Origin of the sequence: Aquimarina latercula DSM 2041, assembly GCF_000430645.1 — a bacterium.
GTDB classification, from domain to species: domain Bacteria; phylum Bacteroidota; class Bacteroidia; order Flavobacteriales; family Flavobacteriaceae; genus Aquimarina; species Aquimarina latercula.
This window is the reverse complement of the sequence record NZ_AUMK01000018.1, coordinates 1-57,671: the sequence shown is the minus strand read 5'-3', so window position 1 is coordinate 57,671 and position 57,671 is coordinate 1. Positions and strand designations below refer to the sequence as shown.

At 32.0% G+C, this 57,671-nt stretch carries 51 protein-coding genes (1 of these 51 running past the window's edge); 23 read left to right on the top strand and 28 right to left on the bottom strand.

Features of this window, described 5'->3' with window-relative positions:
• Nucleotides 1-41, bottom strand: partial view of a DNA polymerase III subunit beta gene (gene dnaN, locus H526_RS0116380; protein WP_027394012.1) — the 5' portion only. It extends 1,078 nt beyond the left edge of the window; the window shows 41 of its 1,119 coding nt (coding positions 1-41); its start codon is at nucleotides 39-41; its stop codon lies off the left edge, out of view.
• A gap of 264 nt (nucleotides 42-305) precedes the next feature.
• On the opposite strand from dnaN, the gene H526_RS29360 reads away from it, so the two are divergent.
• Nucleotides 306-1,280: a VPGUxxT family thioredoxin-like (seleno)protein, type 2 gene (locus tag H526_RS29360; protein WP_051336193.1), complete on the top strand. Its 975-nt coding sequence runs from the start codon at nucleotides 306-308 to the stop codon at nucleotides 1,278-1,280.
• A gap of 80 nt (nucleotides 1,281-1,360) precedes the next feature.
• On the opposite strand, the gene H526_RS0116370 is transcribed toward H526_RS29360, so the two are convergent.
• A complete protein-coding gene (locus H526_RS0116370; protein WP_027394011.1) occupies nucleotides 1,361-1,930 on the bottom strand; it encodes a DUF1572 family protein in 570 nt (189 codons plus the stop codon).
• 232 nt (nucleotides 1,931-2,162) lie between these two features.
• Between H526_RS0116370 and H526_RS0116365 the strand changes: the two genes are divergently transcribed.
• A complete protein-coding gene (locus H526_RS0116365) occupies nucleotides 2,163-2,375 on the top strand; it encodes a hypothetical protein (protein WP_027394010.1) in 213 nt (70 codons plus the stop codon).
• 70 nt (nucleotides 2,376-2,445) lie between these two features.
• Here H526_RS0116365 and gldG read toward each other — a convergent pair whose 3' ends face one another.
• From gldG to H526_RS0116350, 3 genes are all read right to left on the bottom strand, one after another.
• Nucleotides 2,446-4,845, bottom strand: a complete 2,400-nt coding sequence (gene gldG / locus H526_RS0116360) for a gliding motility-associated ABC transporter substrate-binding protein GldG (RefSeq protein WP_027394009.1) — start codon at nucleotides 4,843-4,845, stop codon at nucleotides 2,446-2,448.
• Between the two features lie 88 nt (nucleotides 4,846-4,933).
• On the bottom strand, nucleotides 4,934-5,218 hold the full coding sequence (locus H526_RS0116355; RefSeq protein WP_027394008.1) for a putative quinol monooxygenase: 285 nt from the start codon (nucleotides 5,216-5,218) through the stop codon (nucleotides 4,934-4,936).
• A 38-nt stretch (nucleotides 5,219-5,256) separates the two neighbouring features.
• A complete protein-coding gene (locus tag H526_RS0116350; RefSeq protein WP_027394007.1) occupies nucleotides 5,257-6,087 on the bottom strand; it encodes an SAM hydrolase/SAM-dependent halogenase family protein in 831 nt (276 codons plus the stop codon).
• 282 nt (nucleotides 6,088-6,369) lie between these two features.
• On the opposite strand from H526_RS0116350, the gene H526_RS0116345 reads away from it, so the two are divergent.
• Together H526_RS0116345 and H526_RS0116340 are read left to right on the top strand one after the other, a co-directional pair.
• Complete coding sequence (locus H526_RS0116345) at nucleotides 6,370-7,326, top strand: PhoH family protein (RefSeq protein ID WP_027394006.1); 957 nt, start codon at nucleotides 6,370-6,372, stop codon at nucleotides 7,324-7,326.
• Between the two features lie 46 nt (nucleotides 7,327-7,372).
• Nucleotides 7,373-8,323: a phosphoribosylaminoimidazolesuccinocarboxamide synthase gene (locus H526_RS0116340; RefSeq protein ID WP_027394005.1), complete on the top strand. Its 951-nt coding sequence runs from the start codon at nucleotides 7,373-7,375 to the stop codon at nucleotides 8,321-8,323.
• A gap of 89 nt (nucleotides 8,324-8,412) precedes the next feature.
• On the opposite strand, the gene H526_RS0116335 is transcribed toward H526_RS0116340, so the two are convergent.
• The 5 genes from H526_RS0116335 to H526_RS29355 form a co-directional block, all read right to left on the bottom strand.
• On the bottom strand, nucleotides 8,413-8,832 hold the full coding sequence (locus H526_RS0116335) for a DUF4174 domain-containing protein (RefSeq protein ID WP_027394004.1): 420 nt from the start codon (nucleotides 8,830-8,832) through the stop codon (nucleotides 8,413-8,415).
• 127 nt (nucleotides 8,833-8,959) lie between these two features.
• A complete protein-coding gene (gene leuB, locus H526_RS0116330; RefSeq protein WP_027394003.1) occupies nucleotides 8,960-10,075 on the bottom strand; it encodes a 3-isopropylmalate dehydrogenase in 1,116 nt (371 codons plus the stop codon).
• Between the two features lie 64 nt (nucleotides 10,076-10,139).
• Nucleotides 10,140-10,727 carry a 3-isopropylmalate dehydratase small subunit gene (leuD, locus tag H526_RS0116325; RefSeq protein ID WP_027394002.1) on the bottom strand — a complete coding sequence of 196 codons (588 nt, stop codon included), beginning with the start codon at nucleotides 10,725-10,727 and terminating at the stop codon, nucleotides 10,140-10,142.
• A 4-nt stretch (nucleotides 10,728-10,731) separates the two neighbouring features.
• On the bottom strand, nucleotides 10,732-12,114 hold the full coding sequence (gene leuC / locus H526_RS0116320) for a 3-isopropylmalate dehydratase large subunit (protein WP_027394001.1): 1,383 nt from the start codon (nucleotides 12,112-12,114) through the stop codon (nucleotides 10,732-10,734).
• Nucleotides 12,115-12,149: 35 nt separating this feature from the next.
• A complete protein-coding gene (locus tag H526_RS29355) occupies nucleotides 12,150-13,322 on the bottom strand; it encodes a 2-isopropylmalate synthase (protein ID WP_081415642.1) in 1,173 nt (390 codons plus the stop codon).
• Between the two features lie 193 nt (nucleotides 13,323-13,515).
• Between H526_RS29355 and H526_RS0116310 the strand changes: the two genes are divergently transcribed.
• Together H526_RS0116310 and H526_RS0116305 are read left to right on the top strand one after the other, a co-directional pair.
• Entirely contained in the window at nucleotides 13,516-15,060 is a 1,545-nt protein-coding gene (locus tag H526_RS0116310; protein ID WP_027394000.1) for a hypothetical protein, read from the top strand.
• Nucleotides 15,061-15,071: 11 nt separating this feature from the next.
• Nucleotides 15,072-15,932, top strand: a complete 861-nt coding sequence (locus H526_RS0116305) for a DMT family transporter (RefSeq protein WP_027393999.1) — start codon at nucleotides 15,072-15,074, stop codon at nucleotides 15,930-15,932.
• A 33-nt stretch (nucleotides 15,933-15,965) separates the two neighbouring features.
• On the opposite strand, the gene H526_RS0116300 is transcribed toward H526_RS0116305, so the two are convergent.
• From H526_RS0116300 to panB, 3 genes are all read right to left on the bottom strand, one after another.
• Nucleotides 15,966-16,841 carry a hypothetical protein gene (locus tag H526_RS0116300; protein ID WP_027393998.1) on the bottom strand — a complete coding sequence of 292 codons (876 nt, stop codon included), beginning with the start codon at nucleotides 16,839-16,841 and terminating at the stop codon, nucleotides 15,966-15,968.
• Nucleotides 16,842-16,945: 104 nt separating this feature from the next.
• A complete protein-coding gene (locus H526_RS0116295) occupies nucleotides 16,946-17,644 on the bottom strand; it encodes an RluA family pseudouridine synthase (RefSeq protein WP_027393997.1) in 699 nt (232 codons plus the stop codon).
• A 35-nt stretch (nucleotides 17,645-17,679) separates the two neighbouring features.
• Nucleotides 17,680-18,498 carry a 3-methyl-2-oxobutanoate hydroxymethyltransferase gene (gene panB, locus H526_RS0116290; RefSeq protein WP_027393996.1) on the bottom strand — a complete coding sequence of 273 codons (819 nt, stop codon included), beginning with the start codon at nucleotides 18,496-18,498 and terminating at the stop codon, nucleotides 17,680-17,682.
• Nucleotides 18,499-18,655: 157 nt separating this feature from the next.
• Here panB and H526_RS0116285 point away from each other — a divergent pair, with 157 nt between their 5' ends.
• Nucleotides 18,656-19,123 (top strand): nuclear transport factor 2 family protein, encoded by a 468-nt coding sequence (locus H526_RS0116285; protein WP_027393995.1) that lies wholly within the window; start codon nucleotides 18,656-18,658, stop codon nucleotides 19,121-19,123.
• A gap of 1 nt (nucleotide 19,124) precedes the next feature.
• On the opposite strand, the gene H526_RS0116280 is transcribed toward H526_RS0116285, so the two are convergent.
• Nucleotides 19,125-19,799 carry a CPBP family glutamic-type intramembrane protease gene (locus H526_RS0116280; protein ID WP_027393994.1) on the bottom strand — a complete coding sequence of 225 codons (675 nt, stop codon included), beginning with the start codon at nucleotides 19,797-19,799 and terminating at the stop codon, nucleotides 19,125-19,127.
• Nucleotides 19,800-19,808: 9 nt separating this feature from the next.
• The gene (locus H526_RS0116275) at nucleotides 19,809-21,236 is read right to left on the bottom strand and encodes an L-serine ammonia-lyase (protein WP_027393993.1); all 1,428 of its coding nucleotides are present in this window, start codon (nucleotides 21,234-21,236) and stop codon (nucleotides 19,809-19,811) included.
• 235 nt (nucleotides 21,237-21,471) lie between these two features.
• On the opposite strand from H526_RS0116275, the gene dnaK reads away from it, so the two are divergent.
• Nucleotides 21,472-23,379, top strand: a complete 1,908-nt coding sequence (gene dnaK / locus H526_RS0116270; RefSeq protein ID WP_027393992.1) for a molecular chaperone DnaK — start codon at nucleotides 21,472-21,474, stop codon at nucleotides 23,377-23,379.
• A 199-nt stretch (nucleotides 23,380-23,578) separates the two neighbouring features.
• The gene (locus H526_RS0116265; protein ID WP_027393991.1) at nucleotides 23,579-24,886 is read left to right on the top strand and encodes a phenylacetate--CoA ligase family protein; all 1,308 of its coding nucleotides are present in this window, start codon (nucleotides 23,579-23,581) and stop codon (nucleotides 24,884-24,886) included.
• A 130-nt stretch (nucleotides 24,887-25,016) separates the two neighbouring features.
• Here the strand turns inward: H526_RS0116265 and H526_RS0116260 are convergent, their stop codons facing one another.
• The 4 genes from H526_RS0116260 to H526_RS0116245 all read right to left on the bottom strand — a co-directional run bounded on the left by H526_RS0116260 (nucleotide 25,017) and on the right by H526_RS0116245 (nucleotide 29,052).
• Nucleotides 25,017-26,072: a T9SS type A sorting domain-containing protein gene (locus H526_RS0116260; protein ID WP_027393990.1), complete on the bottom strand. Its 1,056-nt coding sequence runs from the start codon at nucleotides 26,070-26,072 to the stop codon at nucleotides 25,017-25,019.
• 283 nt (nucleotides 26,073-26,355) lie between these two features.
• Entirely contained in the window at nucleotides 26,356-28,065 is a 1,710-nt protein-coding gene (ggt, locus tag H526_RS0116255) for a gamma-glutamyltransferase (protein WP_027393989.1), read from the bottom strand.
• 16 nt (nucleotides 28,066-28,081) lie between these two features.
• Nucleotides 28,082-28,471 (bottom strand): toxin-antitoxin system YwqK family antitoxin, encoded by a 390-nt coding sequence (locus H526_RS30970; RefSeq protein ID WP_051336192.1) that lies wholly within the window; start codon nucleotides 28,469-28,471, stop codon nucleotides 28,082-28,084.
• Nucleotides 28,468-29,052: an acyl carrier protein phosphodiesterase gene (locus H526_RS0116245; protein WP_027393988.1), complete on the bottom strand. Its 585-nt coding sequence runs from the start codon at nucleotides 29,050-29,052 to the stop codon at nucleotides 28,468-28,470. Before H526_RS0116245 ends, H526_RS30970 begins: the two co-directional genes overlap by 4 nt.
• Before the next feature lie 121 nt (nucleotides 29,053-29,173).
• Between H526_RS0116245 and glmM the strand changes: the two genes are divergently transcribed.
• A complete protein-coding gene (glmM, locus tag H526_RS0116240; RefSeq protein WP_027393987.1) occupies nucleotides 29,174-30,562 on the top strand; it encodes a phosphoglucosamine mutase in 1,389 nt (462 codons plus the stop codon).
• A gap of 48 nt (nucleotides 30,563-30,610) precedes the next feature.
• Here glmM and H526_RS0116235 read toward each other — a convergent pair whose 3' ends face one another.
• Both H526_RS0116235 and H526_RS0116230 read right to left on the bottom strand, forming a co-directional pair.
• Nucleotides 30,611-31,510: a lysophospholipid acyltransferase family protein gene (locus H526_RS0116235; RefSeq protein ID WP_027393986.1), complete on the bottom strand. Its 900-nt coding sequence runs from the start codon at nucleotides 31,508-31,510 to the stop codon at nucleotides 30,611-30,613.
• A 77-nt stretch (nucleotides 31,511-31,587) separates the two neighbouring features.
• Nucleotides 31,588-32,493 carry a lysophospholipid acyltransferase family protein gene (locus H526_RS0116230; protein ID WP_027393985.1) on the bottom strand — a complete coding sequence of 302 codons (906 nt, stop codon included), beginning with the start codon at nucleotides 32,491-32,493 and terminating at the stop codon, nucleotides 31,588-31,590.
• 137 nt (nucleotides 32,494-32,630) lie between these two features.
• Here H526_RS0116230 and H526_RS0116225 point away from each other — a divergent pair, with 137 nt between their 5' ends.
• Nucleotides 32,631-33,281 (top strand): rhomboid family intramembrane serine protease, encoded by a 651-nt coding sequence (locus H526_RS0116225; protein ID WP_027393984.1) that lies wholly within the window; start codon nucleotides 32,631-32,633, stop codon nucleotides 33,279-33,281.
• 57 nt (nucleotides 33,282-33,338) lie between these two features.
• Here the strand turns inward: H526_RS0116225 and H526_RS0116220 are convergent, their stop codons facing one another.
• Nucleotides 33,339-34,460 (bottom strand): TlpA disulfide reductase family protein, encoded by a 1,122-nt coding sequence (locus tag H526_RS0116220; RefSeq protein WP_027393983.1) that lies wholly within the window; start codon nucleotides 34,458-34,460, stop codon nucleotides 33,339-33,341.
• Between the two features lie 368 nt (nucleotides 34,461-34,828).
• Between H526_RS0116220 and H526_RS0116215 the strand changes: the two genes are divergently transcribed.
• On the top strand, nucleotides 34,829-37,195 hold the full coding sequence (locus H526_RS0116215; RefSeq protein ID WP_027393982.1) for a GAF domain-containing protein: 2,367 nt from the start codon (nucleotides 34,829-34,831) through the stop codon (nucleotides 37,193-37,195).
• 6 nt (nucleotides 37,196-37,201) lie between these two features.
• On the opposite strand, the gene H526_RS0116210 is transcribed toward H526_RS0116215, so the two are convergent.
• On the bottom strand, nucleotides 37,202-38,377 hold the full coding sequence (locus tag H526_RS0116210; protein ID WP_027393981.1) for a Pycsar system effector family protein: 1,176 nt from the start codon (nucleotides 38,375-38,377) through the stop codon (nucleotides 37,202-37,204).
• A 52-nt stretch (nucleotides 38,378-38,429) separates the two neighbouring features.
• Here H526_RS0116210 and H526_RS0116205 point away from each other — a divergent pair, with 52 nt between their 5' ends.
• Nucleotides 38,430-42,134 carry a metallophosphoesterase gene (locus H526_RS0116205; protein ID WP_027393980.1) on the top strand — a complete coding sequence of 1,235 codons (3,705 nt, stop codon included), beginning with the start codon at nucleotides 38,430-38,432 and terminating at the stop codon, nucleotides 42,132-42,134.
• Nucleotides 42,135-42,408: 274 nt separating this feature from the next.
• Here H526_RS0116205 and H526_RS0116200 read toward each other — a convergent pair whose 3' ends face one another.
• Nucleotides 42,409-42,696: a hypothetical protein gene (locus tag H526_RS0116200; protein ID WP_027393979.1), complete on the bottom strand. Its 288-nt coding sequence runs from the start codon at nucleotides 42,694-42,696 to the stop codon at nucleotides 42,409-42,411.
• Between the two features lie 311 nt (nucleotides 42,697-43,007).
• Between H526_RS0116200 and H526_RS0116195 the strand changes: the two genes are divergently transcribed.
• Complete coding sequence (locus H526_RS0116195; RefSeq protein WP_027393978.1) at nucleotides 43,008-43,550, top strand: GNAT family N-acetyltransferase; 543 nt, start codon at nucleotides 43,008-43,010, stop codon at nucleotides 43,548-43,550.
• A 6-nt stretch (nucleotides 43,551-43,556) separates the two neighbouring features.
• Here H526_RS0116195 and H526_RS0116190 read toward each other — a convergent pair whose 3' ends face one another.
• From H526_RS0116190 to H526_RS0116180, 3 genes are all read right to left on the bottom strand, one after another.
• The gene (locus H526_RS0116190; protein WP_081415641.1) at nucleotides 43,557-44,420 is read right to left on the bottom strand and encodes an SdiA-regulated domain-containing protein; all 864 of its coding nucleotides are present in this window, start codon (nucleotides 44,418-44,420) and stop codon (nucleotides 43,557-43,559) included.
• Between the two features lie 10 nt (nucleotides 44,421-44,430).
• Complete coding sequence (locus H526_RS0116185) at nucleotides 44,431-44,883, bottom strand: Dps family protein (RefSeq protein ID WP_027393976.1); 453 nt, start codon at nucleotides 44,881-44,883, stop codon at nucleotides 44,431-44,433.
• 94 nt (nucleotides 44,884-44,977) lie between these two features.
• On the bottom strand, nucleotides 44,978-45,532 hold the full coding sequence (locus tag H526_RS0116180; RefSeq protein WP_027393975.1) for an NUDIX hydrolase: 555 nt from the start codon (nucleotides 45,530-45,532) through the stop codon (nucleotides 44,978-44,980).
• 158 nt (nucleotides 45,533-45,690) lie between these two features.
• On the opposite strand from H526_RS0116180, the gene H526_RS0116175 reads away from it, so the two are divergent.
• From H526_RS0116175 to acs, 8 genes are all read left to right on the top strand, one after another.
• Nucleotides 45,691-46,110: a transposase-like zinc-binding domain-containing protein gene (locus H526_RS0116175; RefSeq protein WP_027393974.1), complete on the top strand. Its 420-nt coding sequence runs from the start codon at nucleotides 45,691-45,693 to the stop codon at nucleotides 46,108-46,110.
• 110 nt (nucleotides 46,111-46,220) lie between these two features.
• Nucleotides 46,221-47,453, top strand: coding sequence for a hypothetical protein (locus H526_RS0116170; RefSeq protein WP_027393973.1), 1,233 nt, complete (start codon nucleotides 46,221-46,223; stop codon nucleotides 47,451-47,453).
• 11 nt (nucleotides 47,454-47,464) lie between these two features.
• On the top strand, nucleotides 47,465-47,728 hold the full coding sequence (locus tag H526_RS0116165; protein WP_027393972.1) for a DUF4212 domain-containing protein: 264 nt from the start codon (nucleotides 47,465-47,467) through the stop codon (nucleotides 47,726-47,728).
• A 126-nt stretch (nucleotides 47,729-47,854) separates the two neighbouring features.
• Nucleotides 47,855-49,645 (top strand): sodium:solute symporter family protein, encoded by a 1,791-nt coding sequence (locus H526_RS0116160; protein ID WP_027393971.1) that lies wholly within the window; start codon nucleotides 47,855-47,857, stop codon nucleotides 49,643-49,645.
• A 66-nt stretch (nucleotides 49,646-49,711) separates the two neighbouring features.
• Nucleotides 49,712-49,906 carry a hypothetical protein gene (locus H526_RS0116155; RefSeq protein WP_027393970.1) on the top strand — a complete coding sequence of 65 codons (195 nt, stop codon included), beginning with the start codon at nucleotides 49,712-49,714 and terminating at the stop codon, nucleotides 49,904-49,906.
• Nucleotides 49,899-52,598: an ATP-binding protein gene (locus H526_RS0116150; RefSeq protein WP_027393969.1), complete on the top strand. Its 2,700-nt coding sequence runs from the start codon at nucleotides 49,899-49,901 to the stop codon at nucleotides 52,596-52,598. The genes H526_RS0116155 and H526_RS0116150 overlap by 8 nt, the downstream gene beginning before the upstream one ends.
• Nucleotides 52,599-52,658: 60 nt before the next feature.
• On the top strand, nucleotides 52,659-53,024 hold the full coding sequence (locus H526_RS0116145; RefSeq protein ID WP_027393968.1) for a response regulator transcription factor: 366 nt from the start codon (nucleotides 52,659-52,661) through the stop codon (nucleotides 53,022-53,024).
• 139 nt (nucleotides 53,025-53,163) lie between these two features.
• On the top strand, nucleotides 53,164-55,071 hold the full coding sequence (gene acs, locus H526_RS0116140; protein ID WP_027393967.1) for an acetate--CoA ligase: 1,908 nt from the start codon (nucleotides 53,164-53,166) through the stop codon (nucleotides 55,069-55,071).
• A 51-nt stretch (nucleotides 55,072-55,122) separates the two neighbouring features.
• Here the strand turns inward: acs and H526_RS29345 are convergent, their stop codons facing one another.
• A complete protein-coding gene (locus tag H526_RS29345) occupies nucleotides 55,123-56,247 on the bottom strand; it encodes a M42 family metallopeptidase (RefSeq protein WP_051336190.1) in 1,125 nt (374 codons plus the stop codon).
• Nucleotides 56,248-56,354: 107 nt separating this feature from the next.
• On the opposite strand from H526_RS29345, the gene H526_RS0116130 reads away from it, so the two are divergent.
• Entirely contained in the window at nucleotides 56,355-57,059 is a 705-nt protein-coding gene (locus H526_RS0116130) for a DUF4294 domain-containing protein (protein ID WP_027393966.1), read from the top strand.
• Nucleotides 57,060-57,671 lie beyond the last annotated feature (612 nt).

Below are 57,671 nucleotides of genomic sequence, written 5' to 3'. Positions count from 1 at the left end.
AGTTGTTTTAATAAATACGAACTGGAAACTATGAATTTCACCCGTTTAATTTTTTTAGATTAGTACTGTTTTTACAGTAGCCATATATTAATGGCTAACGCAAATATAATTGTAATCTACAAGGATTTCATTATGCCAAAAACGTTAGTTATTAACAAACAGCTAGGAGTTATTGACTATGCTCGATGAGATGTAGATATTACCTTGAATATCTTATAAGATGATTCTTCAAAATAAACCATCGTTTAGTGTTAGTTTTTACTGTAAATATCGACGTATTAAGCAAAAATTTACCTTTAATACTTATGAAATCCAAGATCCAATTTATACTATGTCTGTTACTTACAAGTAACCTTCTTTTGGCTCAGAAAACAACTGATCCTTATAATCAAAATGAAGAATTAGGAAAAGTACGATGGTTGCGGGATTATGATACTGCAATAGCGCTCGCTAAAAAGGAAAATAAAGATGTGTTGATTTTATTTCAGGAAGTCCCAGGTTGTAGTACTTGCAGAAATTATGGGCATAATGTTTTAAGTCATCCTCTTATGGTGGAGGCCATAGAAAATTCATTTATACCTTTAGCTATATTTAATAACAAAGGAGGAAAAGATGCACAAATACTTCGTAGGTATAATGAACCTAGCTGGAACAATCCCGTAGTTCGTATTGTTGATAGTAATGGAGATGATGTAATAAAACGCATAGGAAATGACTATTCTGCATTGCGTTTGTGTGAAAGTATGCAACAAGCTATTGAAGAAAAAGGGCAAAAAATTCCTAAATATATCAATTTATTAGCACAAGAATTATCTGTAAAGAAAGCACATAAAGCTTACTATAAAATGTCGTGTTTTTGGTCTGGTGAGAAAGAGTTAGGTAAATTAACAGATGTATTAAATACGGAATCAGGTTTTATAAATTATAGCGAAGTGGTAGAAGTTACCTATGATCCTAAAGAATTGACCAAGAAAGAATTAGATACATATGCAACATCTAATGGGATGATCTTAATTGATAATCAACAATCGTATCAATCTTCATCAAAGGATATACATTACTATCTACAACAAACAAAGTTCAAATATATACCGTTGACCACGATTCAGCAAACGAAAATTAATAGTGCTTTGGGTGATGGTAAGCCTACATTACATTTCTTAAGTCCTACTCAGTTAAAATGGTTTAAAGCGATTAAAAATAATACAGATGAGGTATTGTTTCATATAAGTTTTGCTAAAGCCTGGACCGAAAAAAGCAAAGGAAAAGGAGCTATCTAATACTTGTTATAGTCTGGTAGTTTTATGAAAGGGAGATTTATAATATCACTTTTATCTTGAGGATACGATATTGTTTAAATTTATTCACCTTTCATCAACTTATCTGTATAATGTATTTTATGTTTTGGTTGGGCAAAACGTTTTGTATTATAAGATTTAGAAGCTCCTTTAGCAATAGATAATGATTTCCAAGGCTGCGTGCTAATCATTTTTCCTATAAATACGATTTGACCAATATGATAAGAATAATGAGCAAGTTGTCTATTGATTGCCTCTGTAATGGTATGCTCAATATTTCGTATATATATTGTTTGATCGAAATTGGTTTCATTAATAGTGTCTAAGGCATTAAAAAGACATTGCCATCCCTCGTTCCATTTGATTAATAATTCTTCTTTAGATCTTATGTCATTTTCAAACTCTTTATCACGCTCTCTCCATTTTTTTTCTCCATCAGAGGTTAGAAAATCTGTCCAGCGAGATTTCATATTACCCCAAAGATGTTTCACAATAATTGCAATACTATTGCTGTCTTCATTATGCTGCCAAAACAAATTTTCATCAGAAACTTGATCAATTGTTTTTTCCCCTAGAGATTTGTAGTACAGGAACTGTTTTTTGATTCCTGATATATATATAATAGTATCCATTGTTCTTATTTAATGATTAGAATATAATAAATTTTGAGCATATAGGTTTATAATGCTATATCATATTTTTGATAAATAACGGTATAAAAAAAGGCAGGATGGTTAGTGGTGATTTTAGTTAAATAACAGATTTATAACACTTTATTTATTTTTTAGATTGTAGTTTTAAAGGGAAAAATTATGTTAATTTTAAAATTAATGTAGTGCAGTTTAAAATCTTAAAACCTTTATTATGAAAAAAATGATGAATTCAATTTCTGGAATTAAAACATTACCTAAATCTTCTCAAAAAGAAATCAAAGGAGGAATGCCTATTTTGTCTGATTGCCAAAGAGGATGTTACAGATTTTATCTTGTAGATATTGATGGAATCAATTGTGCAGTTCCAAGTCCTAGTGGAGCAGTTTGTTTTGGTACTGTACAAAATGGACAGTGCTGTATTTAATTGATTAAATTAGTTGTTTTGATCAGAAAGCTCTTAACAAAGGGTTTTCTGATCGATTTAAAATGTAGCACTATTTTTGATACTTTCTTTTTCTAAGAAAAGAAAACCCAACTCCAAATAGCCCTAAAATTATTAGTGGAACCACGATGTTGATTATCTGCCAAAAACTTCTAGTTGCTACTACTTTTTCTATATTTAAGAAGGCAATGTTTATTTCTTTACCTCTTACTTGGGTTAGTCCAGAATCATCTAGTAAATAGTTAACGGTGTTTAATAAAAACTCCTTATTTCCGTATTGCAGATTTAAATAGGGGTCATATCCTAAGGTGATTGGCCTTCCTTTTCTAATGCCATTTTTAATCACATCACCATCCGCAATTACCACCATTTTCGTTTCGATACTTGTATCTTTTCCATCAATAATTTTAAATGGCTTTACACGATCTTTATATGCAGATTTAAAACTTCCCTCTAACAAGACAGCCAAGTTATGATTTCCTTCGGTATAACCAGTAATATCTGGTTTTTGCCCGATAATATTGTCAAGTCTTATTTCTGTTGGTATTCCTTCTAATTTTGATCTTTCAGAACTGGTTAATAATATGGTCTTAGTTAGATCATTTTTTAAAGTATCTATTTGGTTCGAAAATTCAAACTTCACAGATTCTATGTTTTTAACAATAGGATGATTTCCGCTGTTTTTTGTTAACGAAGCATAAAACCATGGATGTGGAGTAAATTGAGTATCATTTCCTTGGCCAGAGGCAAGCATTAATGGAGCAGAGTAGAGGTCATTTACTATAACCGGATTAATTCTTACTCCATAAGAAAATAATGCATCTCCAAGTTTTAAATCTTGCATAAATGCTACAGCCGATCCTTGAGATTGAGGTGTAAATAAGCTGTCAATCTCCATGCCAACTGATTCTACTAGCCACAGCGATTTTCCACCGTTCATAATAAACTGATCTAATACATATTTTTCTTTTTCAGAAAATGGTTTTGTTGGTTTTGCATTAATTACGAGATCAAACTTTTGTAAATCTTGTAATGTTTTTTCGGGATTGGAAGCAACCGAATCTAAAGTAAAGGCCCCAACAAAATAATACTCCTGAAGCGTTTTTACAAAATCTGCTATTTTTACATCAGGTAATTGTCCATTCCCCTTTATTACGGCAATTTTATGTTTTTTGGGATGGATTAGCTTTTTTAGAGCATCAGCAAAAACATATTCTAATTGTTGAATAGAGTTGTTGACTCTTTCTTCGGTAGTGGCTCCAATTGTATTTTTTACCAAAGCTACTTTAACACTTCGATTTTGATAATTCATAATGGCCCAAGGAACAACAGTTTCAATTTCGGTTTTCCCGCTTTCTTGGACACTAACTTCCATAGGAGTCAATCCTAATCTTTGTAATTCCTCTAAGGTCTCTTTTCTAAATTCTTCTTCCTCTATTGGGTTTGTAAAAACATACTGGATATTAGAGTTTATAGCATTAAACTCTTCTAGAATTTGTTTAGTTTCTCCTTGTAGCTTTCTAAATTCTGATGGAAAATCACCTTCTAATAAAACGTCTATAGAAATTGGGACTTCTGCTTCTTTTAGCAAGTTTTCGGTTGCTTCAGACAGCGTAAAACGATTATCTACTGTTAGATCAAAACGATTATACAAAGAATTTCCTCCTATGTTAAGTATAATAACTGCAATGGCAGCAAAAGAGGCAAATTTTAGAATAGTTTTTAAAGGATATTGTCGTAGTATAATGGTTGTGAGAAATACGAAAAATCCAATAATACTGATAAAATACACAATATCTCTTGTATCTATAATCCCTTGACTAATACGCTCGTAATGTAATTGAATTCCGATTTGTTCGATAGTGTAATCCGTAGCTCCAAGCAATTGGTAGTCTGCTAATCCATTAAATCCAAAATAAAACAGAAAGCATAAAAATACACCTACTAAGAATGCTACAATCTGATTGTTTGTTATGGAAGATGAAAACGTCCCTATAGCCGTATAAGCGCCGCAGAGTAATAAAAGAGCAATATAAGATCCTATCGTACTACCAATATCTATATTCCCTATTGGATTTCCCAACTGATGTACTGTGATTACATATAGTAAACTGGGGATTAGAGCAATAATAATGAGTAAAAGACTTCCAAAATATTTTCCCAAAACTATCTGCCAGCCTGGGAGCGGTTTTGTTATTAGAAGTTCTAAGGTCCCTTGTTTTCTTTCTTCTGCAATACTTCTCATGGTTATTGCAGGAATCAAAAACAACAAAATCCAAGGAGCAATCAGAAAAAATGGCGAAAGGTCTGCAAAACCACTATCCAAAATATTAAACTGCCCTTTAAATACCCATAAAAAAAGTCCATTAAGAACTAAAAATATACCTATTACTAAATACCCTACAGAGGAGGCAAAAAATGTATTGATTTCTTTTCTTATAACTGCAAGCATATTTTTGTATTGTCGTTTTTTATGAATTAGTTTACGGTGAAAATAAGAATTTAGTAGACTCTTTTTACCAAAGGTAGAAAGATACTATCTATATTTCTTGAACACTCCAAGCTTCTGGTTTTTGGTTAAACTTATTTTTGGTATTTGCCCAAACACCTTTAAATAACGAAGAGTTTCTGTAGTTATTGAGATGTTCTTCAGATTCCCAATGACTGTAGGTGAAAAATTGATTGGTTTTATGGATATCTCTTATTAGTTTTAAGTGTGTGCATCCTTCAAAACTTCGAATTTTATCCTTGTTTTGATGGAAATTCTCCAAAAAAGCATCGATTTGTTCTGGAATGAAACCTAATTTCACGATTCTTATGATCATTGTTATTTTAGTATTTTAAAATTTAAAAGAATTATGGATCATTCAAAAGTAATACTTACTGTATCTCGAAAGTGCAATCCAAACAGACTTGAGGCACCTCCTACAGTTTTTGGGTTACTTTTATAAATTGCTAATTCTAAATATCCAGATGAATTAAATACAGCTAATTTTTTTCCATCTTCTTCGCGTTTGCTTTTTTCTATATTGAAATTTATGGCATCACTATAGCGTTCATATATTGTACTAAATACAGCACTTCTTGCTGTAATTTTAAACGCTCTTCCTTTACCTATATCATCGAACAATTTGCGGGTAATATTTGTAATTAAGTTCCCGTAATTATCAATATATATTATGCTTCCTACGATCTGCTTATCACCAAGATTTACAATAGGAGTGATTCCTTTAATTAGTTTAATATCAGAAATAGATTTCCCAATAACCTCTAGTGTTCCCCCACGTGCAATATGACAAGCCACAGCAACAAAAACATCTAATACAGGGAAATTGGTTCCAATAGCATCATGTATATTTATCTCTACTATTTTCTCGGGTCTAAATTCTGAAGCAATTAATGAAATCAAACCGTTATTAGCACAGATGAAATAATGATCATCTAGTTGTACTGCAATATGTTTGTTCTCTGGATTAAGTTCGCTATCGATACCAACGATATGAATACTTCCTTTCGGGAAGCTTTTATAAGCGTTTTGAATAATGTAAGCAGCTTCAGTAATATGAAATGGTGAGATTTCGTGAGAAATATCAACAATTGTAGCTTCAGGTAATTCCGTATAGATAGCACCTTTAACCGCAGACACAAAGTGATCTTTGATTCCGAAATCAGTAGTTAAAGTTATTATTGGCATCTATAAGAATTGTTAATATCTTTTAATTATAAGCGCTTAAAAATATGTAAATTTGCTATGAAGTTATTCAAAGTTTTTTTGAATCTAGAAATCAACCAATAAAAACATATGAGTTTATCATTTTAGACCACTAATATTCTTTATGATCTTTAACAAAATCCAACTTGTAATACGTTTTTCATTTTTGATTCCCCGACAAAAACTTCAAACAATCCCAATAGCTATTGGGAGCACAAACTTAGTCAATCCAAAAAACAAATCATACTAAAATTTCTATAGCTTTTGAACGAACTTATTATTGAACTGACAGAAATCAATCCACGGGAGTTTTTCGGACTTCAGAATAGTAATATCCAATTATTGAAAAAATACTTTCCTAAGTTAAAAATTGTAGCTAGAGGAAGTAAAATGAAAGTATATGGTGATGAGGAGATGCTCGAGGAATTCGATGCACGCCTTAATATGCTTTTGGAACATTTTGGAAAATACAACAAACTTGATGAGAATGTTATAGAACGTGTACTTACTAGTGATACTAAGGCCGATTATGAAACTTCTGCTGTTAGTGGAGAAACACTGGTTCACGGAGTAGGAGGTAAGGCGATTAAAGCGCAGACAGCAAATCAGCGTAAGTTGGTGGAGTTGACATATAAAAATGATATGGTTTTTGCTATTGGACCTGCAGGAACTGGTAAAACATATACAGGTGTTGCTTTAGCTGTGAAAGCATTGAAAGAAAAACAAGTAAAGAGAATCATACTTACACGCCCTGCTGTAGAAGCGGGAGAGAATTTAGGATTTCTGCCAGGAGATTTACAGGAAAAATTGGATCCGTATATGCAGCCACTATATGATGCATTACGTGATATGATCTCTCCAGAAAAACTAGAAAGTTTTATAGAAAAAGGAGTAATACAAATTGCTCCGATGGCATTTATGCGAGGACGTACTTTGGATAATGCGTTTGTAATTCTAGATGAAGCACAAAATACCACGCATGCTCAAATGAAAATGTTCTTGACCCGTATGGGTAAAAATGCAAAATTTATGATTACCGGTGATCCTGGACAGATTGATTTACCGCGTAGAGTAACATCTGGTCTAAAAGAAGCATTATTAGTGTTAAAAGGAGTTTCAGGAATTGGAGTAATACACTTAGATGATAAAGACGTGATCCGTCATAAATTGGTAAAAAAGGTGATTGCGGCATATAAAGAAATAGAAAACAGAAACGATTAAGTACTTCATACTAGAGAGATACTACTCTAAAAAATAAAATATTAAAGTGAATACGATTACAGATACAAATTATAGTTTTCCTGGACAGAAATCTGTTTATAAAGGAAAAGTAAGAGAAGTATACAATATAAATGATGATCTGTTGGTAATGATTGCTACAGATCGTTTATCTGCATTTGATGTAGTAATGCCAAAAGGAATTCCTTTTAAAGGACAAATACTGAATCAGATTGCTACTCAGATGATGAAGGCTACAGAAGATTTAGTACCTAACTGGTTAATCGCTACTCCAGACCCTAATGTAGCTGTAGGACATCTTTGTGATCCTTTTAAGGTAGAGATGGTGATTAGAGGATACCAATCTGGTCACGCTGCTAGGGAATATAAGGCTGGTAAAAGAATGTTATGCGGTGCTCCTATGCCTGATGGGATGAAGGAAAATGATAAGTTTCCTGAGTCTATTATTACGCCATCAACCAAAGCTGATAATGGAGAACATGATGAAGACATCTCTAGAGAAGAAATTTTAGCAAAAGGCATTGTTTCTGAAGAGGATTACATAGTACTTGAGGATTATACTAGAAAATTATTTCAAAGAGGAACAGAGATTGCTGCAGAAAGAGGATTGATTTTGGTAGACACTAAATATGAATTTGGAAAAACGAAAGATGGAAAAATAGTCTTGATAGATGAAATCCATACTCCGGATTCTTCGCGTTATTTTTATGCAGAAGGATATGAAGAAAGACAGCAAAAAGGAGAAGCTCAAAAACAATTATCCAAAGAGTTTGTAAGACAATGGTTAATCAGTAATGGTTTCCAGGGAAAAGAAGGACAACAAATTCCTGATATGAGCAATGAGTACATCAATTCTGTGTCAGATCGTTATATTGAGTTATTCGAGAATATAACAGGAACTTCTTTTGAAAAAGCGGATGTTTCTAATATTGATAGTAGGATAGAAGAGAATGTGTTAGCGTATTTGAAGACTGTTTAATTTGTGCAGCTAAGTTAAAAATTATCGCAGAACGTGAGCATATGTCATTCCAGACTTGATCTGGAATCTATGGTAATAGGAATGTATGCTTAATTCTTAGTTCTTAATTCTTGTCTACGCATTGGCATTTGATCGATTTGGTCAAAAATTTGTGTAGATAATAATACCTTGTTTGACTTTAATTTTATACCGCCATCTAATCCAAGTAGAATAATTTTAAAGTCTTCGTTAGATGGATTATACTCCTTGTAAACAGCATTGCTTTTGGTTGATGTGTTTTTATCTATTCCTGTTTGATAGGAGGTAGGTGTTATCTGATATACTATTAGTTTTCTATCCTGTAGATTTTTCGATTTGTTTTTAAATTCCTTTAGTTGTTTAACTAATTTGGGGTTTTTATAGGAATCTGCTAAAACTAAAATCAAGCGATCCTCCCATCGATGTTTATCAAGATCTTGAGAGAAAGATAGAATTGGTAATAGAAGTAAAAGAAATACTATGTTTTTCATGAATATAAGATATGAAAAATATAGACTTCATATAGTTAGAATACTATTAGAAAGGTATTGCCATAAAAAAACAAAAAGCAACCAGATGAAACCACCTGATTGCTTTTTAAAAAATATATAACTAATATTATATGATCGTAGATTGTCCTACGTGTATATTTTCAAAATTGATATTAGAATCTTCTGGATTTAGTATGTAATCATAAATAAAGTCTCCAACTTTTTCGGTTGTTAAAGGATTCAGACTATTAAGATCAGGAGTGGTAATGTTAAGCTCTAGTGCCTTTTCTACAGCTTCTTTTATTGCGTTAGCTTCGTCCATAAGATCAAAATGCTCCAATAACATAGCTGCAGAAAGAATTGCCGCGATTGGATTAGCAATTCCTTTTCCTGTTGCTTGTGGATACGATCCATGAATCGGTTCGAACATACAACAAGTGTCTCCAACAGATGCAGATGCTAATAAGCCAATAGAACCTCCAATTACACTGGCCTCATCAGAGATAATATCTCCAAACATATTTTCTGTCAAAATTACATCGAATTGGCTAGGATTTAGGATCATTTGCATAGCAGCATTATCTACGAATAAGAAATCTAAATCTACATCAGTATATTCTTTTGCAATTTCTGTAACTACTTTCCTCCATAGACGAGAAGATTCCAGTACATTAGCTTTATCTACTAAGGTTAATTTTTTTCTTCTCTTTTGGGCTGCTTTAAACGCCAGATGAGAGATGCGTTCAATTTCTTCCTTGGAGTACTCACATAAATCTGAAGCAACTGTTCCTTCTTCATTTAGCTGCTTTTTTCCAAAATAGATACCACCAGTAAGCTCTCGGTATATCGAAATATCAGTACCTTCTATTATTTCTCTTTTAAGAGGAGACTTGTCTAACAGAGTTTCATATGCTTTTACCGGACGTATATTTGCATATAAACCTAATTCTTTTCGTAATCTCAATAATCCTTGTTCTGGGCGTACAGGAGCACTGGGATCATTATCATATTTGGGGTCTCCAATAGCACCAAAAAGTACTGCATCGGTGTCTGCACAGAGTTGTAGTGTTTTATCTGGTAATGGATTGCCAGTTTTATCGATAGCTATAGCTCCAACTAAAGCATCTTTAAAAGTAAATAAATGATCAAAACGATGCGCAATGGCTTCCATTGCTTTTACGGCTTGACCAGTAACTTCTGGTCCAATTCCGTCTCCTGATAATACAGCAATTTCTAGTTTCATAAGTAGTATGTTATATCATAATAAGCTTTATAATTTTATATGCCCTAATTATGATCTTTGTATATTATAATCTTGCTTTTTCGAAAGCTTCTATTTCTGATTGGTTACTAATTAAGAAATCAATGTCGTCATAGCCATTCATCAAGCACATTTTTTTATAATTATTAATTTCAAAATTTGCTGAAGATCCTGAAGAAAGAATCGTAATTTTCTGTTCTTCTAAGTCTACTTCAATAGACGTAGAAGGATCTTTTTTGATTTCTGAAAATAGTTCCTGAAGATATTCTGGCGATACCTGAACAGGTAATAGTCCATTGTTTAGTGAATTTCCCTTAAATATATCAGCAAAAAAACTGGATACAACCACTTTTATTCCATAATCATGAATAGCCCAAGCTGCATGTTCTCTACTAGAGCCGCAACCAAAGTTATCGCCCGCTACTAGAATACTACCAGAGTAATTGGTGTTATTTAGTGCAAAATCGGTATTAATACTTCCGTTTTTATGAAAACGCCAATCTCTAAAAAGGTTTTCTCCAAAACCTTCTCGATCCGTTGCTTTAAGAAAACGAGCAGGAATGATTTGGTCAGTATCTACATTTTCTATAAACAATGGTATTGCAGTGGATGTGAGTTTGATAAACTTATCCATAATTTTAATTTAGGTGTTTAGTGATATCAATAATTTTTCCTTCAACTGCTGTCGCGGCGGCAATTAATGGACTTGCAAGAATTGTTCTAGCTCCTTGTCCCTGACGACCCTCAAAATTTCTATTAGATGTAGAAACACAATATGCTCCTTCAGGTATTTTATCGTCGTTCATCGCTAAGCAAGCAGAGCATCCAGGTTGTCTTAGTTTAAATCCGGCTTCTTCAAAAATATCGTGTAATCCTTCATCAACAATTTGAGAAGCTACTTGTTGTGATCCTGGTACCAACCATGCTGTTACACTTTCTGCTTTTTTCTTACCTTTAATATAGTTAGCTACTACTCTAAAATCTTCAATTCTACTGTTTGTACAGCTTCCTATAAAAACGTAATTAATTTGTTGATTGATTAAAGATTGTCCTTTTTCAAAATTCATATATGCTAATGATTTTTCGAAAGAAGCGTTGTTTTCTGAAGGTATATTTTCTGTAACCTTAATTCCCATTCCAGGGTTGGTTCCATAGGTAATCATAGGTTCTATATCAGCTGCATCAAAATGGTATTCTTTATCAAAAATAGCACCTTGATCTGTAGGTAGTGTTTTCCAATACGCTACTTTTTTGTCATATGCATCTCCTTTTGGAGCGAACTCACGTCCTTTCACATATTCGAAAGTAGTCTCATCAGGAGCAATCATACCTCCACGAGCTCCCATTTCGATACTCATGTTACATACGGTCATGCGACCTTCCATCGACATCTCTTCAAATACATTACCTGCATATTCGCAGAAATATCCGGTACCAGCATTAGTTCCTAGTTTCGCAATTATGTACAGTATAACATCTTTTGGTAGTACACCAGATCGTAATTTTCCATTTACGCTTACTCTAAGGCTTTTAGGTTTTTGTAGTAATAAACATTGACTAGCAAATACTTGGGCTACCTGGCTGGTTCCTATTCCGAAGGCAATAGAACCAAATGCACCGTGGGTAGAGGTGTGGCTATCACCACAAACCATAGTCATGCCTGGTTGTGTAATACCAAGTTCTGGAGCCATTACGTGAACAATTCCATTATACTTATGTCCAAGACCATAAAGAGTGATATTGTTTTTCTCACAATTCTTTGTGAGTTGCTCTAGCTGATTTCGGGATAACGGATCTTTTATGGGTAGATGCTGATCTACGGTTGGTGTATTATGATCAGCAGTTGCAACGACTTGATTAGGTCTTAAAACAGGAATTCCACGCTGTTCAAGTTCATTAAATGCTTGTGGACTTGTAACTTCGTGGATAAGATGTTGGTCTATATAAAGTATTTGAGGGCCATTCTCTACTTCTTTGACGACGTGAGCGTCCCAAACTTTATCAAATAATGTCTTCTTCATATGTTATGTTATTCTGGAAGTAATCAGAAAAAAAATTATGCTACTGCGACAGCTTCTACTTGAACAGTTTTCATAATTTCATGAATATCATCATTAATCACTTCTTTCTTTCTATCGGCATAGTTTAAGAATTCTTTGTACACTTGATCTAGTTGAAGTTTTGTTAATTCGTATCCAATTTTTTTCGCTCTATAGGCCAATGCCGCTCTACCACTTCTAGCAGTAAGTACAATGGCAGATTCCGTAACTCCAACTTCTGCAGGATCAATAATTTCGTATGTTTCACGGTTTTTAATAACTCCATCTTGATGTATTCCTGAGCTATGTGCAAAAGCATTTGCTCCAACGATAGCTTTGTTTGGTTGTACCATCATTCCCATACTTTCAGAAACCATTAAACTAGTGTCGTATAATAATCTAGAGTTGATATCGGTATTAAGGTGTAAATATGGATGTTGTTTCATAATCATTACCACTTCTTCTAGAGCAGTATTTCCTGCACGCTCTCCAATACCATTAATAGTACATTCTATTTGTCTAGCACCATTGATAGCTCCGGCAATAGAATTAGCTGTTGCCAACCCAAGATCATTATGACAGTGACAAGAAATAATAACGTTATCAATACCTTTTACATTTTCTTTTAAATATTTTATTTTTTCACCATATTCTTCTGGTAGGCAATAACCTGTTGTATCAGGAATATTAAGTACTGTTGCTCCAGCTTTGATCATAGCTTCACAAACTTTGGCTAAAAACTCATTATCTGTACGACCGGCATCTTCTGCATAAAACTCCACATCTTCAACAAAAGATTTAGCATATTTTACTGCGGCAATTCCTCGTTCAATTACCTTGTCTTGAGTGGAATTAAATTTGTATTTAATATGTGATTCTGATGTTCCAATTCCTGTATGAATCCTTGGTCTTTTTGCATATTTCAGAGCTTCTGCTGCCACTTTAATGTCATTTTCTACGGCTCTTGTTAATCCACAAACAGTTGCGTTTTTTACAATTTTTGCAATTTCATTTACAGAAGTGAAATCCCCTGGACTGGAAACTGGAAACCCAGCTTCTATTACATCAACTCCTAGAAGATCCAATCGCTCCGCAATCACTAACTTCTGTTTCGTATTTAATTTACAACCAGGGACCTGTTCTCCGTCTCTTAACGTGGTGTCAAAAATTTGGACTTTATTATCGCTCATAGGAATTATGTGAATTGTTAATTTTGATAATTTCTTTTGAAAATATATTCTAAGATGTTTTAGTATTCTCTTACGAATTTATATTTTGGTTATTCAAAAAGAAGGGATTTAGCTACATGTTTTACAATGTTGAAATGTTTTTAAATAAACTTAACTCTTTTTTAATCAGTTAATTACAATATATTTTCTTACAATGACTAATGATCAAAAAGATCCTTTGTTTGTTTTAGTGAAGTCACTATCTAAGTCCGAAAAACGACAGTTTAAGGTATATGTTGGCAGGCTTGGTGTAAATACAGATTCTAAATTTTTAGCGCTTTTTAATCATTTAGATAAGAGTGAAACTTTAGACGAAGAATTAATTGTGGCTAAAGGGATTGTAAAAAAACAACAACTATCTAATCTTAAAGCGCATTTATATAAACAAATTTTGATCAGCCTTAGATTAAGCCCATTGCATCAGAATGTTAGGTCACAAATAAGAGAACAACTTGATTTTGCTACTATTTTATATCATAAAGGATTGTATAAACAAAGTTTAAAGATTTTAGATAAAGCAAAAACTTTAGCAAAAGAAAACGAAGAGAATAATATTGCCTATGAAATAGTAGAATTAGAAAAGGTAATAGAAACTCAGTATATAACAAGAAGTATCAATAGTCGTGCAGATGAGTTAACCATAGAAGCAAAGATGTTGAGCATGAAAAACGTGCTTACAAGTCGATTGTCTAATCTGTCACTTCAGTTGTATGGTTTGATGATAAAAAGCGGATATGTGCGAAATGATAAGGAACATAATGTAATTACTAATTATTTCGAAAGTAAATTGCCTAAGTACGATTGGAATATTTTAGGTTTTAGAGAAAAACTATGGTTATATAAAGCTCATTTGTGGTATAGTTTTATGGTTCAAGATTTTTTGTCTTGTTATAAATATTCTAAAAAATGGGTTGATCTTTTCTATGAAAACCCAAAAATGATCATTCTTAATCCGGTATTTTTTCTTAGAGGAAATCATTATTTGTTGGAGTCCTTATATCTTATTCAGGATAAAACACAATTAAAATTGACGTTGAGTAAGTTTGAAAAAACTATTAAATCAGATGATTTTCCGATAGATGATAATATTGAAGTACTTTCATTTCAATTTATTTATAATAATAGATTAAATGTACATTTTCTGGAAGGTACTTTTGATGAAGGAGAGTATTTAGTTACTGAGATTTTAGATGGTATCACCGAGTATAAAAATCGTTTGGATGATCATCATATTATGGTTTTATATTATAAAATAGGTTGTTTGTATTTTGGGATGGCAGATCATCGTAAGTGCATAGAATATCTGAGCAAGATCATTAATAATAAGTCACTAAAGATGCGTGAGGATTTAATGTGTTTTGCTAGAGTATTAAGTCTTGTGGCTCATTACGAGGCAGGTATGGATTATCATTTAGAAACCCAGTTAAAAGAAACCTACAGATTTTTAATTAAAATGGATGATCTTTATGAGGTACAAAAGGAGATGATTAAATTTCTGAAAAACCTTGGAGATATATTTCCACATCAAATTAAGGATGAGTTTAGAAAACTCCATAAAACTCTAAAACAATATGAGGATCATCCTTACGAAAAAAGAGCATTTTTGTATTTAGATATTTTATCTTGGCTGGAGAGCAATATCGAAAGTAGACCAGTTGCAGATATTATTAAAGAAAAATCAAAAAAGTTAGTTCGCTAACTATATATTTTATGCCAAAAAATTCTCATCATCTACGTAATATTTTAGAATTAAACCTCGCCATGCTTTTTATAAGCACTTCTGGTGCATTGGGCAGGTATATTGATATGCCAGTTCCAGTAACTATTGCCTTTAGAGCTATTTTGGCTGGAGTTATACTGTTTTTGTTTTGCAAATGGAAAAAAATATCTTTTGGAATCGCTTCTTCTGATCGATTTACAATTATTATCGGAGGTGTATTGATGGGGTTGCACTGGATTACATATTTCTATGCTCTAAAAATGTCTAATGTTGCTATCGGTATGTTATCTTTATTTACATACCCTGTAATTACTTCGTTTTTAGAACCAATACTTTTGAAGACTAAATTTCAGAAAATGCATTTGGTTTTAGGAGCTTTAGTGTTATTAGGAATTTATTTTTTAGTTCCAAATTTTAGTTTAGATAACTCTTATGCCCAAGCCGTTGGGTTTGGAGTAGTATCTGCATTATGCTATGCACTACGTAACTTAATCATGAAAACTAAAGTAAGTAATTATCATGGTTCCGTGCTAATGTGGTATCAACTTGTTATTATTAGTATTATGTTATTGCCAACACTCTTTATAATGGATAGTTCAGCGATTGTAACACAGTGGCCTTGGACATTAGTACTAGCAATTCTTACTACAGCAATTGGTCATACACTATTTTTGTTTAGTTTAAAGCGTTTTTCTGCAACAACAGCGAGTATTATAAGTAGTATACAGCCAGTATATGGTATTATTATAGGCATAATTTTTCTTAAAGAAATACCTGTTTTAACAACAATTATTGGTGGGATGTTAATTCTAACTTCAGTGGTAATTGAGAGTGTGAGATCATATAAATAAATCATTTAACTCGTAAATATGTGTTATCACGAATTATAATTTTTTTATTCGACTAGTTTTGGGGACGTATCTTGGAGCGATCCATTTTTTGTAAATAAAATATTCTAATAGGGGAGTAATTAGAATTAGAAATAATAGTATTAATAATGATTTTACCATTCCACTATATTGAGAACTAATTGCTAATGTAAACCATTCATTTAGTTTGCCTAAAACCACTTTTTCTATATCCCTATATCCTACTTCTAATAATAAATCCATTACAGTACTAAACTCCTCATACGGTAATGCTTCAGAAAAATCGATATGTCCTCTTCCTGCGGATGTTATAAATGCATACACTGTTAATTTATAAAGGTCATCACTGTAATGATTAACAATATATTTTGCTAATTTGTTTTTTGTTTTATTGAGAACAGAATTTCCCGTATTATGGTTTTTTAGATAGTTTTCGAAAATGACTGCATAATCTTGCGAACCTGATTTTGCTTGTATAGCAAGTCCTTGTATTGAAATTATAAATTTATTTTTGGCTTCTTCGGATTCAAATACTTGAGACATAGATCCTTCGTATACTTCTTGTACAATAACCGCTTTTTCGTTATCTAGTATTTTATATATACCTCTTAAAAACCCCCATTGTCCAAAGATGTATAGTATACCAATTAGCAATAATGGAATATATAACTTTACTGCCCAATTGTAATACCGCGGAGTTCTTTTTAAAATACCTTTACGCCATAATAAAATACAGTATATAGTTGCGATAATCAACCCTAGAAATAAAAATAGGATGATATTAAAAATCAAAATTCCAGAATTAGGAAGTACAATATCCCTAATAATACTCCAGATAAAATTCCAATCAATGTTTTTAAATAATTCTGATGAATATGAAACATACTCCATGTATTCTTAATTAGCAATGAAATAAAAAAATGAGTTTTCTTTTGCCTATTAGTATAATAATTATTGGAAATGTTACTACGAATAAAATATAAGTAAAAATACCGTTAAAAACAGTCATTCCATATAGAATCCAATGGAGGAGGAGCTATTATGGTGAGCGCTTCTTTTTTTACAGGATGTATAAATGTAAGTTTTCTTGCATGTAAATGGATACTACCATCTTTATTGCTTCGATCTGCTCCATATTTTAAATCTCCTTTAATTACAGATCCAATATATGATAGTTGAGATCTTATTTGATGATGTCTACCAGTATGAAGGTCGATTTCTAAAAGACAATAGTTGTTTAGTTTTTTTATGATTGCATAGTCTAAAATAGCTTTTTTGCTATCCGTTACCTCATTTTTATGAGCATATGATTTATTTTGTTTAGGATTACGTTTCAACCAGTGTATAAGCCTATCATTTTCTTTTGGAGGAGGTTTTTTTACAATTGCCCAATATGTTTTTTTAGCTTCCTTATTAGCAAAAAGTTTATTAAGTCTTGGTAATGCTTTACTTGTTCTTGCAAATACTACAATTCCACTTGTTGGTCTATCAAGTCTATGAACTACGCCTAAATAAACAGCACCTGGTTTATGATACTTTTCAGCAATATATTCCTTAACCACTTCACTTAGAGGTTTATCTCCTGTTTTATCTCCTTGCACAATATCTCCAGCTCTCTTATTAACGATAATCAGGTGATTATCCTCATAAAGAACCTGAAGATTAGTTTTGTTAGAAATTATTTTTTGAGACAATTTTCTTAGGGAATAAAACTATTTTCGACTAACAACTAATACTGTTCATTATCATTAGGGAAGTCTAACGATTTTACATCAGAAACATATTTTTGAAATGCATTTGTCATTTCTGTATATAAATCTAAGTAACGTCTTAAGAAACGAGGGTTGAACTCGTGAGTCATTCCAAGCATATCATGGGTAACCAATACTTGGCCATCTACTCCATTTCCAGCACCAATACCAATAACAGGGATGGTAAGGCTTTCTGCAACTTCTTTTGCCAATTTTGCAGGTACTTTTTCTAATACCAGTGCAAAACACCCTGCTTTTTCAAGCATTAAAGCATCTTCTTTAAGTTTTTTGGCTTCTTCTTCTTCTTTGGCACGAACAGTATAAGTACCAAACTTATAAATAGATTGTGGTGTTAACCCTAAATGTCCCATTACAGGAATACCTGCGTTTAAAATTCTCTTAATCGATTCTTTTACCTCTTTTCCACCTTCAAGTTTTACTGCGTGTCCTCCTGATTCCTTCATAATTCTTATTGCAGAACGCAACGCTTCTTTAGGGTCACTTTGGTAACTACCAAAAGGTAAATCTACCACGATTAATGCTCTGTGTATTGCTCTGATAACAGAAGATGCATGATAGATCATTTGGTCTAACGTAATAGGTAATGTTGTTTCGTGACCAGCCATAACATTAGATGCAGAGTCACCTACTAAAATTACATCAACTCCAGCGCCATCTACAATTTTTGCCATCGTATAGTCATATGCAGTAAGCATTGAAATTTTTTCTTTATTGGCTTTCATCTCGACTAGAGATTTTACAGTAACACGCTTGTAATCCTTTTTTGCTGTAGACATTTTATAAGTTAATTTAGTGTCGTAAAAGTAATCAATTAGAAAGATCGTAACAAGAGTATATTATTTTTGATTTAAATTTATTTAAAAGAAGTATTACTTATATTTTTAATAGAATAATTAAAAGCCTAATTTTAGGTAAATTAAAGTTTGATTTGTTATGTGTAGATTCTTAATTATATGTCTTTTGTTAATTTCTGGTAATGTTGCTTTTTCACAGAAAGAATTAAATACGAATCATAAAAATGCGAAACAAGCTGTATTAGATTTTTTTGAAGGATTTCATAAAGGAGACACTTCTATGATTAGAAAAACGATATCTCCAAGTATTGCTATGCAAACAATTGTTAGAACAAAAGAAGGCAAAACAAAGGCTATTAATACTGATATGAGTAAGTTCTTAGCGGTTATACATAATAGACCAAAAGATCAAAAGTGGTTAGAAAAATTGTTGGACTTTAGGATTGATGCTGATGCACATATTGCGCAGATCTGGACTCCTTATGAATTTTATGTAAATGATCAGTTTAGTCATTGCGGAGTTAATATTTTCCAATTATTTAATGATGGAGATACCTGGAAAATAATAGCTATAGCAGATACTCGAAAAAAAGAAGGTTGTAAATAACTTAGTATCTGCTACTTATTATTAAAAACACAACTCCATTATTAATAGCATGTAAAAGTATCGGCCAAATCATATGGTTGTTTTCTATTTTTATCTTACCAAACATGTGACCTGCAATAATTCTAGGAACAATTAGTAAAAACAAAATACTATCTATTCTAAAAGAATCTACATAATTGAAAATGTGCAAAAAACCGAAGATTATTGATGTAACCTGAAGTGTAATTGATTGATGTTCTTTTAAGTAAGTAACAACTTTTTCTAAAAAAGATTCTGATATTATTTTTTTATAGACGAAAAATAATAAAATCACAAAAAAGGTTAATAAAAGGAATCGGTAATACCATTCAAATTCAATTGTAATAAACAGTCCGGTTAGAAAAAGAGACCAAGAGGTTAAAAATAATATAAGATCCGAAGTTTTTGGTCTTAACAATGTTCTAAACATCAATTCTTCTATAAAAGGAGCAAAGATCACCATTGCAAAAAATGCTTTAAGCTTGTTTTCTTTTAGAATTTCGAAAATACCATCTTGAGAATATTTTTGTAAATCTAAATATGGGAATATGCTCTGAAGTAATGCTACGCAGATAAAGAATAGTATGTATAATCCGAATAATCGAAAGTAGCTTACAAATAATGTTTTTACTTTATGAAATACAATTTCTTTAGACATTAACTTATATTAACAGTCGCTTAAACTTACTTTAATAGCTAAACCTCCTTCACTAGTTTCTTTATATTTAGTATTCATGTCTTTTGCTGTTTCCCACATAGTTTCTATCACTTTATCCAATGGGACCTTTGCATTTGCTGCATCAGAGTCTAAAGCCATTTCGCAGGCATTGATCGCTTTTATGGCTCCCATTGCATTACGTTCGATACAAGGAATTTGTACTAATCCACCTATAGGATCACATGTTAATCCTAAATGATGTTCCATGGCAATCTCACTAGCCATTACTACTTGTTCAGGTGATCCTCCCATTAATTCGGTCAAAGCCCCTGCCGCCATTGCAGACGAAACTCCAATTTCCGCCTGACAACCACCCATCGCAGCAGATATTGTGGCTCCTTTTTTAAATAAACTGCCAATTTCTCCTGCAACTAGCATAAATTGTTTTATATCATCAAAATTGGCATCGTGATTTTCAATAACCATATAATACATCATAACTGCAGGTATAACTCCTGCACTCCCATTTGTAGGAGCAGTAACTACTCTTCCCAGAGATGCATTTACTTCATTTACAGCGAGAGCAAAACAAGAAACCCATTTTAATATCTGACGAAATTTCACTTCAGTATCTCTAATAGATTCAATCCATTCTGTTGGATTCGTATAGGTGGCAGAATCACTAATTAATTTCTTGTGTGTATCAAATGCCCTGCGTCTTACATTTAATCCTCCTGGAAGTGTTCCTTCAGTATGACAACCGAGGTACATAGATTCTAGCATAACATTCCAAATATCACTTATTCTAGCATCTATTTCTTCATGGGGCTGAAGAGAAAGTTCATTTTCTAATACAATTTCGGATATCTTTTTATTTTTCTTTTTACAATATTCTAAAAGATCTGTAGCTTTTTGAACTGGAAGAGGAAATTCTCTAAATGCTTCCATTTTTTTCTTTTCTCTTTTTCGGGTTTCCTGAACTACAAAACCACCACCAATAGAATAGAAGGTTGAAGCTATTTTTTTTTTATCCTTGAGAGTAGCTGTAAATGTTATGGCATTTGGATGAAATTCTTTAAACTCTCTGTTAAATACAATTTGAGTTTCAGGATTAAAGCTAATAGCTAATTCTTTATTAAATACTAAAACTTTATTCAGTTTTATATCTTCAATAATAGAAGAAATAGCAGCTACATCAATTGTTTGGGGATCATAACCGCACAAACCTAATATAGAAGCTATATCGGTAGCATGACCTTTACCAGTAAGGGATAAAGATCCGAATAGATCAACTGTTATTGATTCTACCAGATGAAACTGGTTGTTTTTTTTAAGTTCCGCAATCCAACGTCGTCCGGCTCTCCAAGGGCCAAAAGTATGGGAGCTAGAAGGGCCTACGCCGATCTTTAACATATCAAAAACACTGATACATTCCATAATTCTTAATTGAGTGTAAAATTATGTTGGTAAATATAATGTATTGATAAAAAAGAACGCTTTTTTTTATTAAATAGTTAGATTGTTTATTTGGTTTTATTTTTTGAAAGTATTTCGAATATTATATTACTTAGAATAAAGTAATGACATCCTGTCAGATAAATTGTCGTGGCATAATCATTGACTTAAGTGGAATAAATAATTTAGAACAACACTAAAACATTTATATACTAATATGAGTAAGATAATAGGAATAGATTTAGGGACAACAAACTCTTGTGTTTCTGTGATGGAAGGTAATGAGCCTGTTGTTATCCCTAATGCAGAGGGAAAGAGAACAACTCCGTCTGTAATTGCATTTGTAGAAGGAGGAGAAATTAAGGTGGGGGATCCTGCAAAGCGTCAGGCAGTAACTAACCCTACTAAAACAATCTCTTCTATTAAAAGATTTATGGGGAATAAATTCTCTGAATCCGCAAAAGAAGCAGATAGAGCTGCATATAAAGTAGTAAAAGGAGATAATGATACGCCTCGAGTTGATATCGATGGTCGTTTATATACGCCACAAGAATTATCTGCAATGACACTTCAAAAAATGAAGAAAACTGCAGAAGATTATCTTGGACAGGATGTAACCAGAGCTGTAATTACTGTACCGGCTTATTTTAATGATGCGCAGCGTCAGGCTACTAAAGAAGCTGGAGAAATTGCTGGTCTTAAAGTAGAAAGAATAATCAATGAGCCTACTGCGGCTGCATTGGCATATGGCCTTGATAAAAAAGGTACTGATCAGAAGATTGTAGTATTTGATTTTGGTGGAGGAACTCATGATGTATCGATCCTTGAATTAGGAGATGGTGTATTCGAAGTATTATCTACTGATGGAGATACACATTTAGGTGGAGATGATGTAGATCAAAAGATAATAGACTGGTTAGCAGAGGAATTTAAGAGTGAAGAGGACATGGATCTACGAAAAGACCCAATGGCACTTCAACGTCTTAAAGAAGCTGCAGAAAAAGCGAAGATAGAATTATCTTCTTCTTCTCAGACAGAAATTAATTTACCATATGTAACGGCTACAGCTAGTGGTCCTAAGCACTTAGTAAGATCATTGACAAAAGCTAAATTTGATCAATTGATTGATGATTTGGTAAAACGTACTATCGATCCTTGTCGTACTGCACTTGATGCTGCAGGTTTATCTACAAGTGATATCGATGAGATTATATTAGTAGGAGGTTCTACTCGTATTCCTGCAGTTCAGGAAGCAGTGGAAAAGTTCTTTGGTAAGGCACCAAGTAAAGGAGTAAACCCGGATGAGGTAGTTGCTGTTGGAGCTGCTATCCAAGGAGGAGTTCTTACAGGAGATGTAAAAGATGTATTGTTATTAGATGTAACACCACTTTCTCTAGGTATTGAGACAATGGGTAATGTTATGACTAAGCTGATTGAAGCAAATACAACGATTCCTACGAAGAAATCACAAGTTTTTTCTACAGCAGCAGATAATCAACCTTCTGTAGAAATTCATGTGTTACAAGGAGAGCGTCCTATGGCGGCGGATAACAAAACGATAGGTCGTTTCCACTTAGATGGAATTCCACCTGCGCAAAGAGGTACACCACAGATCGAAGTTACTTTTGACATAGATGCTAATGGTATTATCAAAGTTTCTGCTACTGATAAAGCTACTAATAAGTCACAGGATATTCGTATCGAAGCATCTTCTGGATTAACAGAAGAGGAAATCGAGAAAATGAAGCAAGAAGCAGAAGCGAATGCTGAAGCAGATAAAGCAGCAAAAGAAACTGCAGATAAGTTGAATGAAGCGGATGGAATGATTTTCCAGACGGAAAAACAACTTAAAGAGTTTGGCGATAAAATCTCTGATGATAATAAGAAACCAGTAGAAGAAGCTTTAGAAGAATTAAAGAAAGCTTACGAAACTAAGGATCTTGCAATTATACAGCCAGCACTTGATAAAATGAATGAAGCATGGAAAGCAGCTAGTGAAGAAATGTACAAAGCACAAGCCGAAGCGCAAGGTGGTGCGGCAGGTCCAGAAGCTGGAGCACAACCAGAAGGAGGAGACTCTGAAGGAAGTGATGTAGAAGATGTAGATTTTGAAGAAGTGAAATAACATTTGTTATTCTATATAAAAAAAAGCACAGTGAAAACTGTGCTTTTTTTGTGTTTATATTTATGAATAACAAAAAAAAGTTTACTTTTATCAAGGCTTAACAATACCCCTGTTTATAATTTTATTCACACACAGTTATTCTTAATAGAGGAAATCGCTATACTACCTATATATAGGGTTAAAGTAATGGAATATACTAATGAATCTATCACAAGTTTTTCGTAGAAAAATCTTTTGGTTTTTTGATATTCTTAAAGGAAATGATATCAAAAGCCATTTTAAGGATATTAAAGAATTGATTGAGAATCCAAATTCTCAATCGGTTCAAGCTAAAAAAGATAGATATCTTCAGAAAATACTCAAGCATGCTGTTAGTACTACCTGGTTTTATCAGAAATATTCAGGTTATAATTCAATTTTAGATTTTCCAGTAATTAATAAAAACATAATTCGTGATAATTTTGAAGAATTTAAATCTTCTAAATATAAAGCGAAGAATTGCGTGTTAGTTTCTACTAGTGGTTCTACGGGAGCTCCATTTTCTGTGTTACAGAATATGAGTAAACGCTGTCGTAATACAGGGGATAATTTATATTTTTCTTATCAATCGGGATATGAGATCGGGCAAAAATTAATTTATGTAAAAATTTGGCCTGATAATTACAAGCATAATATACTTTCGAGATTTTGGTGGCAGAACATATATCCTAAAAGTGTTTTCCAACTTTCGGATAAAGAAATAGAAGTTTTTATAAAAGAATTAAGATTAAATTCTTCAAAAAAGAGTTTTCTGGGATACACTTCTGCGTTTACTAAAATTTGTCAACACCTTGATAAGGTAGAGGCAGATCCTGTAGATACCAATGTGCAGTCAATTATTACAATGTCAGAAGGGCTTAATGATTATGTGAGAAATCGTATGAAAAAGTATTTTGGAGTTTCACCAATTTCGAGATATTCTAATAATGAGAATGGAATTTTAGCCCAAGAAGATAGACAGGGACGTTCTAAATTTATTATCAATTCCGCAAGTTATTTTATTGAGGTTTTTGATTTCTATAAAGATGTTCCAGTGTCTCCAGGTGAAAGGGGGAGAATTATTGTTACTGATTTACATAATTATGCAATGCCAATAATTCGATATGATACAGGAGATATAGGAGTTGTAAGTTTAGATAAAAATAATATCAGTTATCTCTCGTCAATTGAGGGTAGAAAATTAGATTTGATTTATGATACTAAAGGAGGTATAGTTCCTTCTCATGTTTCTTATAAGCTATGTAAATATGGTGATTATAAACAGTTTCAGTTGGTTCAGTATGGTGAAAAGAGCTATAAGATCAAATTAAATACGGATAAGAAAGTGGATGAAGCTACTATGTTAGAAGAATTTAAAGGGTATTTGGGTCAAAATGCTCGTATAGATATATTGTATGTAGATGAAATCCCCTTGCTTTCTTCTGGGAAAAGAAGAGAAGTTACAAACACCTATCATTCGAAGTTATAAGGTAACAGCTGCTTTTCGAAGTATTGAATTCATTAAATAGATAATGTTTTACGATAAATAAAGCCAATGAAATGCATCATTGGCTTTTTGTTTATTTTTTGACCTTAATATTTTTTAATTCTGTTATATTTTATCTAATAAATTTTAAGAATTTCGAATCAGATCGTGCAATATATAACCCTTTTGGGAGCGTTGATAAGTTGATATTTGTGGTGTTTTTTACATCTTCAACTTCATATACTTTTTTACCTATAATGTTATAAATACTTAAAGACTTTATTTCATTTACATCATTGATTACTAAAGATGCCGAAGTATTATTAAAGTATAATTTATCTCTATCGAAAGTGGTGAAATCACTAGTGCTAAGTACAGGTGAAATAGTAATTTCTGGGTATTCTCCAGATACGCTCCAATCCGCATCAGAACTAGCATCTGGATTATCTGCAGAAGACAATTTTCCAAAAATGTAATACTTGGTTCCTGAAAGTGATGCACTTATTGGGAGGTCTGACGGTATGTCAAGAGTAACTGTAGTTGATATATCTGTTCCTGCTACAACAGTCGGAGTAACAATTACAGCAGTACCGTTTGCAGTAGTTCCGCCAAAAATACCTGGAACATCAGCCTCGAAAATTTGAAATTGTGTAGCAACATCCATAGATGCTGTATATGTATAATTTAATGTAATAGATTCTCCAGCAGCTACAGTAACTGGATTTGCAGAGTCGTATGTTATAGAATAAGGAGGAGATGTAACTATTATTGAAGGATATACTCCTCCAGTATCCCAGGTTACATCCGCTGTAGCATCAGAGTTTGCTTCGGAAGATAGTTTTCCGAAAATACGATATTCCGTTCCGGAAAGGGAAGAACTTAATGGCAAATTGGCTGGGATATTAAGAGTAATTGTACCCATAACATCTGTTCCTGCATCTAGCGTAGGAAATTCAGCTACTGCGGTTCCTATAGCTGTAGCGCCTCCGAAAATACCTGAATTATCAGTTTCAAAAATCTGAAATTGAGCACCAACCTCCATGGATGCCGAGTATGTATAATTTAATGTTATAGATTGACCGGCAACAACAGTAACAGGATCTGCAGAATCATAACTAATAGAATATTGCGCGGTTACGCTAAAAATAGAGCATAAGCATAGTAGGAGTGAAAATAATTTTTTAATCATAATTACATATTTTAAACATTGTATTTTTTTAAAATCTGTTTACGTTTTAACAATGTTAATTAAGTTTCCACTAATGTATTCTTAAGGATAAATCTCTAGTGTAATAATTGTTGCAATTAATGATAATATTGTTGCATTAGCTCTGAATAAAGGGCTATGAAGTTTGTTTTTGTTGTGATAATTTAAATTTTTTAACTTTTTTTATAGTAATAGTGGTGTTTTATAGTTAACAAGTTTAGAATAATATATGGTTTTTGTTTTTTGGTAAAACGAAGATTTGATTTTAAAATCCAACTGCCGTATCATCTCCGCGTTTATCAGCACCTCCTTCTAAAGTTCCATCAGATAATACTAAAATGCCATCTACTTTACCAATAATTCTACTTTGTTCTTCGTTTGTCTTGTATCCTTTACTTCTTAAGCTATCTAGCACATTTTTGTCAAATGAATTAGGTTCAAAAATAACAACATCTGGCAGCCATTGGTGATGAAAACGAGGTGCATTTACTGCGTCTTGCATGGTCATTCCATATTCTTTAACATTTAAGATAGTTTGTAAAACTGATGTGATAATAGTAGATCCTCCAGGAGTTCCAACGGACATCCATAATTCACCATCTTTTTCGACTAGGGTTGGAGTCATTGAACTAAGCATTCTTTTTTCTGGAGCAATTGCATTAGCTTCAGCTCCTAGAAGCCCAAACATATTAGGAGTTCCAGGTTTAGCACTAAAATCATCCATTTCATTATTTAGAAAGAAACCTAGTTCAGGAACAAAAAGTTTAGAGCCATACGCGCCATTTAATGTTGTAGTTACAGAAATTGCATTTCCGAATTGATCAACGATAGAATAATGAGTAGTCTCACTACTTTCATATCCAGGAATACTTCCGTAGCTAAGATCTGTAGATAAAGTAGCTTTATCCATATCGAAATCATTCATTCTTTCGGATAAGTATGCATCACTTATTAAAGTGTCGATTGGAATTTTTACAAAATCTGGATCACCTAAATAGAAGCTTCTATCTGCATAAGCTCTTCTTTCTGCTTCTGTTATTACTTGTATCGATTTTAAAGAATTATGTCCGTACGTACTAAGGTCGTAGGGTTCAATCATCTTCATGATTTGCGCTAAGCATACTCCACCACTAGAAGGAGGAGACATTGATATGATATTTAAATCTTTATATGAGAATTTAACTGGATCCCGCCATTTAGCTTGGTATTTGCTTAGATCCTCCATAGTCATTATTCCACCTTGTGATTGGATATAAGCAACTAATTTTTCTCCCGTTTCTCCTTTATAAAATTCATTTTTTCCATTCTTAATAATTCGCTCAAGTGTTTTTGCTAACATTGGATTTTTAAGGGTGTCATTTGCTTTAATTGTCTGAGCATAAAGAATGGTGTCTTTATTGGTTTCAATAAATAGGTCTTTAAAGTGGTTAAGCCGTTTTTCTTGATTTTCTGTAATTACATACCCTTTTTTAGCAAGTTCTACCACAGGAGTTAACAGCTCTTCTATAGAGAGTGTTCCAAATTTTTCGTGTACTTCGAAAATACCAGCGATTGTGCCAGGAACACCTACAGCTAAAGAACCTAGTTGACTTTTTTCTGGGATTGGATCTCCATTTTCATCGAGATACATATCTTTAAATGCGGCGAGAGGAGCTTTTTCACGATAATCAATAGCGCCAGTTTCTCCATTAGCTTTTCTATATACCATAAACCCACCACCTCCTAGATTACCGGCATACGGGTAAGAAACTGCCAATGCCATTTCTGTAGCTACCATAGCATCAAATGCATTACCACCTTTCTGGAGAATATCTTTACCAATTTTAGAAGCTTCTTCTCGTGCAGATACAACCATCGCATTTTTTTCAATTACACCAAAAACAGGTTTTGTTTCAGAAACAATTTCTTGTTCTGATTCTGGATTGGTCTTACATGAGATAACTAGAATAAAAAGTAAAAGATAAAGTAATCGCATAGTGTTAGATGTTTTTTTAGTAATTAATTTCTTTAATTGTGTTGTTTTTTTTATCATAAAATTTCCAATAACCCGAAGGTTTGCAATTATCTATATGTCCCTCAGACTTTACATTTCCATTGGTGTGATATTCTTTCCAATATCCTTGTTTTTTACCGTTTTGATAATGCCCTTCTATTTTTACATTTCCGTTTCGATAAAAATATTTCCAAAAGCCTTGTTTAATTCCGTTATTATAATGGCCAAGACTTTCTAAGTTTATTGAATTAGGATAGTAATTTTTGGTATATCCATTTTTAGTAGTTGTAATGACTTCTTCATCACATATGTTTTTTATTGTAACATTGCTTTCTCTTTTATTACAAGAAAATATCAGGAGCAATAAAAAAAGATATAATATTTTCACAGCGTTCTCATTTCATTTTTTGTAAACAACTCTAATTCTTCAAAGAAAGATCGGAATTCTTTTTCGAACTCATTGTAATACTGTTCTAGTTCTACAACGGCAAAGTTCATTTTTGATTTGTTTTTAGTGCGATGGTTCATTTGATAAAGAATTCTTCCTATCCCTGGAATTGTAGCATAACTAAGTAGCCAATTGTCACGAAACATATAGGGAAGAAAATCCTGTACTCGTTTTGGAAGAACTTCATAATATTCTTGTAATAACGTATAGAAATCAGAGACATATTTATCTAATGGAATTTTAGAATAATCACTCCAATATGCAGCTAAATAATGATCATATAATATGTCCACGATAACAGTGCTGTAGTGTCCATATTTTGGGAATAATCTCAAAACACTTTCTCTTACAATTGGATGACTATCGGTATATGAGTCTATTTTACGATGTAGAGTAATACCTTGTTGTATCCGTTCTGGGAATTGAGCAAACTTTTTTCCTTTAACAGAATCGGCAATAAAATTACCTATTTTAAGTTCTTGATCTTCTCCAGAAAGGTAGATATGGGCTAAAAAATTCATTAGGTGAATTTACAATTTTTTAGAAAGTTGTTATTGTTTTTATGTAAACTTTAATCATAGGGTTGTGGTAATGACTTGTAGCACGTACATTTGTTAAAAACAAAAAATAATCAATCGATATATGACATTAATCAAATCAATATCTGGTATTCGCGGAACTATTGGGGGAAAAGTAGGAGATAATTTAACACCTATAGACGCAGTTAAATTTGCATCAGCGTATGGAAGCTGGCTAAAAGCAGAGACCAATAAAGAACATCCTATCGTAGTTGTTGGTAGAGATGCCCGTATTTCTGGATCAATGATTCAGCAATTAGTAATGAATGGATTAATAGGTTTAGGTATTCATGTTGTGGATTTAGGATTGTCAACCACTCCTACTGTCGAGGTAGCAGTTCCTTTAGAAAAAGCAGATGGAGGAATCATCTTAACCGCAAGTCATAATCCAAAACAGTGGAATGCACTTAAGTTATTAGATGGTAAGGGAGAGTTCTTGAATGCAGAAAATGGAAAAAAGATTTTAGACATAGCAGAAAATGATGATTATCATTTTGCAGAAGTAGATGACTTAGGTTCAATAACAACAAATGATACTTATATTGATAAGCATATTGAAGAGGTGTTGAATCTTTCTTTAGTGAACTCAGAAATCGTTAAAGAAGCAGGTTTTAAAGTTGTTGTGGATGCAGTTAATTCTACTGGGGGAATAGCTATTCCGAAACTACTTAAAAAGATGGGGGTTGAGGTAGTAGAACTTTATTGTGAGCCTAATGGCCATTTCCCACATAATCCAGAACCTCTAAAAGAACATTTAACCGATTTATCAGAACTTGTTGTAAAGGAAAAAGCAGATTTTGGTCTTACTGTAGACCCTGATGTTGATCGTTTAGCATTTATGAGTGAAGATGGAGAAATGTTTGGAGAAGAATATACATTAGTTGCATGTGCGGATTTCGTACTAGGTAAGACGCCAGGTAATACAGTATCTAATTTATCTTCTAGTAGAGCATTAAGAGATGTTACCGAAAAACATAATGGTACTTATGAAGCCAGTGCAGTAGGAGAGGTGAATGTAGTTTCAAAAATGAAAGCTAATAATGCAATCATTGGGGGAGAAGGAAATGGTGGTATTATTTATCCAGAGTTACATTATGGAAGAGATTCTCTAGTTGGTGTTGCATTGTTTTTAACACACTTGGCAGAGAAAAAGTGTAGTGTAAGTGCGTTACGTAATAGTTACCCATCGTATTTTATGAGTAAAAATAAGGTGCAATTAACTCCAGAATTAAATGTTGATGAAATTTTAAAAGGATTTCATAATAAACATGTAACGGAAGAAGTTAGTACGGTTGATGGTGTAAAAGTGGATTTTAGTGATTCTTGGGTTCATCTAAGAAAAAGTAATACAGAACCTATTATTAGAATATATACAGAAGCTTTAAGTCAGGAAAAAGCGGATCAATTAGCAAATGATACAATCGCTACTCTTAAAGAAATAGCAGGAATTTAATATTATTTTTAGAGCACTCTTGTTAATCCAATTGACAAGAGTGTTTGATTAATGTACTGTTGCATCTTTAGGTATTTCTGCATTACGATGTTTCCATCGCTTGTGTGTCCACAAATAATATTCCGGAGCTTTACGGATTTGTTCCTCTACCATTCTTAAGTAAGTTTCCACAATATAAAAATCTTCGCAGTTTTTTGCATTTTCTGTAATTGGAATAAATCTAGCTTGGTAATACCCTCTCTTTATTTTTTCTACCTGTAAATAGGCAACGGACATGTCTAGTCTTTTAGCTAATACAGCTCCACCAACATGGGTAGGTACTTTGATACCCATAAAATCGGTCCAATATGTTGCTTTTGTCAAACTTGGTGATTGATCAGATAAGAATGCATAAGAACATAGTTTACCATTAACCTTATCTCTTGTAATTTCTTTCATAGCGTTATAACTAGCAATAAGTCGTGCATCATATCGCTTTCTTATGCGATGTACAAGTTGGTCAAAGTATTTGTTTTTAACTTGTTTATAAACACCGACTGTCGGGAAATTAATTAATAATTGTGTAACTGTAGCCCATTCATAACTGGCATAATGCGCCATTAGGACTACTATACTTTTGTTTTTTGCTTCTAGTTTTTTAAGAGATTCGATATCAATAATTTTAAACCTATCCAGAAGGTCCTTATCACTTATAGAAATTGATTTAATCATTTCTAAAAACATATCGCACATATGTTTATAAAAAGCTTTTCTTATTTTGGAGATCTCTTCAGAAGATTTTTCAGGAAAAACCAGTGTCAGGTTCTCTGTTACAGCTTTCTTTCTATATGCAATAATGTGATATACAAGAATGTATACACCGGTAGAAAACATATAAAACAGACGCCACGGTAGTTTAGAAATAATCCATAAAATTGGATACACAAGGCGATATACCAATAGTTGCATTATGTTAATTTAGCCTACAAATATAAAATTATTTGAGGTTCAAAAATCTTAGTATAATCTTAAATAAAAGTGAAATTTTAAGCAATTACAGCATCCTTAGGAGGTTTAGCATTGCGATGTTTCCATCGTTTATGAGTCCATAAATAATTCTCCGGTTTATGCTTGATTTGTTCTTCAAGTAGTTTTGTGAATTTCTTGGTAATAGCATATTCATCTTCATTTTTTGGATCTTCAGAAATTGGAATCAAAGTTGCCTCATAATACCCTCTTTTTATCTTCTCTACGTGAAGATAAAATATACTAAGACCTAATCTTCTAGAAAGAACTTCTCCTCCTACAAATGCCGGTACCTTTATTCCCATAAAGTCTGTCCAGAATGTTGCATTATTTAGTTTAGGTGATTGATCAGAAATTAAACCATATAAACTTAATTCAGGATTCTCCTTTCTTTGATCCATCGTCATTTCTCTGAAAACTTTAGCGCTTGGAATTAATCTAGAGTTAAATCTGCCCCTAATTCTATGTACTAACTTGTCAAAATATTTGTTCTTGATAGGTTTGTAAATCCCAACGCATCTAAACTTACTTATTAAATCAATCGAATTGGTCCATTCATAACTATTATAATGCCCCATCATCGCAATGATACTTTTATTTTTATTCTCTAAGTCTACTATAGCATCTAGGTTGGTAATATGAAAACGTTTTACGATTTCTTTTTCACTTATAGATAAAGAACGAATCATTTCTAAGAACATATCACACATATGTTTATACGAAGCTTTTCGAATACGATTTATTTCCTTGGTATCCTTATCGGGAAAAGCTAAGTTTAGATTTTCTGTTACTGTTTTTCTTCGATACCTTACAATATGATAAGTAAGGATGTAAACACAAGTTGAAAACAAGTAAAATAATCTCCAAGGTAGTTTAGATATGATCCAAAGTATGGGATATACTAAACTATAAATCACTAATTGCATTAAATTCTATTTTTAGCGGCTAAAGATAATCTATTTTAGCTTACTATTACTAAACTATAAAATCATCTTATTTCTAAATAAATTCGATACTCATTGGGTTGAAATATATATTATATTTGGATGATAAAATATTATGTATGCTAAATCTTGATGTAGTAGTAATTGCCATTATATTGGTAAATGTGCTAGTTTCTTTAAAGGGATTAAATGATTTTTCTTTTTTGGAACGCTATAAGTTTAATATTGGAGGTATAAGACGTGGTGAGCAAATACGAATGCTTACTTCTGGTTTTTTGCATGTAGATCATATGCATTTATTTTTTAATATGTTTACCTTATACTTTTTTGCACCAGTAGTTCTTAATGCATTAGGAAATATTAAGTTTCTTGTAATCTATTTTTGTAGCTTGATTGTAGGGAACTTGTTTTCTCTCTTTTTTCATAAGGATGAGTATCATTATAGTGCTGTTGGAGCTAGTGGAGCTGTTTCTGGAATTATTTTTTCAGCAATATTATTTCAACCAGGAATGAAATTGTATCTGATGTTTATTCCTATTCCTATTCCTGCCTATATTTTTGGTATTGGATATTTGCTATATTCAATTTATGGGATGAAGAGTAGGTCTGGTAATATTGGACACGACGCCCATTTTGGTGGAGCAGTTGGAGGATATGTAGTGACATTAATTCTTGCCCCTTTTTTGTTTCAAGAAAACCTTTTAATGATAGGGTTGTTAGCAATCCCCATAATTGTTTTGTTTGTCATGCAACGACTCGGGAAACTTTAAATAAAAAAAGATCTGATTATCAGATCTTTTTTTATTTAAATTGTTATCGTTCCGAATCTACAGAGATTCTTCTCCTAATAATTCTGAAATTTTTGTTTCTAAAGCAGGTCCTCTAAGGTTTTTAGCAATTACGTTCCCTTTATCATCGATAATAAAAGTAGCGGGGATTGATCTTACTCCATAGGCTTTTGCTATTGGATCTTGCCAAAATTTTAGGTGGGATACGTGATTCCATTCTAAATTATCTTGATCGATTGCTGTTGTCCAATGGTCTTTTTTTCTATCCAGAGAAACTCCTATAATATTTAACCCTTTATCATGATATTTATTATAAACTCTAACTACATTAGGATTCTCTGCTCTACAAGGTTTACACCAAGATGCCCAAAAATCAATTATAGTAATTTTACCCATGGATTCTTTAAGAGAAACCATTTTTCCCTCAGGATTAGGAGCAGAAAAATCTTCAGCCTCACTACCTATATCTATTTTACCAATAGAAGCTGTAATTAATCGATCTAGGTTTTTACCTAATCGTGATGTTTTTAAGGTGTCCTGGACAGTAGCATATATTTTTTTAATTTGTTTTGCGGGAGCAGCTTTTAGATTTAATAAATCTGTAAGCGCCATTACTGCTACTAACGAATTTGGATTGTTTTCAGCAATTTCTCTTCTGTATTTATTTTCGTCAACACGTATCTTTTGCAATTTTCTAGATAAATTAACTGTTTTTCCTGTTTCTTTTAACTTAGAGGCTATCTGATATTGATTACTAAGTTCTTGTTTTTCTTTCCCAAAATCAATCATCTTACTTAAGTACTTGAAAAATAATTGATTTTCAGGTCCTCCCTTAATAATTGAAGATCGCAAACTATCCTTGTAGATAGTCATTTTAATGGGATTGTTTTCAGCAAGGAATAATACATTTTGCGGCGTCCCATTAAAGGTTAAATAATTAAAATCATTATCTTCTACCACAGGTAATGATATCGAAAATTTACCTTGCTGTATCGTAGTAGAATCTATGATAGTAGGTCTGTTTGACTGGTTTATTGCATTCACATATACTGTAACTCCATCTTCAAACCCATTTGTTTCAGCTGTAATTGAATATCCCTTTTCCTCTTTTTGACATGCTGCAATTAACAATACGAGAGCAAGCAGTACTATTTTTTTCATTCTATTTCTTTTTTGATCTGTAAAAATATGTAATATGGACCTTAAACCCCAAAAATTAACTTTTAAATATAAGTATTTGTTAATATTTAATTTGTATTCTGAAAATAAAGGAGATAAAAAAATGTAATAGGTGTAACAAAAACCATTTGTTTGGAGTCTAATGAGATAGATAATATGGGGTTTTGTTCTGAAATTACTAAGAAAATTATTTTTTTGTTGTTTTTAGTCCTAGTTGAACATTAATATTCGTCTATTAATTATTGATAAATGTCTTATAAAGTAAGCTTTTCAATTAATTAATTGTTAATACCGATATTAAGTGACAAGGTTTTGTGTTATTTTTGTTAAACTACCGTAAATAAACCGTTATGAAGGTGCTGGAGCATGAATTTCCGTTGGATATTAGGATAAGTTTCTCTTCATTCTTTGACCAATACAGAGAGTTTTTAAAAAGTGATAATAAATTACTGCGTGATCGTGCGGAAAGTATTTTAAAAATTGCTGAAGATTATCCGGAGTTAGAAGAAGGGATAAGAACAGAAGAACGGGTGCAAGAGTTGTTGCCGCAAATAGAATTCGTTTTGGAAGATTCTTTTGCTCAAATTTTACAAAAAAATGAAATAAAGATTGCAACAATACCTTTTAATAATACAGTAGTAAAATCTACTGAACGTTACAAGAATATTGTAAAGGCAGCGGGTTCTGATTTTGAACCACAAATTAAAAATTTAGATGAAGACCATTATTTTATAATGGGTTGTAGTATAATTTTGAGTCAATATTACGGTTATAAAATTGATTTTAGAAGACCTTTCTTTTATGATATACCAGATGCATCTGGTATAATGCGTCATTATAGAATTTTGTACAACGGTGATTTTATTGAAGTAATTAAAACAGATAATGCAAGAGATATTACTGATGAAGATGTTGCTGTTTTAATTGATAATTTTGATAATGTAGAGATTTGGAAAGAAAAGTTTCCTCCTAACAGTTGGATATTTAAAGGAATTGTTATCGCAAATTTATTTGATGTAACTGCGGATGTTTCTTTATCAGAATTTAAAACAAGTCTTTTAAAGTACGATAAGACACAAGGAGATTTTATAGGAAGTTTTCAGAATATTTTTAGAGGAATATTTAACCTTCCTGAGATTAAAGTTGGTTTTTCTAACTATAACGAGGAAGAAAGAGTTTTAGAACGAGTTCCTTTTAAAACTATAGATAGTTATATTCTATATGATAAGTTTTCTGACTGTTGTGAGACAGCATTGTGTAAAGGAACTTATCAATATCTATTTGAAAAATCAGAACCTTTCGCAGTTTCTAATATTCAAAAAATACACGATGCTTATCCAGATGAACTTATGTACAGCAATCTGGCAAAGCAAAATATTAAAAGCGCAATTATAGCGCCAATCGAGGATAATGGAAAGCTTTTAGGAGTTTTAGAAATTGTTTCGCCTAATATTAAGGAGTTAAATAGTATCAATGCCAACAAATTGTTGGATATTATGCCGTATCTAGTAGATTCCGTTTTAAGATCTAAAGCTAAAGCCGAAGATGAATTAGAGCTGGTTATCCAACAAGAATGTACTTCTATACATCCAAGTGTATATTGGAAATTTAGACAAGAAGCTAAGCGTTTTATTTTATCTAAAGTAGAAGAAAATCCAACTTCTTTTAGAGAAGTGGTTTTTGAAGATGTATATCCTTTATTTGGACAGATTGATATCAAAGGATCTTCTGAGGCGCGAAATGGTTCGGTTCAAAAGGATTTAATTCTTCAATTAAAGGCTATTGCCAAGGTTATTAATAAGGTTAGAGAAATAGATTCTTTACCAATTTATGATCAAATTAAATTTAGAATAGAGAATTATATAAATTCAGTTTCTTCTCAGTTACAGGTAGATACAGAACAACGAATTCTTAATTTTATAAAAAATGAAATTAAGCCGTTATTCAAACATTTAAAGGGAACTAATATCGAACTAGAGGGATTGATAAATCAATATAATAATTCATTAGATAAAAGTACTAAAATGTTATATAAGCATAGAAAAGCGTACGATGAATCTGTTATGTTGATTAATAAAAAGATGGCAGCATTGTTAGATGAAAAACAAAAGGAAGCCCAAAAAATGTACCCGCATTATTTTGAACGATTTAAAACTGACGGAGTAGAGCATAATATGTACATAGGTGAGTCTATTACTAAACAGAATAGTTTCAATAAAATATATCTTTATAACCTTAGGTTATGGCAGTTACAGGTAATGTGTGAAATGGAGAATGAGTACTACCAACTAAAACAAGATTTACCTGTTCCGTTGGATGTAGCTTCTATGGTACTGGTTTTTAATGCTTCATTATCAGTAAGATTTAGAATGGATGAAAAGCGTTTTGATGTTGATGGTACTTATAATGCAAGATATGAAGTAGTTAAGAAAAGAGTAGATAAAGCTAAGATTAAAGGTACAAACCAGAGAATCACTGAAAAAGGAAAATTGGTTGTTGTCTATTCTCAGCGTACTGATGAAAAGGAATACATCAAATATATCAACTTCTTACAGTCCAAGAATTATTTAGAAGATGAGATAGAAGTGGTAGAATTGGACGATTTACAAGGTGTTACTGGGTTAAAAGCATTGAGAGTGAATATTCTTTATAACAAGAATAAAGAGGATAAAGAATATTATACCTATGAAGATTTAATGAAAGAAATTAATAAATAACTTCTTTTATTGTAATGTGTTGAATGCAATTACAAAGGATAATGCCGAAGTAATAAAGCCAATCATAAAAACGGTATAAGTAATTCTGAGGATTTTATATTTTCTATGTAGTACCTTACCCAAAAAGTATAAATCTTTTATCATTGTATCATAAATATACTCCTTGTCATCCATAAGTTCATGCATCGCCGATTTGTAATCATTAAGAGGCATTTTATGAAAATTACCAAAGAATAAAAGATTAACCTTCTTTTCTTCTATTTCCTTGCGTGTAAATTCTCCACTAGTAACATTAGGTCTTGTAGCCAATACCGATAATAACATCGATATTATACTAAATACGATAAATATTAGTGTTGGATAAATTAAATATTGGTTAGAAGGATTATCTAGTTTAGGAATTAAATTAGATAGTGCTAATGAAATGATAATAGCATTGACAGATAATAAGATATTCGCTTTGGTATCTGCAATATCACTTAGTTTTAAATGGTTTCTAAGAGTTACTCTAAACAGGGTTTGTATGCCTTTTTCAGGACTTTCTTCTTTAACTAACTTTTTCAACTTGGCTTTTTTCTTTTTCTTTTTTAAAGCTGTTTGTTCATTAAGTATTTCTAATAGATGTTCTTCTTTTTTTGGTTGCCAATTCTTTAAAGCATATTCTGTGTAAAATTCGTGTTTGTTTTTTAAGAAATCGATATTAATCTTTAACCAGTCAGCGCTACTATATTTTTCTTTGTTGCTAAACTCAAATTCCTGTCTTAAAAATTCACTAGTTTCCTTAAAATACCCTTTAGCCAAGTGAGAAGCATCGGCATCTCTAATAATTTTCTCTAATAAATTATTTGGTTTGTGCTCCATTTTTGTTGCCAATATCAAAGAAGATACTTTATTAATAATATCGTCAGAAATATTTTGTTCTTTTAAAAAGGCTTTAGAGATAATAACACTGTGTTCCTCGTGATTATCAAGGCTTTCAGAATAGCCTGTATCGTGAAGTAATGCGGTCAATAATAATATATCTTTATCTTCTTCTGAAATATTAGTATTGTCAATGATTTCTTTCGTACTTTTAAATACTCTTTTGGTATGTGTATAATTATGATAGATACAGGTTTCAGGAAGTTTTTTAGTAAAAAGTTCAGAAACAAAATTATCAGTTTTTTCAACTAACTCGTTCATGTTATAATTTTTCAGTAACCAAAATAATTAAAAAAAATGAATGTACTCCATTATGAATAAAAATATACAAACGTTCTTAATCATTTCAATTTTATTATTAAACTCTTGCGCAACATATCAGACTCAATATTTAGACGAAAATTTCCCAAAAAAATTACCTAATAAAGAAATAGAAAAAAGTTTCTATTTGGTTGGAGATGCAGGAAATGCCTCAATGAACCAAAGCACAGCTGGATTAGAAGCGTTAAAACAAATTGTAGAAAAAGAAAATACTGTTGACGATTACCTTATTTACCTTGGGGATAATATATATCAGAAAGGGATGCCCGAAAAAGGATCAGAATATAGAGCCTTGTCAGAGCATAGGATAGATGCACAGGTAGAAGCTGCTGATTCTTTTAAAGGAGATGTAGTTTTTATTCCGGGAAATCATGATTGGTACAATGATGGGGTAAAAGGTTTAAGACGAGAAGAAAAATACGTAAGAAAAAAGTTAAGTAATAAAAGATCTTTTTTACCCTCAAAAGGATGTCCTATTGAGAGTATCGAAGTAAGTGACCAAATTCAATTACTTATTTTAGATACGCAATGGTATCTTGCTGATTGGAATAAAAACCCTACAATAAATGATAATTGTGAAATAAAAACTAGAGATAAGTTTTTAAATGAAATACAAGGTGAGCTTAAAAAGCATAATGGAAAAACTGTTTTAGTAGCAATGCATCATCCGATGTTTACAAATGGCCCACACGGAGGGAAATACAGTTTTAAGAGTCATATATTTCCTTCTAAAAAGAAAATTCCTCTTCCTATCTTAGGTTCTTTGGTTACTCAAATAAGGTCACAAGGAGGTGTTTCTCCTCAGGATAGGTATAATGAAAGTTATAATAAATTAATGAGAAGATTATCCACTATGGCGAGGGATAGTGAAAGAGTTATTTTTGCTTCTGGACATGAACATTCATTACAATACATTGACAGTAAAGGGTTAAAGCAGATAGTTTCAGGATCAGGATCCAAAGCTTCTGCAGCTACTTTGGGAAAAGATGGATTGTTCTCTTACCCAAATCAAGGTTTTGCAGTTTTAGATGTTTATAAAGATGGCTCCTCAAATGTACGTTTTTATGGAAATGAAGAAGGAGAAATAAAATTGGTATATCAAACAGATGTACATAAACAACCAGAAAATTATGATAGTGGTAATTTGAGTAATTCTTTTGATAATGATATTTCTGCAGCCATATATAATAAAGAAGAAACAGCAAAGTCTAATTTTTATCAATCTTTATGGGGAGATCATTATAGAAAGGTTTACAGTACAGATATTAAAATTCCTATAGCTACACTAGATACGTTGTTAGGAGGATTTACTATTGATAGACGAGGAGGAGGACAAGTTACTAGATCACTACGTCTGATAGATAGCACAGGGAAACGTTATAGTTTAAGGGCTATGAGAAAAAGTGTTACTCAGTTTCTGCAAAAAGGAGCATTTAAAGATACATATTTAGAAGACGATTTTGATGACACTTTTACAGAAGAACTTCTATCTGATTTCTATACTTCTAGTTATCCTTATGCATTTTTAGTTGTTGGCGGATTGGCGGACGCAATCGACGTATATCATGCAAACTCGAAAGTGTATTATATTCCTAAACATCCAGCATTAGGACAGTACAACAAAGATTTTGGTGATGAAATGTATTTTCTGGAAGAAAGACCTGGAAAAGAACACAAAGATTTAGCGTCATTTGGTAGGCCAGATGATATAGAAGGCACAGATGACTTACTTAAAAATTTGAGAAAAGATGAAGAGTATCAAATGGATGAAGCACATTATATCCGAACAAGATTGTTTGATATGATTTTAGGGGATTGGGACAGACATTCTGATCAATGGAGATGGTCTCGTTTTGATACAAAAAAAGGAAAATTATATCGTCCAATTCCTAAAGATCGAGATCAAGTCTTTTCTAATTACGATGGTGGACTTTTAGGTGTTATAAAGTTTATTGTTCCTATTACGCGTAAGTTTCAAGTATATCAAGGCGAATTAAAAAATGTAAGATGGATTAATGAGTCAGGAATTAGATTAGATCGAACTTTTGCACAAAATTCTGGTAAGAAAATATGGCTAGAAGAAGCAAATTATATTAAAGATAATCTTAATGACGAAGCTATAGATAAAGCGTTTAGTAACCTGCCTGTAGAGTTACAGGATGCAACGATAGAAAGAATTAAAGGCTATTTAAGAAAGAGAAGAGATAATATTGAAGATATAGCAGAGAGATATTATAAATACCTTTCTAAACAGGTGATTATTAGAGGAACGGATAAAGACGATCGTTTTGAAATAATAAGAAACGATAATAGTACAACCGTTAAAATTTCAAGGATAAAAGATGGAGTTCCTCAAGAACCATTTTATGAAAGAACTATTTTATCTAAAGAGACTAAAGAAATATGGATATATGGTTTGGATGATGATGATGAATTTATAGTTACCGGAAAAGGAAGTAACCCTATTTGTACGAGAATAGTCGGAGGACAAAATAATGATAAATACACAATAGAAAATGGGCGGCAAATAAGAGTTTATGATCATAAGTCAAAACCTAATACAGTTGTTAAAAAAGGTGGAGCTAAATTTATCTTTAGTAATAATTATAATCATAACACCTATGATTATAATAAGTATATAGATAAGACAAATACATTGACACCACTAATAGGGTTTAATCCAGATGATGGAGTTAATATAAACGTTACCGATGTTTATACAGTAAGAGGTTTTAATAATAATCCCTACCAGAGTAAGCATACGATTAAAGCAGCGTATTATTTTGCTACAGAAGGATATGATATCTCTTATAAGGGAGAATTCTTAAATGCAGTAGGAGATTGGAGGTTAGTAATTGGTGGAAAATATACAAGTGAAAATTTTGCGCAAAACTTTTTTGGTTTTGGTAATAATACAGTGAACCTTGATGATGATCTTGGCTTGGATTATAATCGCGTCAAAACGGGTATTTGGGGTCTAAATGTTGGAATTGGTAAAAATGGTAGATACGGTAATGGCTTTACTGTTACAGCATCCTACGAAGGCGTAGAAGTACAAGATTCTCAAGGACGATTTATTACTTCTGGATTAGGTTTAGTAACATCGGATCCTGATTTTTTTGAAAGAAAGTTCTTTGCTGGAATTGATGTTAATTATGAGTATAAAAGTTTTGATATTAGTGCTAATCCAACTAGAGGTATGTTGTTTAAACTTCAAGGAGGTTCTAAAATGAATTTAGATGATACTGATAGAACTTTTGGATATATAAGTCCGAAATTAGGTTTTTATAACGCGATTACTAAAAATAGAAAATTAGTATTAAAAACTGATGTACAAGCAGAATTTCTGATCGGAGATGATTTTGAATTTTATCAAGCGGCTACTTTAGGAGGAATCAATAGTTTACGCGGTTTTAGAGAAGAACGTTTTACAGGAGATAAAGCATTAGCATTTAGCGGAGATCTTAGATATAGTTTTAATAAATTTAAAACAGGTTTGTTGCCATTGCAATTAGGGGTTTATGGAGGTTATGATATAGGTAGAGTATGGTTTGATGGTGAGGATGCGGATAATTGGCACGATTCAATAGGAGGAGGATTTTGGGTCAATGCTTTGGATACAATTGCCGGACAATTTAATTTGTTTAGTAGTGAGGATGGTTTACGTTTTACTTTTGGATTAGGACTAAGTTTTTAAAAACCACCTAAGAACTAAACTCAGGCGGTTTTTCAATAATCTAATTTATTATTAACCAGAAATTAGGTTGTGCACTTGATATTTTTGTTTGAGTAGGTTGAGGATTCATTTATATGATTGGATTTTCTATAAATTTATAATAAAAATAGTTATCTGTTATAGTAGTATTATTTTGTAAAACATGGTAATAAATAAGAAACTCCCAATATAAGATGCGAAATATTAGGAGTTTCTATTAAGGAGCAATGAATTGCTCACAAAACAAATTATTATTTTAAAATAAATCTAAAGTAGTTCTTGGTATTGGTTTCGTTGATTTATTAACAGGTTCTAAATTAGTCTTAACTTTTTTATTGTTTATTTTGGTTTTCTCAATCAATTCAACTTTTCTAATATTAGAAGAAGCTAATTTTTTTTCGACAGTTTTTGAGTTATTATTTATAATTTCCTGTGTTTTGTATTGATGAACTTTGTTAGCATCGTTAGTTACGTTTTGTTGAGAAAAAAGTAAACCAGATGAAAAAAAAGATATCATCATGAGATAAGCTGGATAAGCTTTCATATATAGATAGGATTTTGGGGTTATATAGAGAAAAATAGTATGACGATATAGTATTCTTCAATAGCTAATTTACTAATAAAAAAATCTATAAAGTGCTAATAATCAACATGAAAAGCGTATTTATCTCTTGTTAATTGTTAAAAAGTAAGTTTTGTACTACTTTTTTTGATTTGTTTGGTGCTGATTTTACTGTTTTTGTCGATTAAAAGTTAAACCTTTAGTTTAAGTACTTAAGTGTTAATAACTTTTTTGTTTATTTTGGTAGTTTAGAGTTTGTAAGTGTTCTTGTATAATCTATAATTTAAATTATTTTGAAAGAGTTGGAGTTATTTACTGATCGATTACAATTAAAAATTGTTGATACGTCAAATTTATCTAAAATTCATGAGTTGCTCTCTGTTCCAGAAGTTGATCTTTATAACGCTTTGGGTATACCTACTAATAAAGAAGTCACAGATGTATATCTTCAAGAATGGATAGATGATTTCGAAATGAGAAAAGAGTTTGTTTTTGCAATATATATACAATCAAGTAAAGAATTCATTGGTTTAGTTTCTCTAAAAATTGGAAACCCTAAGTATAGTATAGGGTTCATTTGGTACAAGTTACATCCTAATTATTGGTCTAAGGGATATGCTACGGAGTCAGCTAAAAGAATTTTAAAATTTAGTTTCGAAAAAATTGGATTGCATAGGGTAGAAGCTGGTTGTGCTATAGATAATATAGGTTCTGTGAGAGTTTTGGAAAAAATAGGGATGATTAGAGAAGGTCATAAAAGAAAAGTGTTGCCACTTAAAACTGGTTGGTCAGATAATTATGAATTTGCTATGCTAGAGGAAGATTGGAATAACTAAGTGTAATTATTTTTCTAGCTGATATTGATATATTTTTCCTTTGGAATTCTTTCTTCGCTCATCGACAATAAATAAGGTAGAGTCATTTTTAAAACAAATCCCTTCTTTTTGAGAGAAGTGATTAAGTTTTATCTTTTCAATTTTTCCATTAAATAGATGATCACCTTCAAAGTCTGATAAGATAAATATTTTGTTATAAGTAAGAAGAGCAATTTTATTTCCTTTGGAATTTATGGCGGCACCAGATATAAAACAGTCATTAGGGTCACTACATGTTTTATACGTACCAATTAGTTTAGCAACTTGCTTTTTTCCAGGTGTATTTAAGAGTTTGTATAATTTTGTTTCACCATTAAATTTAGTACTCCTGTTTTTAGTAAAAAGATAGAAGCTTCCATCTTTATATATGAAAGCTTCTATATCAAAATTTCTTTTCTTTTTAGAGGGTGGAAACTTTTTTTGATCTTCTAGTGTAAACTCTATACTGCTTGTTTCAGGAGAATTTGATGTAATTCCTGATACAGTATAAATGGTAAGCTTCTTTCTCTTATTTTCATTATTCCCAAAATCTCCTATGTATAAATTATTCTGATGATCATAGGTCAAATCCTCCCAATCAATATTCTTGCTATTTGGGATTTTGATCTCATCTAAGATTTCTCCATTTTCAAGCAAACGAAAAAGTGTATGATCATTTCCAGAATCATTAATAGCATATAGATGTGAGTCATTTGGTAATCTGGTTACGCCAGATATTTCCTTTAAAGAATTTGATAAATGATTTACACTTAAAAAATCATGTTGACTTTTCTTTTGGCAACTAACAGATAGGGTAATACCTATTAAAAAAATGGAAATTTTTAGTTTCAATATATAAGTTTTAACTTTTTTGATTCCAGGCGTCTAACATCCAACTTGTTTTTTCTAAATCAGCAATATATGTGCCAGTAATATCTAAGGTACCTTCATCTCCAGCTACTTCAGCTTCTTTTGTTACAACTCTTAATTGCTTTAAAATAGTATCATGATCCTTAAGTATAGTTGTTACCATTTCATGATCTATTAAATTAGTTTCAGCTTCTTCTAAAGATGAAGTAGTTAAGTAAGAACTATAATTACTAATAGGTTTTGCTCTAAGAGTCAAAATTCTTTCAGCAATTTCGTCAATTTTTAGTTTAGCATCTTCATATAGCTCTTCAAATTTTAGATGTAATTCAAAAAAATTACGCCCGGTAATATTCCAATGAAAGTTTCTTAGCTTTTGATAGTACAAATGATAATCTGCTAATAAGACATTTAGTTCTTTTACGGTGTTGTTATTTAAATTTTTCATAGTTTTTATTTATTGATTTGTTTATTTCAATACAAAAATACTATAGTTTAAATGGTTTCAATTGAATTTACGATAGTTAGTAGTAATCGCGGCATTATTGGAATCGATTTGTGATTTCTTTAAGAATGAAATTATAATATTCGATATCATGAGGCACATATTCCTTTTTTATTTCTAAATCCTGCAGATGATTTTTAATAACTTGAATAGGAATTAATTTAACATCACAAACCTCTTCTTTCTGCAATGTAAGGTGCTCTATTGGCTTAGTTAATTTAGCTAAATACACATAATGAAATTCATTATCTATTATATGAACGTTCGGTTGCTTTTCTGATAGATAATTTCCAATAAACTCTAAGTCTGTTTTTTTAAGAGATAACCCAATTTCTTCTTCAACCTCACGTATAGCAGAATCTTCTTTAAATTCTCCGGCACCAATATGCCCAGCAACAGAAACATCCCAAAGGTTTGGATAGGTATCCTTATTCCCAGCGCGTCGTTGGACTAAAACTTTTTTATCTATAGTATATAACCATATATGAACACTAGCGTGATATAATCCTAATTGATGTGCTTCAGATTTTAATCTAACTTCTCCAGTAGATTCAGCATTTTTATCTAAAATATCTATTAATTCGTCTGCCATTTTTTTGAAATACGATTGTACTAATTTCCGATAAAATCATTCGTTATTATGAATTTTATATATAAATAACATTTATTTTTAGTATTTGTTGGTGTTTAATGTAATTGTTTGTTAAATTTTTATTGCTAAATTAATATATTTATGCAAATTTAATATATATGAAAATCGAAACCTGCCCAAACTGTGGATCTAACAAATATATTAAAAGTGGAATAGTTTCTAATAGACAAAGATACAAGTGTAAATCCTGCAATTATTATTTTTCGGTAAATAAGATAGGTAAGAAAATCGATGATTATTATGTTAATAAAGCGCTGCAACTGTATTTAGAAGGGTTAACTTATCGAGAAATCGAACGGGTTTTGGGGGTGTCTCATGTTAGTATTATGAATTGGGTAAAAAAATATAATATAAAGAGGCCTTATAATCATAATTATCATCCTACATATAAGATTCTCAGTGGATCAGAGTTGTCGATTTACTTTCAAAACTCTACTAATTTATCAGGAGCAGGTTTCGTAATTACAGAACTAGGAGATAAATTTATGTTAATAAGATGGGAACGATTTAGGAATTAGATATATTAAATTAACAAAAAAGTATAGTACTTTTTTGTTAACTCATTCTTTTTATGAGATTAGCAGTGTGCACACAATCATTTTAATACTAATCTAATCTCTAAAACTTTATGATAAAGCAATTTATATTGCTGGTTGGGATTTTTCTATTTCTCTTTCAGTATTCATATTCACAGGGGTCTCCAGACTATACTGGTGGTTTAAAAGTGAAACTTAATGAAGATGGGTCTAAATATTTCAGAGTAATATCGTGGGCTCAATTTTGGGCTCAATATAATGATGATGTCCCCGATGACGTAAGTAATACTAATTTTAGTATTAGACGTGCAAGGATACTTTTGTATTCGCAAATCAATAAAGACTTTCTTATTCTTACTCATTTTGGGCTTAATAGTTTAAATGCGGATAATCAAAGTCCAACCGGACTGGGCGAAAGTTCTCAATTATTCTTCCACGGTGTGTGGGTGCAATATAGTTTAGGAACAAATCATGCAATAGGAGCAGGGTTGCACTATTGGAATGGTATTTCTAGGTTAAATAATCAGAGTACTTTAAATATAATGACTTTAGATAATAATCGACAATCTTGGGCAACTATTGGTTTATCTGATCAGTTTGCTCGACATATTGGAGTTTATGCAAAAGGATCCTTTGGTAATTTCTCATATCAAGTATCCGTTAATGAGTCTATAACAAACAACCTTCAAGAAGCGGTAGATCCAGTAGTCAATGGTTCGGCAGTTTATGCAGGACGCAGATTATTGGGATCTAAAGATGCAGGTAAAAACTTTGCTGGATATTTTGAGTATAATTTTATGGATAAAGAATCAAACTTCTTACCTTACAAAGTAGGAACATACCTAGGTGGTAAGAAAGTCTTTAATGTTGGTGCTGGATTCTTCTATCATCCAGATGGTAGCGTACTTGCTAACGATGATGGGACATTAGAAGGAGAAGATGTAGCTATATTAGCTGTGGATGCTTTTTATGATGCACCTATAGGAAGTAATGGCTCTGCAATTACGGCATATGCAACCTATCAAAATAATGATTATGGAAAAGATTTTACTTTAGGACAAACGTATGAAACAGGATCCATGTTGTATAGCCATGTTGGGTATGTGATTCCTAATACGGATAAGAAAATAAAGTTTCAACCTTATGCATTGTTTAAAACCAGATCTATAGATGCTATTGATGATAATGCTACAAGTTTTGGAATTGGAGCAAATGCATATATCAGCGGACATAACTCTAAATTAACACTAGAGTATCAAAACACAAAATATGGCGATAATAGTGCCCAAGGATTATTAACGTTGCAAGCAATGATTTATCTATAAAATCTAATATTATGACAGAAAAAAGGAAAAAAGCAAAAGCGTACTGGAAGGAAAATGTAAAATACCTTTTTATACTACTTGCTATCTGGTTTTTAGTTTCTTACGGAGCAGGAATTTTGTTTAAAGATGCTTTAAATAATATTCGACTTGGAGGTTTTAGGTTAGGTTTTTGGTTTGCTCAACAAGGTTCAATTTATGTGTTTGTGATCTTGATTTTCGTATATGTTCGGTTAATGAATAAGCTAGATAAAAAGTACGGATATGATACTGATTAGGATTTTGTTGTTGTGGTTAAAAATTAAGCACACACGTTGAATGAGGCTTTATTGCTCGTAACTAACCTTGGTGTTTAATAACCAAAGGTTAAATAAAATTAAAATAACAATTTAAGATATAAAATTATGAATGTTCAATTATGGACTTATATTATCGTAGGAATTACGTTTGCATTATATATAGGTATTGCAATTTGGTCAAGAGCGGGATCTACCAAAGAATTTTATGTTGCTGGAGGTGGAGTATCACCTTTAGCTAATGGTATGGCAACAGCCGCGGATTGGATGAGTGCTGCTTCTTTTATTTCCATGGCGGGAATCATTGCTTTTGCGGGATATGACGGTGCGGTCTATTTAATGGGATGGACTGGCGGTTATGTGCTGTTGGCATTATTATTGGCACCATATCTCCGTAAATTCGGGAAATTTACTGTTCCAGATTTCATTGGCGATCGATATTATTCTAAAACGGCTAGATCAGTAGCGGTGTTCTGTGCTTTGTTGGTTTCTTTTACCTATGTCGCAGGACAGATGCGAGGCGTGGGAATTGTTTTTTCTCGTTTTTTAGAAGTTGAGATTAATACAGGTGTAATCATTGGGATGATTATAGTTCTTTTTTATGCGGTATTAGGAGGAATGAAGGGAATTACATATACACAAGTAGCACAATATTGTGTTTTGATATTTGCTTTTATGGTTCCAGCAATTTTTATCTCTATTCAAATGACAGGGAATCCAATTCCTCAATTAGGATTTGGAGGTACTGTAACTGACGGCTCCGAAATGTATTTATTAGATAAGTTAGACGGACTTAGTACTGAACTGGGTTTTGCAGCTTATACTGATGGTTCTAAATCATTATTAGATGTTTTTGCAATAACATTGGCTTTAATGGTTGGTACAGCAGGTTTACCACACGTGATTGTTCGTTTTTTCACGGTAAAGCGAGTAAAAGATGCTCGTAAATCGGCGGGATATGCACTTCTTTTAATTGCAATTTTATATACAACTGCACCGGCAGTTGCGGTTTTTGCAAAAACCAATTTGATAGAATCAGTTCAGAATAAGAAGTATGAAGAACTGCCAGCTTGGTTTAAAAACTGGGAAGATACTGGTTTATTAGGATGGGTAGATAAAAACAAAGATGGTCAAGTCCAATATTCGAGTGGTCATGCAGTGGAAGGAAATAAGAATAAACCTGTATTTGATGGAAAAAATCGCGGCGAAAAAGGTGAACGAGTAATTACAAATGTTAATGCAGCTACGAAAAACGAACTTTTTGTAGATAGAGATATTATGGTTTTAGCGAATCCTGAGATTGCAAATCTACCAAACTGGGTAATAGCATTAGTTGCTGCAGGAGGATTGGCAGCTGCTTTATCCACAGCAGCTGGTTTGTTACTTGTGATTTCTTCTTCAGTATCTCATGATTTGATAAAGAAAATGATTAAGCCGGATATTTCTGAAAAAGGAGAGCTGATCGCTGCACGTCTTTCTGCAGTAGCAGCGGTATGTGTTGCTGGTTATTTTGGTATTAATCCACCTGGATTCGTAGCAGCAGTAGTAGCCTTGGCCTTCGGCTTGGCAGCAGCATCATTTTTTCCAGCGATTGTATTAGGTATTTTTTATAAGAGAATGAATAAAGAAGGTGCAATAGCCGGAATGGTAGTTGGTATTTTATGTATGCTGTTGTATATGATAAAATATAAATTAGGTTGGTTTGATGAAACACTTCCTTCATCTAGTGAATGGTGGTTTGGTATTTCTCCAGAAGGTTTTGGTGCAGTAGCTATGGTTATTAATTTTATAGTTTCTATAGTAGTCTGTAAACTCACTGCGGCGCCACCCCAAGATGTTCAAGAAATTGTAGAAAATATTAGAATACCGAGCGGAGCAGGAGAAGCCGTAAATCATTAATAAAAGATATAGAGGCCTATGTGAGTTTTGTTAATCGCATAGGCTTTAAAAGCATAATAATATTGCATGAAAAAACGACATCAACAAAAATTGATCATACTATCATTAGTGTTGTTATTACTTTTTAATATCCCATTGGTGTTAATATTTAACCATTCAGGAAGTGTATTGGGGTTTCCTATAATGTTTTTTTCTATTTTTTTGATTTGGGCTATTGGAGTTTTAATAGCTGCAATTATTTTAATGAAGTATTATGAATAATTATATTTTAATATTCATAATTATAATATACCTGGCACTTTTGTTTGGGATTGCTCTATGGGCAGAAAAAAAAGCGAAAAGTAGTTGGGTCAATAATGCATATGTATATACTTTATCATTAGCGGTTTATTGTTCAGCTTGGACATATTATGGTAGTGTCGGGATTGCAGCTACATCAGGTATAAGCTTTTTGACAACATATTTGGGGCCGGTAATTGCATTTCCTCTATGGATTATAGTATTAAAAAAGATAATAAGAATCTCCAAGGAACAAAAGATATCAAGTATCGCTGATTTTGTTTCTTTACGCTATGGTAATAACCGATTCTTGGGAGCGTTGGTGACTATAATTTGTGTGATCAGTATTGTACCATACATTTCATTGCAATTAAAAGCAGTATCCGAAACATTTGCGATTATTTCTATAGATACAAGTCTTTCTTCATCTTCAATTTTTCAAGACACTACGTTTTACGTAGCATTATTATTAGCTGTTTTTGCGGCGTTTTTTGGAACTCAACTTACTGATGCTACCAGAAGAAGACAGGGAATTGTGTTTTCTGTAGCAGTAGAATCAGTTTTAAAATTAGTTTTCTTTTTAACAATTGGGATTTACGTCACTTATTTTTTATTTGATGGAACCACTGATATTTATGATAAAATTTCCAAAGTTGAAAATTTTGAATCACTTACGACACTTAATGGTTTAGAAGCCGGTATTAATTGGTATTTTATGATCGCATTGTCGTTTTTTGCTATTTTTCTATTACCGAGACAGTTTCAGGTTTCTGTTATAGAAAATACATCAGAAAAGCACCTAAAGAATGCAATTTGGTTATTTCCATTATATCTTTTGTTATTTAATTTATTTGTAATATTTGTTGCTTGGGGAGGAAAATTAAGTCTTGGCGATAATCTTAATCCGGATTATTATACATTGTTGTTGCCACTGCAAAATGATAACATATTTCTGGCTACTTTGGTCTTTTTAGGAGGATTTTCTGCAGTAATTTCTATGGTAGTAGTTTCTACATTGGCATTATCGGTAATGCTAAGTAATAATCTAATTATTCCTTATGGTTTTCTTGATAAATTTAGTAGAAGTCATCCGGAACGAAATGCTTATTATATTAAAAACATTAGAAGAACTGCAATCTTTATATTGATCGTTGGAGCCTATTTGTTTTATATTAATTTTAATGTGCAATTATCTTTGTTTTCAATCGGACAAATTTCTTTTGTAGTTATATCGCAATTAGCACCAGCATTTTTTATTGGATTGTTTTGGAACAGAGGTTCGGCGATTGCCGCCAAAGCATCGATAATTACGGGAACATTGATAACAGTGTATACATTAATCTTACCATTCGTAATGGATATTATATTGGGCGATACTGGTTTTATTCGCAATGGAGCTTTTGGGATAGAACTATTAAAACCGTATGAATTATTTGGAATAGATTTTATGACACCGGTTACTCATGCATTCTTTTGGAGTTTGTTTTTTAATACCTTGGTGTATTTATCAGTTTCTCTTTCTAGAAAAGGAAATTATAGGGAGCGTAATTATGCCGAAATGTTTGTGAATAATAGTTATAATTCTCTTCAGGAGAGTGCATATGTATGGAAAGGAGAAGCCTATGTTTCAGATATTAGAAACCTATTAACTAAATTTCTTGGTACCACAAGAACCGAAAGAGCTTTGAAATTATTTTATAAAAAATATGGTTTATCTATTAATGAAGAAAAAGCAGATGCCCGATTAATTAATTTTTCAGAAAAACTATTAACCGGAAGCATTGGAGGAGCTTCTTCACGAATCTTGATTGCTAGTGTTGTAAAGGAACAACCTGTTACGTTGGTAGAAGTTTTAAAAATTTTAGAAGAAAGCAAAAAAACAATTTCAACAAATAAATTTTTAAAACAAAGATCAAATGAACTTATTGAACTAACGGAAGAGTTAAAACAAGCGAATGAAGAATTGAAACTTCAGGATAAAATAAAGGATGAATTTTTAGATACAGTAGCGCATGAACTTAAAACTCCGATTACATCTATAAGAGCAGCGGCAGAAGTTTTATTAGATGATGAAGATGATATGCCAAGTGAATTGAAAACACAATTCTTAAGTACTGTTCTAATGGATGCAAAAAGACTTTCTCGATTAATACATAATATACTTGATTTAGAGAAACTTTCTTCTGGTAGAGAAATTTTTGATAAAAAGAATAATAATTTGGTTGATACCTTAAAACAAATAATTACTGGGGTATCAACGATAACAAAACAAAAGGAAATTAAAATTATTACCTCTGACTTACCTGACAAAATTCTTGTTTTTTATGATGAGGACAGGATGCAACAGGTCTTTACTAATGTTTTATCTAATGCGATTAAATTTGTAGAGAATAAAAATGGATTGATAACAATTACACTTTCAGAAGTTGATAACCTTGTTAGAATAATAATACAGGATAACGGGAAAGGTATTTCCGAGGGAGATAGAAAATACATTTTTGATAAGTTTTACCAGTCAAATAATCAAAATATTAAGAAACCTGTTGGTAGCGGATTGGGATTGGCTATCTGTAAACAAATTATGGAAGGGCATTCAGGTAAAATATGGATTGATGATTCTTTTAGTAAAGGGGCTAGGTTTATTATTGATTTGCCACAAAATGTAATAAGCTAATTTTTAGAAATGAAATAAAAAGAAATTTTATCTTACGAAAGGATAGAAAACCTACGACAAATGCAGAAAAAAATATTAATAGTAGATGATGAGCCTAATATAGTAATGTCTCTAGAATATACTTTTAAAAAACAAAATTATGAAGTTTTTATCGCTAGAGATGGAAGTGAAGCTATTCAGATTTTAGAAACACAGATACCGGATGTAGTATTATTGGATATAATGATGCCCAATGTGGATGGATATCAAACAATTGAATATATAAGAAAGAATCCAAAAACAGAAAATATTAAAGTAGTGTTCTTAAGTGCTAAAAACAAAACTGCTGATATAGAAAAAGGATTAGAAATGGGGGCTGATAAATATTTATTAAAACCATTTTCGGTTAAAAAAGTAGTGGCAGAAATAAAAACTTTAATTGAATAAAAAAAACAGAGTATTAGATGTTAAAAAAACATAAGTAAATGTTTTTTAGCAACAATAAAGTGTTGTTTGCCTAAATAATTATGTAAGGTAAAATGATTATTAAGAAATTGAATATTAAAAAAATATAAAACCAACTATAATGAGTAATTATCACATAAAACATCTTGAAGAATATTTTCAGGTATATAGAAAATCTGTTAGGAATCCAGAGCTTTTTTGGAGTGAAATAGCAGAAGAACATTTTTTATGGAGAAAGAAATGGGATAAGGTACTGGAATGGGATTTTACCAAACCAGAAGTAAAATGGTTCCAAGGCGCAAAATTGAACATTACAGAAAATTGTATAGATAGGCATTTATATGTTCGAGGAGATAAAACGGCCATTTTGTTCGAACCTAATAATCCTAAAGATCCTACAGAGCATATTACATATAATCAATTGCACGAACGAGTGTGTAAATTTGCGAATGTTCTTAAAAGTAAAGGGATTCAAAAAGGAGATAGAGTTTGTATTTATCTTCCAATGATCCCAGAATTAGCAATTTCAGTTTTAGCTTGTGCTAGAATAGGTGCTATTCATTCTGTAGTATTTGCGGGGTTTTCTGCCACAGCATTGTCAACTAGGATTAACGACTGTGATGCTAAAATGGTTATTACCTCCGATGGATCCTATAGAGGAGCAAAAACAATTGATCTAAAAAGTATTGTAGATGATGCATTAGAAGATTGTCCTGGGATTAATTCTGTTCTGGTGGTAAAAAGAATAAAGTCTGATATACAGATGAAACCAGATCGAGATGAATGGTTACAGCCTTTACTAGATAGTGCAGATACCGAATGTATTCCTGAGGTCATGGATGCAGAGGATCCTCTATTTATATTATATACCTCTGGTTCTACAGGAAAACCAAAAGGTATGATGCATACTACTGCGGGTTATATGGTCTATACTGCATATAGTTTTAAAAATGTTTTTCAATACAAGGAAGATGATATTTATTGGTGTACGGCTGATATAGGATGGATTACAGGACATTCCTATATTGTATATGGCCCATTAGCAAATGGAGCGACAACAGTAATGTTTGAAGGAGTACCATCCTATCCCGATTTTGGAAGGTTTTGGGATATAGTCCAAAAGCATAAGATTACTCAGTTTTATACTGCTCCAACAGCTATAAGAGCTTTGGCGAAGGAAAATTTAGATTATGTTACTGAGTACGATTTATCAAGTCTAAAGGTGTTAGGTACGGTTGGAGAACCAATAAATGAAGAAGCTTGGCATTGGTATAATGATCATGTAGGTGAAAAGAAATGTCCAATAGTAGATACTTGGTGGCAAACTGAAACAGGAGGAATCTTAATTTCACCTATTCCTTTTGCGACACCAACAAAGCCTACATATGCAACACTTCCAATGCCTGGCGTACAACCGGTACTTATGGATGAAAATGGAAATGAAATTGAAGGAAATCAGGTAGAAGGAAGGTTGTGTGTTAAGTTTCCTTGGCCTTCCATAGCAAGAACTATTTGGGGTAACCATAAGAGATATAAGGATACTTATTTTTCTGCGTTTAATAATAAATACTTTACTGGAGACGGAGCTTTCAGAGATGAGGTTGGGTATTATAGGATAACCGGTAGAGTAGATGATGTGATTATTGTATCCGGTCATAATTTGGGAACTGCACCAATAGAAGATGCAATTAATGAACATCCTGCGGTAGCAGAATCGGCCATTGTCGGCTTTCCGCACGATATTAAAGGAAATGCTTTGTACGGTTTTGTAATTCTTAAAGAAGTTGGAGAATCTAGAGATCGTGATAATTTGAGCAAAGAGGTGAATCAACAAATAACTGAACGTATAGGACCGATTGCTAAATTAGATAAAATTCAATTCGTATCCGGATTGCCTAAAACCAGAAGTGGGAAGATTATGAGGCGTATCTTGAGAAAGATAGCTTCTAAAGATACATCGAACCTTGGAGATACGAGTACATTATTAAATCCAGAAGTGGTTCAAGAGATAATGGATAATGCACTGTAGTATTTTCTGTATTAATTAAAAAGCCTCGCAAATGCGAGGCTTTTTAATTTGTTATTTTTTTGATTTAGCTCTTGCTCTAGGTTTAGGTTTTTCAAAATAACTAAAAGTTTCTCCCGATTTTATAGAAAGCAAACTTTCGTAAATAAGACGTATAACATTTTCTACATCATCTCTATGAACCATTTCTACAGTAGTATGCATATAGCGAAGAGGTAAAGAGATTAATGCCGATGCAACACCACCATTACTATATGCAAATGCATCAGTGTCCGTTCCTGTTGATCTACTTGATGCCATGCGCTGAAAAGGTATTTTCTTTTTTTCTGCAGTATCAATCAACAATTCTCTAAGTCTATTTTGTACAGCAGGAGCATAAGAAATTACAGGGCCATCACCAATTTTGGTTTCACCTTCAGTTTTTCTTTCTATCATAGGAGTGGTTGTGTCATGACAGACATCCGTTACGATAGCTACATCGGGTTGTATAGTATGCGTGATCATTTCGGCACCTCTAAGACCAATTTCTTCTTGTACAGAATTAGTAATATAAAGACCAAAATCAAGTTTATCCTTGTTTTCCTTTAGTAAACGAGCAACTTCAGCGATCATAAAACCACCCATTCTGTTATCTAAAGCACGACAAACAAACTTATCATTATTAAGAATAAAAAACTCGTCAGGATATGTTATTACACAACCAACATGAACTCCAAGAGCTAATACTTCCTCTTTGGTATTGCACCCAACATCAATACATATGTTACTCAATTTAGGAGCTTCTTCTTTAGCTTTATTTCTTGTGTGGATTGCTGGCCAACCGAATACGCCTTGTACAATTCCTTTTTTTGTATGAATGTTTACGCGTTTTGATGTCGCTATTTGGTGATCACTACCGCCATTTCTAATAACATAAATTAAACCATTGTCCGTAATATAGTTTACATACCATGAAATTTCATCAGCGTGCCCTTCAATTACTACTTTGTATTTAGCTTTAGGATTAATGACAGCAACAGCAGTTCCATATGTATCAGTAATAAAATCATCTACATAAGGTTTTAAATAATCCATCCAGATTTTTTGCCCTTCCCATTCATAACCTGTAGGCGCCGCATTGTTCAAATACTTCTCAAGAAAAGTCAAAGACTTTTTATTTAGTATACTTTTTTTAGCCATTTATATAAATTTGTTTTGTACGAAGTTAATAATATTCACAAAGATTTTACAGTTTACAAACTGTTTATTGTTAATTTTGGAATGATTTTAGAAGATCAATATCTATTATGCAGAAAAAAATAATGTACATATTAATGATATTATTTCCATTGACGGTTTTGTGTCAAAAGGAAATAGATTCAATAAAAACTGATTCTACGGGGTATGTACAATACTATATTATAGAAGGAGATACGATTCCACACGATGCTATTGACCTTGATGAAGTGGTGATATTGGGTAAGTTGAAATTTAAAGATAGACTAGCAAGAAGAAAGTATCTTATATTAAGACGCAAAACAAGAAAAGTTTATCCATACGCAAAATTAGCATCAGATAGGCTAACAACGTTAAATGAAAGATTAAAAAATATTAAGTCTAAAAGTGCTCGTAAAAAATATGTAAAAATACTTCAGAAGTATATGGAAGAAGAATTTACAGCAGAGTTAAAAAAGATGACGCGTACGGAAGGACAGATTTTAGTAAAGTTAATTCACAGGCAAACTGGTCAGACAATGTTTGATTTGGTAAAGGAATATAGAAGCGGTTGGAAAGCATTCTGGTATAATAGTACAGCTAAACTTTTTAGCATTTCCTTAAAAGAAGAATATGATCCTATTAATGTAGAGGAAGATTATTGGATCGAAGATATTCTACAAAGAAGTTTTCAATCTAATATATTAGAAGAACAAAAAACGGCATTGGATTTTAGTTTTTATGACCTTAGAAACAAATGGAACGATACAATTAAAACTACTGCCACAAAGAATTAGTGTTATTATATTTCTTTTATTTAATAAGTACTCTTTTTAATACTATCTCCTAGAAAACTTCTGATTTATTGATATTGATAATCTAAGTTTTAATTTAAGATGTTGTAGTTGTGGTTGTTATGGATTTAGGGAGTGAGAAAAGCTGTGCTTGTATTGTTAAAAACTTTTATCCTTTATTTTGATTTATTTTATTATCTTCGCTTTCCAACTTTTTAAAAACCAGTAAGTTCAAAATTTCTTTAAAAAAATACTTATTTTTTTGTTGTTGATTAGAAAAAGGGTTGTATGTTTGCACCCGCAAAACGGGATATTGTTTTGTTGTGTTCATTGAGATTGATTTTGTTTGTTTGAGTTAGGTTTTACTGGGGTTTAGATGCTTTTGTAGATTTGGTTCGGGGTTCAAAAAAAACTTTAATTTTTTTTCAAAAAAAGTTTTGTGAAATTAAAAAGAGGTTGTATATTTGCACCCGCTTTGAGAAACAAGCGAAGTTCATAAGGATAAAAGTTATACTGGAGTAGAGTGATTAGGTTCATTTATAGGGTTCGATTCCTTGTTGATTTTCGATTAACAACTGGCGATGAAGATTGTTTTCAGTTAGTTAAAAAAGTTCA

Excerpts from the sequence above, each read along its gene's own strand:
- H526_RS0116235 (WP_027393986.1), bottom strand. The coding sequence starts at position 31,510 with ATGCAACTATTGGTATATCGCCTTGTGTATCCAATTTTATGGATTATT.
- H526_RS0116335 (WP_027394004.1), bottom strand. The coding sequence starts at position 8,832 with ATGAAAAACATAGTATTTCTTTTACTTCTATTACCAATTCTATCTTTC.
- H526_RS0116155 (WP_027393970.1), top strand. The coding sequence starts at position 49,712 with ATGAAAAAACGACATCAACAAAAATTGATCATACTATCATTAGTGTTG.
- H526_RS0116185 (WP_027393976.1), bottom strand. The coding sequence starts at position 44,883 with ATGAAAAATTTAAATAACAACACCGTAAAAGAACTAAATGTCTTATTA.
- H526_RS0116355 (WP_027394008.1), bottom strand. The coding sequence starts at position 5,218 with ATGATCATAAGAATCGTGAAATTAGGTTTCATTCCAGAACAAATCGAT.
- H526_RS0116180 (WP_027393975.1), bottom strand. The coding sequence starts at position 45,532 with ATGGCAGACGAATTAATAGATATTTTAGATAAAAATGCTGAATCTACT.
- H526_RS0116350 (WP_027394007.1), bottom strand. The coding sequence starts at position 6,087 with ATGCCAATAATAACTTTAACTACTGATTTCGGAATCAAAGATCACTTT.
- glmM (WP_027393987.1), top strand. The coding sequence starts at position 29,174 with ATGACATTAATCAAATCAATATCTGGTATTCGCGGAACTATTGGGGGA.
- panB (WP_027393996.1), bottom strand. The coding sequence starts at position 18,498 with ATGTCTACAGCAAAAAAGGATTACAAGCGTGTTACTGTAAAATCTCTA.
- H526_RS29360 (WP_051336193.1), top strand. The coding sequence starts at position 306 with ATGAAATCCAAGATCCAATTTATACTATGTCTGTTACTTACAAGTAAC.
- H526_RS0116145 (WP_027393968.1), top strand. The coding sequence starts at position 52,659 with ATGCAGAAAAAAATATTAATAGTAGATGATGAGCCTAATATAGTAATG.
- gldG (WP_027394009.1), bottom strand. The coding sequence starts at position 4,845 with ATGCTTGCAGTTATAAGAAAAGAAATCAATACATTTTTTGCCTCCTCT.
- H526_RS0116285 (WP_027393995.1), top strand. The coding sequence starts at position 18,656 with ATGTGTAGATTCTTAATTATATGTCTTTTGTTAATTTCTGGTAATGTT.
- H526_RS0116220 (WP_027393983.1), bottom strand. The coding sequence starts at position 34,460 with ATGAAAAAAATAGTACTGCTTGCTCTCGTATTGTTAATTGCAGCATGT.
- H526_RS0116280 (WP_027393994.1), bottom strand. The coding sequence starts at position 19,799 with ATGTCTAAAGAAATTGTATTTCATAAAGTAAAAACATTATTTGTAAGC.
- H526_RS0116160 (WP_027393971.1), top strand. The coding sequence starts at position 47,855 with ATGAATGTTCAATTATGGACTTATATTATCGTAGGAATTACGTTTGCA.
- ggt (WP_027393989.1), bottom strand. The coding sequence starts at position 28,065 with ATGCGATTACTTTATCTTTTACTTTTTATTCTAGTTATCTCATGTAAG.
- H526_RS0116130 (WP_027393966.1), top strand. The coding sequence starts at position 56,355 with ATGCAGAAAAAAATAATGTACATATTAATGATATTATTTCCATTGACG.
- H526_RS0116245 (WP_027393988.1), bottom strand. The coding sequence starts at position 29,052 with ATGAATTTTTTAGCCCATATCTACCTTTCTGGAGAAGATCAAGAACTT.
- H526_RS0116170 (WP_027393973.1), top strand. The coding sequence starts at position 46,221 with ATGATAAAGCAATTTATATTGCTGGTTGGGATTTTTCTATTTCTCTTT.
- H526_RS0116365 (WP_027394010.1), top strand. The coding sequence starts at position 2,163 with ATGAAAAAAATGATGAATTCAATTTCTGGAATTAAAACATTACCTAAA.
- leuB (WP_027394003.1), bottom strand. The coding sequence starts at position 10,075 with ATGAAACTAGAAATTGCTGTATTATCAGGAGACGGAATTGGACCAGAA.
- H526_RS0116225 (WP_027393984.1), top strand. The coding sequence starts at position 32,631 with ATGCTAAATCTTGATGTAGTAGTAATTGCCATTATATTGGTAAATGTG.
- H526_RS0116200 (WP_027393979.1), bottom strand. The coding sequence starts at position 42,696 with ATGAAAGCTTATCCAGCTTATCTCATGATGATATCTTTTTTTTCATCT.
- acs (WP_027393967.1), top strand. The coding sequence starts at position 53,164 with ATGAGTAATTATCACATAAAACATCTTGAAGAATATTTTCAGGTATAT.
- H526_RS0116265 (WP_027393991.1), top strand. The coding sequence starts at position 23,579 with ATGAATCTATCACAAGTTTTTCGTAGAAAAATCTTTTGGTTTTTTGAT.
- H526_RS0116205 (WP_027393980.1), top strand. The coding sequence starts at position 38,430 with ATGAATAAAAATATACAAACGTTCTTAATCATTTCAATTTTATTATTA.
- H526_RS0116305 (WP_027393999.1), top strand. The coding sequence starts at position 15,072 with ATGCCAAAAAATTCTCATCATCTACGTAATATTTTAGAATTAAACCTC.
- H526_RS0116230 (WP_027393985.1), bottom strand. The coding sequence starts at position 32,493 with ATGCAATTAGTGATTTATAGTTTAGTATATCCCATACTTTGGATCATA.
- H526_RS0116310 (WP_027394000.1), top strand. The coding sequence starts at position 13,516 with ATGACTAATGATCAAAAAGATCCTTTGTTTGTTTTAGTGAAGTCACTA.
- leuC (WP_027394001.1), bottom strand. The coding sequence starts at position 12,114 with ATGAAGAAGACATTATTTGATAAAGTTTGGGACGCTCACGTCGTCAAA.
- H526_RS0116300 (WP_027393998.1), bottom strand. The coding sequence starts at position 16,841 with ATGGAGTATGTTTCATATTCATCAGAATTATTTAAAAACATTGATTGG.
- H526_RS0116275 (WP_027393993.1), bottom strand. The coding sequence starts at position 21,236 with ATGGAATGTATCAGTGTTTTTGATATGTTAAAGATCGGCGTAGGCCCT.
- H526_RS0116370 (WP_027394011.1), bottom strand. The coding sequence starts at position 1,930 with ATGGATACTATTATATATATATCAGGAATCAAAAAACAGTTCCTGTAC.
- H526_RS0116210 (WP_027393981.1), bottom strand. The coding sequence starts at position 38,377 with ATGAACGAGTTAGTTGAAAAAACTGATAATTTTGTTTCTGAACTTTTT.
- H526_RS29355 (WP_081415642.1), bottom strand. The coding sequence starts at position 13,322 with ATGAGCGATAATAAAGTCCAAATTTTTGACACCACGTTAAGAGACGGA.
- leuD (WP_027394002.1), bottom strand. The coding sequence starts at position 10,727 with ATGGATAAGTTTATCAAACTCACATCCACTGCAATACCATTGTTTATA.
- H526_RS0116260 (WP_027393990.1), bottom strand. The coding sequence starts at position 26,072 with ATGATTAAAAAATTATTTTCACTCCTACTATGCTTATGCTCTATTTTT.
- H526_RS0116215 (WP_027393982.1), top strand. The coding sequence starts at position 34,829 with ATGAAGGTGCTGGAGCATGAATTTCCGTTGGATATTAGGATAAGTTTC.
- dnaK (WP_027393992.1), top strand. The coding sequence starts at position 21,472 with ATGAGTAAGATAATAGGAATAGATTTAGGGACAACAAACTCTTGTGTT.
- H526_RS0116165 (WP_027393972.1), top strand. The coding sequence starts at position 47,465 with ATGACAGAAAAAAGGAAAAAAGCAAAAGCGTACTGGAAGGAAAATGTA.
- H526_RS29345 (WP_051336190.1), bottom strand. The coding sequence starts at position 56,247 with ATGGCTAAAAAAAGTATACTAAATAAAAAGTCTTTGACTTTTCTTGAG.
- H526_RS0116175 (WP_027393974.1), top strand. The coding sequence starts at position 45,691 with ATGAAAATCGAAACCTGCCCAAACTGTGGATCTAACAAATATATTAAA.
- H526_RS0116150 (WP_027393969.1), top strand. The coding sequence starts at position 49,899 with ATGAATAATTATATTTTAATATTCATAATTATAATATACCTGGCACTT.